At 58.8% G+C, this 57671-nt stretch carries 50 protein-coding genes (1 of these 50 running past the window's edge); 28 read left to right on the forward strand and 22 right to left on the reverse strand.

Translation table 11 applies throughout. From position 1 onward, the window contains the following. Nucleotides 1-89: 89 nt before the first annotated feature. The 5 genes from ABJZ52_RS11690 (at nt 90) to ABJZ52_RS11710 (ending at nt 6153) form a co-directional block, all read left to right on the forward strand. Nucleotides 90-776 (forward strand): response regulator transcription factor, encoded by a 687-nt coding sequence (locus ABJZ52_RS11690; RefSeq protein ID WP_348190395.1) that lies wholly within the window; start codon nt 90-92, stop codon nt 774-776. Beyond that, the gene (locus ABJZ52_RS11695; protein ID WP_348200082.1) at nt 760-2205 is read left to right on the forward strand and encodes a HAMP domain-containing sensor histidine kinase; all 1446 of its coding nucleotides are present in this window, start codon (nt 760-762) and stop codon (nt 2203-2205) included. The genes ABJZ52_RS11690 and ABJZ52_RS11695 overlap by 17 nt, the downstream gene beginning before the upstream one ends. Further along, on the forward strand, nt 2183-5197 hold the full coding sequence (locus ABJZ52_RS11700) for a bifunctional [glutamine synthetase] adenylyltransferase/[glutamine synthetase]-adenylyl-L-tyrosine phosphorylase (RefSeq protein ID WP_348185803.1): 3015 nt from the start codon (nt 2183-2185) through the stop codon (nt 5195-5197). The genes ABJZ52_RS11695 and ABJZ52_RS11700 overlap by 23 nt, the downstream gene beginning before the upstream one ends. Nucleotides 5198-5294: 97 nt before the next feature. Beyond that, nucleotides 5295-5645, forward strand: a complete 351-nt coding sequence (locus ABJZ52_RS11705; RefSeq protein ID WP_153769757.1) for a helix-turn-helix domain-containing protein — start codon at nt 5295-5297, stop codon at nt 5643-5645. Continuing rightward, nucleotides 5638-6153: an arsenate reductase ArsC gene (locus ABJZ52_RS11710; protein ID WP_348185801.1), complete on the forward strand. Its 516-nt coding sequence runs from the start codon at nt 5638-5640 to the stop codon at nt 6151-6153. The genes ABJZ52_RS11705 and ABJZ52_RS11710 overlap by 8 nt, the downstream gene beginning before the upstream one ends. A gap of 116 nt (nt 6154-6269) precedes the next feature. Here ABJZ52_RS11710 and ABJZ52_RS11715 read toward each other — a convergent pair whose 3' ends face one another. The 3 genes from ABJZ52_RS11715 to ABJZ52_RS11725 all read right to left on the reverse strand — a co-directional run bounded on the left by ABJZ52_RS11715 (nt 6270) and on the right by ABJZ52_RS11725 (nt 10098). Next, complete coding sequence (locus tag ABJZ52_RS11715) at nt 6270-8624, reverse strand: ATP-binding protein (RefSeq protein ID WP_348200080.1); 2355 nt, start codon at nt 8622-8624, stop codon at nt 6270-6272. Nucleotides 8625-9065: 441 nt separating this feature from the next. Next, nucleotides 9066-9362, reverse strand: a complete 297-nt coding sequence (locus tag ABJZ52_RS11720; RefSeq protein ID WP_348185796.1) for an AzlD domain-containing protein — start codon at nt 9360-9362, stop codon at nt 9066-9068. Further along, nucleotides 9355-10098, reverse strand: coding sequence for an AzlC family ABC transporter permease (locus ABJZ52_RS11725; RefSeq protein ID WP_348185793.1), 744 nt, complete (start codon nt 10096-10098; stop codon nt 9355-9357). Before ABJZ52_RS11725 ends, ABJZ52_RS11720 begins: the two co-directional genes overlap by 8 nt. Before the next feature lie 145 nt (nt 10099-10243). On the opposite strand from ABJZ52_RS11725, the gene ABJZ52_RS11730 reads away from it, so the two are divergent. Continuing rightward, nucleotides 10244-10810, forward strand: coding sequence for an XRE family transcriptional regulator (locus tag ABJZ52_RS11730; RefSeq protein ID WP_348185791.1), 567 nt, complete (start codon nt 10244-10246; stop codon nt 10808-10810). Between the two features lie 28 nt (nt 10811-10838). Here ABJZ52_RS11730 and pepN read toward each other — a convergent pair whose 3' ends face one another. Both pepN and ABJZ52_RS11740 read right to left on the reverse strand, forming a co-directional pair. Continuing rightward, entirely contained in the window at nt 10839-13481 is a 2643-nt protein-coding gene (gene pepN, locus ABJZ52_RS11735; protein WP_348185788.1) for an aminopeptidase N, read from the reverse strand. A gap of 46 nt (nt 13482-13527) precedes the next feature. Then, nucleotides 13528-14361 (reverse strand): alpha/beta hydrolase, encoded by an 834-nt coding sequence (locus ABJZ52_RS11740; RefSeq protein ID WP_348185785.1) that lies wholly within the window; start codon nt 14359-14361, stop codon nt 13528-13530. A 174-nt stretch (nt 14362-14535) separates the two neighbouring features. Here ABJZ52_RS11740 and ABJZ52_RS11745 point away from each other — a divergent pair, with 174 nt between their 5' ends. From ABJZ52_RS11745 to ABJZ52_RS11780, 8 genes are all read left to right on the forward strand, one after another. After that, the gene (locus ABJZ52_RS11745) at nt 14536-15027 is read left to right on the forward strand and encodes a class I SAM-dependent methyltransferase (protein WP_348185783.1); all 492 of its coding nucleotides are present in this window, start codon (nt 14536-14538) and stop codon (nt 15025-15027) included. Nucleotides 15028-15060: 33 nt separating this feature from the next. Continuing rightward, nucleotides 15061-16254: a CaiB/BaiF CoA-transferase family protein gene (locus ABJZ52_RS11750; protein ID WP_348185780.1), complete on the forward strand. Its 1194-nt coding sequence runs from the start codon at nt 15061-15063 to the stop codon at nt 16252-16254. A 104-nt stretch (nt 16255-16358) separates the two neighbouring features. Then, nucleotides 16359-18329, forward strand: coding sequence for an adenylate/guanylate cyclase domain-containing protein (locus ABJZ52_RS11755; RefSeq protein ID WP_348185778.1), 1971 nt, complete (start codon nt 16359-16361; stop codon nt 18327-18329). Between the two features lie 165 nt (nt 18330-18494). Next, complete coding sequence (locus ABJZ52_RS11760) at nt 18495-20381, forward strand: ABC transporter ATP-binding protein (protein ID WP_348185808.1); 1887 nt, start codon at nt 18495-18497, stop codon at nt 20379-20381. Then, on the forward strand, nt 20378-22273 hold the full coding sequence (locus ABJZ52_RS11765; protein WP_348185775.1) for an ABC transporter substrate-binding protein: 1896 nt from the start codon (nt 20378-20380) through the stop codon (nt 22271-22273). The genes ABJZ52_RS11760 and ABJZ52_RS11765 overlap by 4 nt, the downstream gene beginning before the upstream one ends. Nucleotides 22274-22384: 111 nt before the next feature. Continuing rightward, a complete protein-coding gene (locus tag ABJZ52_RS11770) occupies nt 22385-23410 on the forward strand; it encodes an ABC transporter permease (RefSeq protein WP_348185773.1) in 1026 nt (341 codons plus the stop codon). After that, nucleotides 23407-24594, forward strand: a complete 1188-nt coding sequence (locus ABJZ52_RS11775; protein ID WP_348185770.1) for an ABC transporter permease — start codon at nt 23407-23409, stop codon at nt 24592-24594. Before ABJZ52_RS11770 ends, ABJZ52_RS11775 begins: the two co-directional genes overlap by 4 nt. A 65-nt stretch (nt 24595-24659) precedes the next feature. Further along, entirely contained in the window at nt 24660-25256 is a 597-nt protein-coding gene (locus tag ABJZ52_RS11780) for a class I SAM-dependent methyltransferase (protein WP_348185767.1), read from the forward strand. Between the two features lie 447 nt (nt 25257-25703). Here ABJZ52_RS11780 and ABJZ52_RS11785 read toward each other — a convergent pair whose 3' ends face one another. Continuing rightward, the gene (locus ABJZ52_RS11785) at nt 25704-25991 is read right to left on the reverse strand and encodes a DUF1330 domain-containing protein (protein WP_348185765.1); all 288 of its coding nucleotides are present in this window, start codon (nt 25989-25991) and stop codon (nt 25704-25706) included. 98 nt (nt 25992-26089) lie between these two features. Here ABJZ52_RS11785 and ABJZ52_RS11790 point away from each other — a divergent pair, with 98 nt between their 5' ends. After that, nucleotides 26090-26986, forward strand: coding sequence for a LysR family transcriptional regulator (locus ABJZ52_RS11790; RefSeq protein WP_348185762.1), 897 nt, complete (start codon nt 26090-26092; stop codon nt 26984-26986). A gap of 16 nt (nt 26987-27002) precedes the next feature. Here the strand turns inward: ABJZ52_RS11790 and ABJZ52_RS11795 are convergent, their stop codons facing one another. From ABJZ52_RS11795 to ABJZ52_RS11830, 8 genes are all read right to left on the reverse strand, one after another. Then, the gene (locus tag ABJZ52_RS11795; protein WP_348185759.1) at nt 27003-27350 is read right to left on the reverse strand and encodes a nitrile hydratase accessory protein; all 348 of its coding nucleotides are present in this window, start codon (nt 27348-27350) and stop codon (nt 27003-27005) included. Then, nucleotides 27337-27996: a nitrile hydratase subunit beta gene (nthB, locus tag ABJZ52_RS11800; RefSeq protein ID WP_348185757.1), complete on the reverse strand. Its 660-nt coding sequence runs from the start codon at nt 27994-27996 to the stop codon at nt 27337-27339. Before nthB ends, ABJZ52_RS11795 begins: the two co-directional genes overlap by 14 nt. Further along, the gene (gene nthA, locus ABJZ52_RS11805) at nt 27993-28634 is read right to left on the reverse strand and encodes a nitrile hydratase subunit alpha (RefSeq protein ID WP_348185755.1); all 642 of its coding nucleotides are present in this window, start codon (nt 28632-28634) and stop codon (nt 27993-27995) included. The genes nthB and nthA overlap by 4 nt, the downstream gene beginning before the upstream one ends. Nucleotides 28635-28983: 349 nt before the next feature. Continuing rightward, a complete protein-coding gene (locus ABJZ52_RS11810) occupies nt 28984-29745 on the reverse strand; it encodes a polysaccharide deacetylase family protein (RefSeq protein ID WP_348185752.1) in 762 nt (253 codons plus the stop codon). Continuing rightward, on the reverse strand, nt 29742-30896 hold the full coding sequence (locus ABJZ52_RS11815; protein WP_348185750.1) for a glycosyltransferase: 1155 nt from the start codon (nt 30894-30896) through the stop codon (nt 29742-29744). Before ABJZ52_RS11815 ends, ABJZ52_RS11810 begins: the two co-directional genes overlap by 4 nt. Next, nucleotides 30893-32044 carry a glycosyltransferase family 4 protein gene (locus tag ABJZ52_RS11820; protein WP_348185747.1) on the reverse strand — a complete coding sequence of 384 codons (1152 nt, stop codon included), beginning with the start codon at nt 32042-32044 and terminating at the stop codon, nt 30893-30895. Before ABJZ52_RS11820 ends, ABJZ52_RS11815 begins: the two co-directional genes overlap by 4 nt. A 26-nt stretch (nt 32045-32070) precedes the next feature. Then, entirely contained in the window at nt 32071-33291 is a 1221-nt protein-coding gene (locus ABJZ52_RS11825; RefSeq protein WP_348185745.1) for a glycosyltransferase family 4 protein, read from the reverse strand. A gap of 51 nt (nt 33292-33342) precedes the next feature. After that, complete coding sequence (locus ABJZ52_RS11830; protein WP_348185742.1) at nt 33343-34563, reverse strand: glycosyltransferase; 1221 nt, start codon at nt 34561-34563, stop codon at nt 33343-33345. A 197-nt stretch (nt 34564-34760) separates the two neighbouring features. On the opposite strand from ABJZ52_RS11830, the gene ABJZ52_RS11835 reads away from it, so the two are divergent. The 5 genes from ABJZ52_RS11835 (at nt 34761) to ABJZ52_RS11855 (ending at nt 41167) form a co-directional block, all read left to right on the forward strand. Then, on the forward strand, nt 34761-37355 hold the full coding sequence (locus ABJZ52_RS11835; protein WP_348185740.1) for an ATP-binding cassette domain-containing protein: 2595 nt from the start codon (nt 34761-34763) through the stop codon (nt 37353-37355). A gap of 89 nt (nt 37356-37444) precedes the next feature. Then, on the forward strand, nt 37445-37900 hold the full coding sequence (locus ABJZ52_RS11840; RefSeq protein WP_348185738.1) for a Crp/Fnr family transcriptional regulator: 456 nt from the start codon (nt 37445-37447) through the stop codon (nt 37898-37900). Between the two features lie 11 nt (nt 37901-37911). Then, nucleotides 37912-38736, forward strand: coding sequence for an MBL fold metallo-hydrolase (locus ABJZ52_RS11845; RefSeq protein ID WP_348185735.1), 825 nt, complete (start codon nt 37912-37914; stop codon nt 38734-38736). A gap of 136 nt (nt 38737-38872) precedes the next feature. Beyond that, nucleotides 38873-40225: an adenylate/guanylate cyclase domain-containing protein gene (locus ABJZ52_RS11850; protein WP_348185733.1), complete on the forward strand. Its 1353-nt coding sequence runs from the start codon at nt 38873-38875 to the stop codon at nt 40223-40225. Between the two features lie 174 nt (nt 40226-40399). Next, nucleotides 40400-41167, forward strand: coding sequence for an SDR family NAD(P)-dependent oxidoreductase (locus tag ABJZ52_RS11855; protein WP_348185730.1), 768 nt, complete (start codon nt 40400-40402; stop codon nt 41165-41167). Between the two features lie 39 nt (nt 41168-41206). Here ABJZ52_RS11855 and ABJZ52_RS11860 read toward each other — a convergent pair whose 3' ends face one another. Next, nucleotides 41207-43243, reverse strand: a complete 2037-nt coding sequence (locus ABJZ52_RS11860) for an NADH:flavin oxidoreductase (protein ID WP_348185727.1) — start codon at nt 43241-43243, stop codon at nt 41207-41209. A gap of 124 nt (nt 43244-43367) precedes the next feature. Between ABJZ52_RS11860 and ABJZ52_RS11865 the strand changes: the two genes are divergently transcribed. Beyond that, a complete protein-coding gene (locus ABJZ52_RS11865) occupies nt 43368-44045 on the forward strand; it encodes a TetR/AcrR family transcriptional regulator (protein ID WP_348185725.1) in 678 nt (225 codons plus the stop codon). A 7-nt stretch (nt 44046-44052) separates the two neighbouring features. Here the strand turns inward: ABJZ52_RS11865 and ABJZ52_RS11870 are convergent, their stop codons facing one another. The 5 genes from ABJZ52_RS11870 to ABJZ52_RS11890 all read right to left on the reverse strand — a co-directional run bounded on the left by ABJZ52_RS11870 (nt 44053) and on the right by ABJZ52_RS11890 (nt 49065). Continuing rightward, entirely contained in the window at nt 44053-45234 is a 1182-nt protein-coding gene (locus ABJZ52_RS11870; protein ID WP_348185722.1) for a lytic murein transglycosylase, read from the reverse strand. Between the two features lie 166 nt (nt 45235-45400). Next, nucleotides 45401-46681 carry a TRAP transporter large permease gene (locus tag ABJZ52_RS11875; protein ID WP_348185720.1) on the reverse strand — a complete coding sequence of 427 codons (1281 nt, stop codon included), beginning with the start codon at nt 46679-46681 and terminating at the stop codon, nt 45401-45403. A gap of 4 nt (nt 46682-46685) precedes the next feature. Then, nucleotides 46686-47243, reverse strand: coding sequence for a TRAP transporter small permease (locus ABJZ52_RS11880; protein ID WP_348185717.1), 558 nt, complete (start codon nt 47241-47243; stop codon nt 46686-46688). 87 nt (nt 47244-47330) lie between these two features. After that, a complete protein-coding gene (locus tag ABJZ52_RS11885) occupies nt 47331-48323 on the reverse strand; it encodes a sialic acid TRAP transporter substrate-binding protein SiaP (protein ID WP_348185714.1) in 993 nt (330 codons plus the stop codon). 238 nt (nt 48324-48561) lie between these two features. Further along, entirely contained in the window at nt 48562-49065 is a 504-nt protein-coding gene (locus ABJZ52_RS11890; protein WP_348185711.1) for a hypothetical protein, read from the reverse strand. A 260-nt stretch (nt 49066-49325) separates the two neighbouring features. On the opposite strand from ABJZ52_RS11890, the gene ABJZ52_RS11895 reads away from it, so the two are divergent. The 5 genes from ABJZ52_RS11895 (at nt 49326) to ABJZ52_RS11915 (ending at nt 53943) form a co-directional block, all read left to right on the forward strand. Continuing rightward, nucleotides 49326-50507: an ABC transporter substrate-binding protein gene (locus ABJZ52_RS11895; RefSeq protein WP_348185708.1), complete on the forward strand. Its 1182-nt coding sequence runs from the start codon at nt 49326-49328 to the stop codon at nt 50505-50507. A gap of 88 nt (nt 50508-50595) precedes the next feature. Further along, complete coding sequence (locus tag ABJZ52_RS11900) at nt 50596-51519, forward strand: branched-chain amino acid ABC transporter permease (RefSeq protein ID WP_348185705.1); 924 nt, start codon at nt 50596-50598, stop codon at nt 51517-51519. Continuing rightward, complete coding sequence (locus ABJZ52_RS11905; RefSeq protein ID WP_348185703.1) at nt 51516-52487, forward strand: branched-chain amino acid ABC transporter permease; 972 nt, start codon at nt 51516-51518, stop codon at nt 52485-52487. The genes ABJZ52_RS11900 and ABJZ52_RS11905 overlap by 4 nt, the downstream gene beginning before the upstream one ends. Next, a complete protein-coding gene (locus tag ABJZ52_RS11910) occupies nt 52484-53239 on the forward strand; it encodes an ABC transporter ATP-binding protein (protein WP_348185700.1) in 756 nt (251 codons plus the stop codon). The genes ABJZ52_RS11905 and ABJZ52_RS11910 overlap by 4 nt, the downstream gene beginning before the upstream one ends. Next, nucleotides 53236-53943 (forward strand): ABC transporter ATP-binding protein, encoded by a 708-nt coding sequence (locus ABJZ52_RS11915; protein WP_348185697.1) that lies wholly within the window; start codon nt 53236-53238, stop codon nt 53941-53943. The genes ABJZ52_RS11910 and ABJZ52_RS11915 overlap by 4 nt, the downstream gene beginning before the upstream one ends. Before the next feature lie 4 nt (nt 53944-53947). Here the strand turns inward: ABJZ52_RS11915 and ABJZ52_RS11920 are convergent, their stop codons facing one another. Further along, the gene (locus tag ABJZ52_RS11920) at nt 53948-54958 is read right to left on the reverse strand and encodes an LLM class flavin-dependent oxidoreductase (protein WP_348185695.1); all 1011 of its coding nucleotides are present in this window, start codon (nt 54956-54958) and stop codon (nt 53948-53950) included. Between the two features lie 116 nt (nt 54959-55074). On the opposite strand from ABJZ52_RS11920, the gene ABJZ52_RS11925 reads away from it, so the two are divergent. Continuing rightward, nucleotides 55075-55695, forward strand: a complete 621-nt coding sequence (locus ABJZ52_RS11925) for a TetR/AcrR family transcriptional regulator (RefSeq protein ID WP_348185693.1) — start codon at nt 55075-55077, stop codon at nt 55693-55695. Between the two features lie 119 nt (nt 55696-55814). After that, nucleotides 55815-56915: an alkene reductase gene (locus tag ABJZ52_RS11930; RefSeq protein ID WP_348185690.1), complete on the forward strand. Its 1101-nt coding sequence runs from the start codon at nt 55815-55817 to the stop codon at nt 56913-56915. Nucleotides 56916-57069: 154 nt separating this feature from the next. Here ABJZ52_RS11930 and ABJZ52_RS11935 read toward each other — a convergent pair whose 3' ends face one another. Next, a protein-coding gene (locus ABJZ52_RS11935; RefSeq protein ID WP_348185688.1) for a GGDEF domain-containing protein crosses the window boundary here: on the reverse strand, nt 57070-57671 show its final stretch. 637 nt of this gene lie beyond the right edge of the window; only the last 602 of its 1239 coding nucleotides appear in the window; the start codon falls outside the window, past its right edge; the stop codon is at nt 57070-57072.

The raw sequence follows: 57671 nt of genomic DNA on the forward strand, positions 1-57671 counted from the left end.
CGGCGGCAGATCCTCAGAAGGGTCTGCCGCCGGTGTTTTCTCCCTCGGTTTCTTTGCCTTTTGAAAGCGATCTTCTGTAAAAGGAGAAGATGTTGCGGATTCTGATCATTGAAGACGACGCCGAGGCGTCGGCATATCTGGCCAAGGGCCTGAAAGAACTGGGTCACCTGGCCGATCAGGCAGGTGATGGTGAAGCAGGCCTCGAGATGGCGCTGGGCAGCACCTACGACGTCTTGATCGTCGATCGTATGTTGCCGCTGCGCGATGGTCTTTCGGTGATCGAAGAGCTTCGCAAGGCCGGTGATCAGACACCTGTTCTGATCCTGTCTGCGCTCGGTCAGGTCGATGACCGGGTCAAAGGCCTCAAGGCGGGCGGAGACGACTACCTTCCCAAACCCTATGCCTTCACCGAGCTTCAGGCGCGCGTCGAGGCTCTGTCACGACGCCCGAAGGCCGGCGGCGAGGTCGTCACGTCCTATCAGGTTGGCGATTTGATACTGGATCGTCTGGCACATTCCTGCCGGCGGGGCGAGACGGACATCCCGTTGCAGCCGCGCGAATTCCGTCTGCTTGAGTATCTCATGCAGCACGCAGGCCAGGTGGTGACCAGAACGATGCTTCTGGAAAATGTCTGGGAATACCATTTCGATCCTCAGACCAATGTCATCGATGTTCATATTTCGCGGTTGAGAAGCAAGATCGACAAGGATTTTGACAGACCTCTCCTGCACACCATCCGCGGCGCGGGGTATACGATCCGTGACACGGCTGACTAGGATACTGAGAACGACAGCCTTCAAGCTGTCGCTGCTCTACATAGCGATTTTCACCGGTCTGTCCGGCTTCCTTCTGATCTACATATCGCGCAACACCACCGAGCTCATGGCGAGCCAGGTCGTCCAGACCGTGGATGCGGAAATTTCAGGCCTGTCGGAAGAATATGTCCGGGGCGGTGTGCGTGCCGTGGTCGAGAGCATCGAGCGCCGGGCCAGGCGTCCGGATGCCAGCCTGTATCTGCTGGTCGACTTCGCTGGCAACTCCATTGTCGGCAACATTTCACGTCTGCCGACGGTTGTGCTGGATGAGGCCGATGGCGATGTGCGGCGGATGAAATACGGGCGTGTCGAGGCTGGCGGCGAGGTGGAGCGCGAGGCGCTCGTGCGCATCTTTGAGCTCCGCGGCGGTTTCCGTCTGCTTGTTGGCCGGGATCTTGGAGAGCAACTGCGGTTCTCCGCCATCTTGTCGGGGGCCCTGCGGTTCTGGCTGATTGCGGTCGTGCTCATGGCTGGTGCCACCTGGTTCTTTGTCAGCCGCCGGGTGATGAAGCGTATCGATGACATTGCTGCCACCAGTCAGACGATCATGCATGGCGATCTTTCCCGCCGCCTGCCGGTGGCTGGCAATGGCGATGAATTTGACCGGCTTGCGACCAACCTCAACGACATGCTGGAACGCATCGAATTGCTGATGCAGGGCATGAAGGATGTCACGGACAACATCGCCCATGACCTTAAGACGCCTCTCACCCGCATGCGCACGCGCGTCGAGACAGTGTTGCGCGAGGGCAAGGACCAACCCGACTACCGGGAAGCGCTGGAAACCACCATTGAAGACAGCGACAACCTGATCCGGATTTTCGATGCGCTTTTGCGCATTGCCCGGGTGGAGGCCATGTCGCCGGAAGCCGGAATGGAGCCCTTCGATCTGAAGGCTGTCATTGACGAAATGGCAGAGCTATACGCGCCGGTGATTGAGGACGAGGATGGCCGTCTGGAGGTGACCGTCGAAGAGCCGGCAAGGGTGATGGGCAACCGGGACCTGATCGCGCAATGCGTGGTCAATCTGGTCGAGAACGTTCTCAAGTATGGCCGCCCGGAGGAGGGCGGTCCGGTGATCCTGATCAAGGCAGCGCCAGAGGCAGGTCGTATGGTCCTTACCGTCAGCGATACTGGTTCGGGTATTTCCGGCCCGGATCGAGACCGGGTGACAGGTCGCTTTGTGCGGCTGGACGAGAGCCGGACAAAGCCGGGATATGGTTTGGGATTGAGCCTGGTACGCGCGATTGCCCGCTTGCACGGCGGGACCCTTCGTCTGCAAGATGCAGCTCCAGGACTCAAGGTCAGCGTCGATCTGGCGCTGGCAGACGAAAAAAAGACACCGAACGGGAAGGGCATAGCCAATCATGGGTCAGGAAACGGCAGGTAGCGGGAAAGAGCAAACGCAGGTGATGCCGGTCGTGGTCAGCGGCAAGCCTCTCTATCTTTCTCTTTCTGTCGATCCACCATCGATTGATCCGGACAAGGGGGCCTTGTTCCTGGCCGACGTGCTGGAAAAGGCGCGCGCGCATGACGACGGACCTGATCTGCCCGGTTTGTTTCGTGATCACCCGAACGTCGAAGCCTTTCTCTCCGCAATCCTGTCGAATACGTCTTATCTGCGGGATCTGTCTCTTGCTGACCCTAAGCGGCTTTTCGACATCCTGACGGACGATCCTGCTGAGCGCATTGCGACTTTGCTGAAACGAGCGCGCCAGACCTCGGGCGAAAGCGAAGCGGAGCTGATGCGCGACCTGAGGCTGTTGAAGCAGGATCTGGCGTTGACGCTGGGTCTGGCGGATATCGGCGGCGCAATTGATCTCGACCAGGTTACAGCAGGTCTGGCTGGCTTCGCCGATGCGGCCTTGTCGGCGGCCATTCGCTTTTGCCTGACGGATATGGCGACGAAGGGGAAATTCACCCCTGTCGTTTCTGAAGATCCTGAAAAAGCGTCCGGCTTCATTGTTCTGGCCATGGGCAAACATGGGGCGATGGAACTCAATTATTCGTCCGACATCGATCTGATCATTCTCTACGATCCGGCGATCAGCCCGATTGCCGGCAATGTCGAACCCTCCGTCGAATTTGTTCGCATGACGCGGCGGCTGGTGAAGATCATGCAGGACCGGACCGCGGAAGGTTACATCTTCCGTACGGATCTGCGGCTCAGGCCTGATCCTGGAGCGACGCCGCTTGCCATGTCCGTGCCCGGGGCCTTGTCGTACTATGAGTCCCTTGGGCAAAACTGGGAGCGGGCAGCGCTGATCAAGGCGCGGCCGTGCGCGGGAGATATTGAGGCCGGTAACGCCTTTCTGGCAGAAATAACGCCCTTCATCTGGCGCAAATATCTCGATTTTGCCGCCATCGCAGATGTTCAATCCATCAAGCGTCAGATCCACATCCACAAGGGCCATGGCAAGTTTGCTGTGGCCGGTCACAATGTGAAGCTTGGCCGGGGCGGCATCCGCGAAGTGGAGTTCTTCGTCCAGACCCAGCAGCTGATCGCCGGAGGGCGGAATCCCGCTTTGCGCGGCAGGCGCACGCTCGACATGCTGGAGGGGCTTCTTGAAGCCGGCTGGATCAAGGAAGATGCCCGTGATGAGCTGCGGGAGGCCTATATCTTTCTCAGGGCGGTCGAGCATCGGATCCAGATGCTCAACGACGAGCAGACGCAGCTGCTGCCCAGGGATGAGGAAGGTCTGACACGGATTGCGTATCTGATGGGCTTCGACAGCCGGGAAGCTTTCGAAAAGGCCTTCATGGCGCGCTTGAAGCGGGTTCAGCGTCATTATGCTGAGCTTTTCGAGGACGAACCGGAGTTGGCCTCTGACCTTGGAAATCTTGTCTTCACCGGAGATGACAATGACCCCGAAACCCTTGAGACACTTTCAGGTCTCGGGTTCAAGCAGCCTGGTGACGCCGTCAACATCATCAAGTCCTGGCATTTCGGGCGCTATGCCTGCACCCGCTCCGCCATGGCGCGCGAACGACTGACCGAATTGCATCCCGTGCTGGTGACGGCACTGGCGGGAACCGACAACGCCGACGCCGCCTTGCGCGGCTTTGACAGTTTTCTTGCCAAACTCCCCGCCGGAATTCAGCTCTTTGCCTTGCTGAAATCCAATCCCGAGCTCCTGAACCTGCTGGCGACGGTCATGGGGTCTGCCCCGCGGATGGCGGAAACCGTGTCTCGCCGCATCCATGTTCTGGACACCGTTCTGGATCCGGCCTTCTTCGGTGCGATGCCCAGCTATGAGGAATTCCGCGACGGACTGGATCTGACCCTGGATCTGGCGCGGTTCTATGAGGAGGCGCTCGACCGGGCGCGGATCTTTGCGCAGGAGCAGCAGTTTCTCATTGGCCTGAGACTGGTCTCAGATACTCTGTCCGCCGACAAGGTCGGTCACGCGATGGCCCGCTTGGCGGAAGTGGTCGTCGATCGGCTTCTGACACGGGTCGAAGCGCATGTCGCCGAGAGCAATGGTCACGTGCCTGGCGGACAGGTGGCGGTGCTGGCCATGGGCAAACTCGGTGGCCGGGAAATGACTGCCGCTTCCGATCTCGACCTGATCCTGCTTTATGAAGCGCCGGAAGGCGTCAGCCAGTCTGACGGCGGACGCCCCCTGGCGATCTCCCAATATTATACACGTCTGACGCAGCGGCTTGTTACGGCTCTCTCCGCGCCAACGGCAGAGGGAAGCCTCTACGAGGTGGATTTTCGCCTAAGACCCTCGGGCAATGCCGGGCCGCTGGCAACGAACCTTGGCGGGTTTATTGCCTATCAGGAAAAGGAAGCCTGGACATGGGAGCACATGGCTCTGACCAGGGCGCGTGTCATTGCCTCAAGCTCTGACGGCTTCGCAGAAAAGATCCAGCATCACTTGTGCCAGACCCTGGCCAGGGAACGCGACCGGGCGACCCTTGCCGACGATGTCAGGTCCATGCGGGCCCGGATCGAGAAGGAAAAGGGCACCAAGGACATTTGGGACCTCAAGCAGGTGGCAGGCGGGCTCGTGGACATAGAATTTATCGCGCAGTTTCTGCAGCTTGCCCATGCGCATGAAAAGCCACATGTACTGGCACAGGGAACCGAAGAGGCGCTTGAGAAGCTGCGTGAAGCCGGTTGTCTGAGCAGTGGTGATGCAGATCAGCTGCTGTCCGCGTTAAGGCTTTATCACCGCCTGACCCAGGTGTTGCGAATGGCACTGACGGGCAAATTCGTGCCGACTGAAGCGCCGCGTGGCGTCCGAGATCTCTTGCTGCATGCTGCCGGCGCACCCGACCTGGCGCGACTTGAACTGGAACTTGGCGACATACAGCAAGGCATCAGGGCACGGTTCGAGCAAATCGTCGGCAAGGTCGAAGTGCCATCCTCCACCTAGAGCTGAAAAGCCGGGGCTTTCTCTAACCCCGCAAAAAATGTCGAGGGAAGACGGCAGAATTATTGCTATATTTCGATATATCTAGTATTCTTGAAATATGGATATTGAAACCTCGCTCTTTGCCTTTTCGGCTCTTAGTCAAAAAACCCGCCTGGATGTCTTCCGCCTTCTTGTGAAAGCGGGGCCTGAGGGAATGTTCGCTGGTGACATCGCCGACGCGCTTGGCGTTCGACAAAACACGATGTCGACCAATTTGAACATCCTCTTGCGGGCGAAGCTGATCCGGAACGAGAGAGAGGGGCGGGCGATCCGCTACAGGGCCGATTTCGATGGGATCCGTGGCTTGCTGTCCTTCCTCGTCGAGGACTGCTGCGGCGGAAATCCCGAACACTGTGCACCCCTGCTTGACACGCTTGTTTGCGACTGTTGGGAGACTGAAAATGACTGAAAAAGTTTATAATGTGCTGTTTCTCTGCACGGGAAACTCCGCCCGTTCCATTATCGCCGAAGGGGTGATGAACAGGGTTGGTCAGGGCCGATACAAGGCCTTTTCCGCCGGCTCTCACCCCAAGGGCGTAGTTCATCCCTATACGCTTGAGCTGCTGGAGAACGCCAACTTCAAGACCGATTTCGCCCGCTCCAAGAGCTGGGACGAATTCGCGGTGCCGGACGCCCCCGAACTCGATTTCGTCTTCACGGTCTGTGACAATGCGGCTGGCGAAGCCTGCCCGGTCTGGCCTGGCCAGCCGATGACGGCTCACTGGGGCGTGCCAGATCCTGCGGCGGTCGAAGGCAACGAAGCTGAAAGACGCCTGGCCTTTTCCGAGACGCTGCGCATGCTGAACGCGCGCATCTCGATTTTCTCCAGTCTGCCGCTGGAAAGCATCGACAAGCTGTCGCTGCAAAAGCGCCTGGATGACATCGGCAAGGCCGACGCCATGGACGGCGCCGCCTGATCAGGCGGAGCGTCTGATTTTCAGACGTTACAATAGATCGACTGAACGGGCGTCCCATCTGGCGCCCGTTTTTGTTTGTCTGGTTACAGGTGATAGCGAACGGTAAGGCCGCCCACTCAGGCCGCGTCGGCGGGCTCGCCCAAAGGCAGGCTGAAGCTGACGGTTGTGCCTTCGCCGACCTTGGAGTCGATGCTCAGCTTGGAGCCATGCAGCTCGATCAGGGAGCGGGCAATGGCAAGACCGAGACCTGAGCCCTTGTGGCTCTTTGTGAACTGGTTTTCCACCTGGATGAATGGCCGGGCAAGGCGCTCGATGTCGGCGTCGGAAATCCCGATCCCTGTGTCGATGATCTGGAACCGGACCAGCTTGTCCTCGTGGCGAGCGACGAGCCGGACCTGGCCGCCGTCTGGCGTGAATTTCACCGCGTTTGCGAGCAGGTTCAAAAGCACCTGTTTCAGTGCACGGCGGTCGGCTGCGACCGGCAGGTCTTCCGGCACCACGTCGCAGGTGACCGAAATATTCTTTTCCGAAGCAGCTGCCGTGATGATCCGCGCTGCGTCGTGGGCTGCCTCGCCGGCATTGACTGCTTCGGTGTCGATGGACATGCGGCCGGCTTCGATCTTCGACATGTCCAGGATATCGTTGATGACGTTGAGCAGGTAAGTGCCGGAGTTGTGAATGTCCTGGCAGTATTCGGAATACCTGTCGGTGCCCAGCGGTCCGAACATCTCCTGGTTCATGATGTCGGAGAAGCCGATAATAGCATTCAAAGGTGTGCGCAGTTCGTGAGAGATATTGGCAAGGAACTCGGACTTGGCGCGGTTCGCATCTTCCGCCTTGGTTTTCTCTTCGCCGTATTTATCGGCCAGTTCGACCAGTTGTTCTGCCTGAATTTGAAGGGTCTGACGTGACTTCTGCAAGTCGGTGATGGTCGCCTTGAGCTTGCGCTCGCTGTCCATCAGCTTTTCTTCGTGAAGCTTCAGCGGGGTGATGTCCGTGCCAACCGAGACGAACCCGCCGTCTTTGGTCCGGCGCTCCGAGATCTGAAGCCAGCGGCCATCGTCAAGCTGGGCTTCGTAGCTGCCGCTCGGAGTCTCGGAGCGTTGGCTGACCTTGACCGGATGTCCCGTAACTTCGCCGTTTTCTGCTGCAGCCATGACCTTTTGATAGGGGGTGCCAGGCTTGACCGCTGTAGTGGGAAGGTTGTGCAGGGACTGGTAGTTGGAATTGCAGATAACCAATTCATTCTTGGCGTTCCAGAGCACGAAGGCTTCGGAAATGGTCTCGATCGCATCGCGCAGCCGCAGATCTGCCGTGCGGCTTTGTTCGGCCAGTTCATGCTGCTCTGTCACGTCGATGCAGATGCCGATCAGATGTGGTTCGCGGCGACCTGCCTCGCTCTGGATTTCGCCGCGGGCCCGGAGCCAGATCCAGCGTCCGTCCGCGTGGCGCATGCGAAACATCTTGTCGACGGTGCCGTCTCCGCTTTCCAGCAGCTCTTCTGCCAGTTGCAGGAGGTCGACATCTTCCGGATGGGTAATTTCCGAGACCTCGGCAAATGACAGGATGTCATCCTTGGGTTTGCGCCCCAGCAGTTCATACAGCGATGAAGACCAGAAAATCCGGCCGCGGGAGAGGTCCCAATCGAACAGACCGCAGCGGCCATGGTTCAGGGCCGCATCAATGCGGCTGCGCGTCGCCGCATACATGTCGTCAGCCTGCTCGGCGCGAGTGGACTGGGCGAAGAAGGCGTAGATCAGAACCAGAAGGATGGCGGCCGTGCCAACGAAGAGGGTGACATTGGCGGAAACGTCGCGTCGCCACTCGGCGAAGATATCGGCGTCCGGTTGCAATACGGCAACCATGCCGAGGCGTCCTTCAAGATGATGAACGGTCGCGAATGTTTCGACAGTCTCGTTGCCGATGGTTGCCGGAACCGCCATGACACCGGCCCGGGCGCCAAAGACAGTCAGCGGTTGGGACGCGCCGAAGAGGTCCGTAATCGGGAGACCCTCAAGCATAGGTCGCAGCGGGGCGCTGGCAACGATCAATCCATCCTTGTCGGCGACGAGGAATGTACGTCCATGGCTCGTTGCACCGGCTGGCAGGCTGTCCGCCAGGATGCGCTGCAAGGCAGAGCGGTAGCCGAGCTCTGGCAGGCGGCTCTCTTCGTGGGCAAGATGGGAAGAGACAACGGTGGCTGTCAGGGCAATTTCGTCGCGAGCCTGACGCTCGGTGTCCTGATAGTCATAAGACAATTCCAGAACGCGGTAGATGGCAAGGCAGGCGATGAAGATGAGGCAGAGCGCAGGGATGATCCGACGCATCAGCGGCTCCGACCGCAGCAGTCGCTGATAGGTCGGCTGAGCCAGCAGGCGCAGGTGGCCTGTCAGGGTCGTTTTGCCTGTCTTGGAAGCTGTGATTCGAGCAAGGCGTCGCATGGACGCGCTGCCGGCAAATGCCCGCGCCATCGGAAGTCTGCCCCGATTAGATGAATGTCCGACCGGTTGGCTTCCTGCCCCCCGAATCAGTTCATTTGAATCGAAGGCGGCAGATTTGTCTAGAGTCCGCAAAGAAAAAAATAGTTAACGCCGCAAGTGGTTTTTGGTTTCTTTGTTAACTATTGTGGCGTGGTGCCTCGCTGGCGTGTAAGGGGAAAGAAATTTGAGTGTCATGGTTTGCAGAAACTGAGGTGCAGGCAAGGTTATTTGCAGAGTTCCTCAATGGCAGTTTGCCATGGTATTTGAATTTCGGTGCTGGGTGGCGTGTCAAGAGCAGTTGCGGCGACGGTGGATATACCTTCCTGATACTGGCGTTGGATAAAAGTGTCGGCAGCAGGTCTTGATCAGGAGAAGGGCGGTCTTCACTCAGCGGTCTGACATCTTTGGCTGCAATCGATTCTTATATTCGCGTCAGGAGCCGATGGATCTCAAGGCCAACAGGCAGATCATCCCTCCGGCGACACTCACAACAAGCGACTTGCGCAAACCGATCAGGGCGGTGACAGGAATGGCGATAGCCTCAGCCAGACCGTGTGTGGCCACAGACGGAGCGACCAGAGCTGTCAGGACGGCCACCGGCACCGCGTTGAGGGCTGCCTCCACGCGGTGGTTTATGGCGCCAAAGCGAGAAAGAACCAAATGCCCCCCGGCGCGTGTCAGATAGGTGGCCAGCGCGCAAGGGATGATGAGAAAGACGATATCAGACATCGATTTCGGCTTTTCCGGGTTTGCTGAGGGCGGCGGCGATTGCGAGCCCACCGAGACCACCTAGAGTGATGTGCCATGGGCTTCCAACGGTGAAATAGACCGCAAGCGACAACGAGGCGCTTGAAGCCAGTACAGGCAGGAAGCCCGGGCGGGTATGAAACCCGGCCACGAGCCCTGTAAAATAGAGCGGCAAGATAAAGTCAAAGCCGAACGCCGCGGGGTTTTCAATCAGCGAGCCAAACAGTGCGCCGATTACGTTGGCGCTTATCCATGTCAGATAGACAGTCGTGGCATAGGCGAAATAATAGGCCGGGCGGAGCTCTTGCCCTGCTGCCCGATTTTCTGATGCTGCATATTGCGGGTCTGACAGGAAAAAGAAGGCGAGCGCTTTCTGTGGGCCGGAAAATCCACGCATGTGCCGGCCAATGGCTGCGGAATAGAGCACGTGCCGAAAATTGACAGCAAACACGGCCAGAACGATCGACCAGGCCGGCACCTGCTGTCCGAAGAGATCCAGCATCACATACTGGCTTGCGACAGCGAAGATCGACATGGAAGCGAAGAGCAGTTCTGGCAGTGACAGGCCGCGCTCTATGGCGGCCGCGCCGAAGACCGCAGAAAAAGGCACGAGGGCGAAAAGGATCGGCAGGGCGTCGCGAGAGCCATCTCTCACATCCATCAAGAACGTGGCTGCGGGCTCTGGGTATGACGAGGGGGCTTCATTGGGGACACGCATTCGGACACCTGTCAGGCCTTCGTGGGAAAGTTCGGGTTCGGGCATTATATCGAACGTTGTTCGTAAAAATGAACGACATGGCTTTGTTTGTCAAATCGAACTACGTTTGACTTAACGAACGTTCTGCCGGAGCTCAGCTGTCCCTATGTCCACGTCACAGTCCCTGACGCCGATTGCTCTCATTGCCCGAGCCCTGCAAAGGGAACGGACACGGGCCGGCATGAGCCTGTCGTCTCTTGCGAAAGAGGCGGGTCTTGCAAAGTCTACCTTGTCGCAACTGGAAGCGGGGCAGGGCAATCCGAGCGTGGAAACGCTCTGGGCAATTGCGAATGCTCTAGAAGTACCGTTCAGCTTCCTGTTCGACACGCCGTCGTCTGAGACGACCCTGATCCGTGTAGGCGAGGGGACGCCGGTCTCGGCCGATCATGCCGACTTCCGAACCACGCTTCTGGCCAATTGTCCCCCCGGCGTGCGGCGAGATCTCTATAGGGCCGAAGTGACAAAGGGAGACATCCGCTCCGCAAAGGCCCATCCGGCGGGTACTGTGGAGCATGTCTTGGTGGTGTCAGGCCGGGTGAGAACCGGTCCGGCGGGAATGGCCGAAGATCTCGAACCCGGAGACTACTACCGCTATCCGGCGGATGTTCCACATAGCTATGAAGCTCTGTCGGACACCGCGGTGCTTGTGGTTGTGATGGAGGTTCAGGGCTGAGCTGTCACTCAGCCCTGACGCTGGTCGCTTACTGCAGACAGCGGTCGACAATATCGCGCGTGTCGCGCGAAAGTGCCTCGGCCGAAGAGATCTTCAAGAGCGCCGCTTCTGCGAGCTTGGAGCGGTCCGGCTCATAGGCTCGCCAGGAACGGAAGCAGGTAAGCAGGCGTGAGGCCACCTGCGCGTTGCGCTGGTCGATCACCAGCACGTTGTCGGCGACGAACTCGAAGCCCAATCCGTCTTGTCTGGCAAATTGCGTGGCATTTCCCGTGGCAAAGGCATGGACCAGCGAGCGGACCCGATTTGGATTGGAAAAGTCAAACAGCGGATGGGCTGTCAAGGCCTTCACCTTCTCAAGGCCGTCGGTGAGAGGAGCGGTCGCCTGCACAATGAACCACTTGTCCATGGCCAGCGACGTCGCTTCGTGGCGTTTGCGGAAGATCTCCAGTGCCTGCCCGGCAGCCTCCAGATCGTCGTGAACCAGAAGGGTGAGAGCCGCGATGCGATCGGTCATGTTGTCCGCTTCGGTGAAGGCACTCATCACAAGGTCATCGACATCCGACGCGCCGGACGCTGCGTAATAGGCAAGCGCCTGGTTGGCCAGGGCGCGTTTGCCTGCAGCATCGGCGTCGGGACTAAAGCTCCCCTCTGGTTTCGCACCAAGGGCAGCGCGGAATGCTCCGGCGTTTTCTGAGCCAATGGCCGCGCGCAGCACCGCCCGTGCCTGATGAATGGCGTCCGGGTCCACATTGGATCCGATGTCGCGTGCCAGATCCGCTTCGCTCGGCAATTGTAGCGCTAGCGCCCGGAATGCCGGATCCAGATCTTCATTCAGCAGGGTCTCACCGAAGGCCTCAACCAGCCGAGCGTCCGCCTTCAACTCCTTGCCGGTGCGCGCTTCGCCGGCAAGACGGATGAGGTCATGGGTCGCCAGCGTTTGAATGGCCTGCCAGCGGTTGAAATCATCACTGTCCTGACGCGCCTGAAACAGCAGGTCATCCGCATCCTGATGGTCCTCAAGCCGAACCGGTGCCGAAAAACCGCGCAGAAGCGAAACAACCGGTCTGCTTTTGAGGCCGGTGAAGGTCACGCTTTGGTTTTGCTCTTCAAGGATGAGCACATCCTCCTGGAGCCTTGCACCTGTGACCCGGTCGAAACTCATGTCCTCACCATTGGGACCCACAAGTCCGAAGCGCAGGGGGATCACGGCAGGCTCACTCGACGCCTGACCTGGCAGCGGTGCGATCGACTGGGATATGTCGAGAGTAAGCTCGCCTGCGCGTGTGTCGTAGTGGCTCTTGACCTCGACCTGCGGGGTGCCTGCCTGATCGTACCAGCGGGCGAATTGCCCGAGATCGGTTGCCGTCGCCTCGGAAAAACAAACGAGAAACGCTTCAATAGTCGTGGCGTCGACGTCATGGCGTTCAAGGTAGAGGTCCATGCCTTTTCGGAAGCCGTCAGGCCCGAGCAGGGTCTTCAGCATCCGCACCACCTCGGCGCCCTTTTCATAGACCGTTGCCGTGTAGAAGTTGTTGATCTCGGTGTATTTGCGCGGACGAACCGGATGGGCGAGGGGACCTGCGTCCTCGGGGAACTGATGTGACTTCAGCAACCGGACATCGGCAATGCGCTTCACGGCCCGTGAGCGCATGTCGGAGGAAAACTCCTGGTCGCGGAAAACGGTCAGCCCTTCCTTCAGGCAGAGCTGGAACCAGTCACGGCAAGTGATTCTGTTGCCGGTCCAGTTGTGGAAGTACTCATGGGCAATGACGGCTTCAATGTTGGCATAGTCCTGATCGGTTGCCGTTTCCGGGTCCGCCAGAACGTATTTGTCATTGAAGATGTTGAGGCCCTTGTTCTCCATCGCGCCCATGTTGAAATCGGAGACCGCCACGATGTTGAACACATCGAGGTCATATTCGCAGCCGAAAACGTCCTCGTCCCACTTCATCGAGCGCTTCAGGCTGTCCATGGCCCAGGCGCAACGGTCCTCGCGGCCATGTTCGACGTAGATCTTCAGATCGACCTTTCGCCCTGACGTCGTGACGAATGTGTCTGCCACATGGGCAAGATCGCCTGCGACCATGGCGAAGAGATATGAGGGCTTTGGGTGCGGGTCATGCCAGACGGAGAAATGCCTGTCAGTGCCGGGAAGATCGCCTGCGTTTACCGGATTGCCATTTCCCAAAAGGATCGGCGCATCGCCTTTGCGCGCCTCGATCCGCGTTGTGTAGACGGAAAGAACGTCCGGTCGGTCGAGGAAATAGGTGATGCGACGGAAGCCTTCGGCCTCGCACTGGGTGCAGTAAGTGCCAGAAGAGCGATAGAGGCCCATAAGTTCGGTGTTGGTGTCCGGGTCGATCCGGGTCTTGATCTCCAGGATAAATGGTTCTTCGGGTGGAGCATTCACAGTCAGCTTCGAGGGTGTCGCGCTGTAGGCGTTCTCAAGCAACGGCATTCCGTCAAGCGTCAGACCAACGAGCTCCAGCTCGTCCCCATCCAGTTCCAGCGGAGCGCCCGGGTCGGTGTCTTCGTGCCGGCGAACGGCAAGACGCGCAAAGACGTCGGTTGAGCGCGGGCTCAACTGTATGTCGAGATCGACCGTGTCGATCTGATAAGGCGCGGGAGCATAATCCTCCAGATGGATGGCGACAGCCGTTTCAGGGCGCATTGGAAATCCTTGTTTGTGTCTTCTTGTTAGCGTTGGTCTGGCTGTCTCAGCCGCCCAGCCGAGCAAGGCTGCGCGTAAGAGCGCTGCCAGGGTCGGCCAGGGGATTGATGACCGTAAAGTGGTTCGCGCCTGCCTGAATGTCCAGTTCGCCCTCCAGGCCGGGGGCATTCCAGCGACTTGCAAGGTCGCGACTTTGGCGCTGGTATTCCGAAGATTCGTCACCGCCGACGACGGCGCAAAAGCGTCCCGCGGCGGGAGCGGGCCAAGTCAGCGGTGATGCTGCGAGAGCGCTTTTGTCCGTGAGCTTCAAGGCCGTGTTGATGCTTGTTGGGATCAGGGGCGCGAGGTCGAAAAGCCCCGAGATCGGCATGACGCGATCAACAAGAGCTTCAGGCAGGTCGCGGGCCGCCCAGTCCGTTGCCATGAGCGCTGCCGCCAGATGCCCGCCGGCGGAGTGGCCATAGACAAGCAAGGGTTTGCCGTAGGTGCGCCAGAGATGGGCAGCCAGCGCATCCATCTCGCTGATGATGTCACCGATCTCGACGTCGGGGCAGAGGCTGTAGTTGGCCACGGCAACGTCAAAGCCGTGGGCATTGAGACCTCGTGCCATATGGGAAAAGGCAGTCTTGTCCAAGGCCTGCCAGTAACCACCATGAATGAAGAGCGCGGTGCGCGGCTGCTCCGGCGTACCCGGTTGGGCTGGGAACATATCGAAGACCTGGCGCGGCTTGTCGCCATAGGGCTGGTCCAGCGCTGTATCGCTGCGCGCCGCGCGATAGGCGGAAGCGTCGGCCATCCAGCCGGAGATGATCTCCGGATGCTCCGGCACGCGTGCCCTGTTGTTGTATTCCGCTTCCAGATCAATCTGGCCGGTCGCCATGATTTTGTCCCTCAAATGATGCGGCTCTTGAAGCATGGCGCCATGTCTTTGCGCAAGAGAAGCCTTTTTTCTCGACACGTCTGGGCCCCTGAGCGTTGTTTTGACCTTGAAGCCGGAGCGGGCTAAGACACAGCCGGTCCGAACCTGCATGACGCGCTAGAAACAGGAAGTCCCATGAGCCGCCTCGACAGCTTTATTCGTCGCCTGACAGCCCAGAAAATCTTGCTTGAGGATGTCGCCGAACGCGTAAAATCCGTTGAAGGCCCGGTTCTGGAGCTGGGTCTCGGCAATGGCCGCACCTATGATCACATTCGCGAAATTCTCGACGATCGCGAGATTTTCGTCTTTGACCGGGATCTTGCCTGCCATCCGAGCTGCATTCCCGACGGCGACCACATGATCTTTGGCGAGATCCGCGATACTTTGGCGTTCTGTGGACCACGCATCGGCGAACCGGCGGCCTTTATTCACTGTGATTTGGGCTCTGGCGACCCGACCACCGATCTGGCAACATCCTCGTGGTTGTCACCATTGGTCGACCAGCATACAAAGCCGGGTGGCTACGTCCTGTCAGGTTTGGCTCTGGACCTTGGCAACTTCGACGAACTTCCCAAACCGCAGGGCATTCGCCCGGGCCGGTACCATCTTTATAAAAAACGCGGCTGAGCCTTCCCCTTCACGCCGTGTCAGGAGAGACGCATGACCGCACCACTTGAGGGCGTGAAAGTCGTTGAGCTTGCTCGCATTCTTGCGGGGCCGTGGGTCGGCCAGACCCTCGCGGACCTTGGTGCTGACGTCATCAAGGTGGAAAGTCCTGCTGGTGACGATACGCGCGGCTGGGGGCCGCCCTTTGTCGAAAGTGAAGATGGTTCGTCCGGCGATGCCGCATATTTTCACGCCTGCAATCGTGGCAAGCGCTCGATAACAGTCGATTTTCGCACTGAAGAGGGGCAGGAAGTCGTGCGGCGCCTCGTCGCTGATGCCGATATTCTCGTCGAAAATTTCAAGGTTGGCGGCCTGAAGAAGTATGGGCTCGACTACGAGAGCTTGAAGGAGGTCAATCCGAGGCTGGTCTATTGCTCGGTGACGGGCTTTGGTCAGGACGGGCCTTATGCGCATCGCGCCGGTTATGATTTTATGATCCAGGGCATGGGCGGCATCATGGATCTGACGGGCGATCCGGATGGCGAGCCTCAGAAAATCGGTGTTGCCTTTGCCGACATTTTCACGGGGCTTTACGGTGTCATCGGCGTGCTGTCCGCCTTGCGTCGGCGTGACCAGACGGGCGTCGGCGAGCATGTCGACATGGCCCTGCTTGATTCGTTGACAGGTGTTCTGGCCAACCAGGCGCTCAACTATTTTGTATCGGGCAAGTCTCCCAAGCGCCTTGGCAACGCACATCCCAACATTGTGCCGTATCAGGTGGTGCCTGCCTCGGACGGTCATCTGATCATCGCTGTGGGCAATGACAGCCAGTTCGTGAAACTCTGTGATGTGCTCGGCCGGCCTGAACTTGCGCAAGATCCTGACTACGCGACCAATGCGGCGCGCGTTGCAGCGCGTGAGGCCCTGGTTCCCATTCTGGTTGCGGAAACCCAAAATCACAGCCGCGATGAGTTGCTTTCGGCCCTGGAAGCCAAGGGTGTGCCCGCAGGCCCGATCAATTCGGTCGAGGATGTCTTCAACGATCCCCAGATCGCCCATCGGCATATGAAGGTCGATCTGCCTGCGACCGGCGTGAAGGGAGGTTCCGTATCATCCGTGCGGACGCCGATCCGTTTTTCCAACAGCGACCTGGTGCTCGACAAGGCGGCGCCCAGGCTTGGCGAACACACCGATGAAATCCTCATGGAATTCGGTCTGCCGCCACGCAGTGCCAATGACAACGGCTGACAAGGCTCCCGATTGTAACAGTCGACATAAACTGTGACACGGCAGCTGGTTGAAAACCAATCAGCTGTTCGCCACAATTTGCATCACAATTGCCGTTATGCGCCTTGCTTGATTTGCTCGACCGGATTCGCACCGGCGCGGCGGAATGGGATGGAAATGTCCAGCTGGACAAGAAGGCGCACAAGCGTATGAGCGATATTCGCAAGATTGATGAAAAAGGACAGAAGCGCCGCGTGAAGGTGCCGCTGACCCGGATCATATCGTTCAGCTTCGGCGGTTTTGTCGCCGTGGCTCTTGCGCTGGTCCTGTATCTTTCGGTCCTGGCCAATTTCAAGAACACCTTCTCGCTGCTGAATGACAAGGCGATCCTGATCACGCAGGCCATCGACCGGCAGCTGCGAGATCACTTTGCTTCCGTTGAACACGCCGTCGTTGACGTCAAGCCGTTCTTCGACAATGGCAGCATCAGTTTCGACAATGTCGATGAAGCGCTCGAGAAGATGTCGCTGGCTGTGGCGTCCAATTCGCGCATCAACGTATTGGTCGCGACGGATCTGAACGACGACAATTTTGGTGTGTTCAAGGGCCCCAACGGCAAGCTTTGGCCTTTCAAGCGCCAAATCCCCCCCGGCGGCGAACGCACTTACATGCTGCCACGGATGACCGCGGACAGTGGTCCGACCTGGGGTGCGCTCCTTCACAGCGACGTGGGACAATTCGCGAATATTTCCGTACCGCTTGTCGTCGACGGCGAAATGATCGGCACCTTGACCGCCGCCAGTTCGCTCAAGGCGCTGGGCGAGGCAATCCACTCTCTTGATGAGGGGGAGGATTCGACAACCTTCATCATTGCCAACGGCGATGATGTCGTCGTTCATTCCGACATGAAGGTCTTCCAGACCGGAGAGGTGACCGACAAGACGTTGCCGGTCGCGCGCAGTGGTTTGGGTGATCCGGTCCTTGCGGCGATGAATACGGGTGACCGGCTGGAGAGCTTTCAAAAAGCTGCCGAGCTCGGCATCGAAGTGTCGCGGATCGAAACGGCCGATGACGAATTCATCATGATGCGCGTCGTGATCCCCGGCTATTCCGACGAACCCTGGATCATTGGCCAGTATTTCAGGGGCGTGACCATTTCGCGCGAGGTGAGGCGGCTGACCGGATCGGCGGCCGTTGGTATCGGTGCTTTGATCATCGCTGTTCTGATCGCGATCTGGATGGGGCGGCGCGTTGCGAGGCCGCTGAAGGCTTTGGCCAAACAATCCGAGCGCGTGGGAAGTCTGGCGCTCGATGAAGTCGAGCCGCTCCCGCGCAGCCGTGTTCAGGAGCTCGATCAGGTGGCGGTCGCCTTCAACTCCATGGTGGATGGCTTGAAGGCGATGAATACCTATGTCCCAAGGTCGCTCTTTGCCAAACTGATGCGGCTCGGCGGCAAGGATGCAGCGGGTGCGCGCGAGGCGGAGCTGACCATTCTTTTCACGGATATAGTCGGCTTTACCGCGCTGTCCGAACACATGAGCGCCAGGGAAACAGCGAGCTATCTCAACGATCACTTCGCGATCCTCGTGGAAGCGGTCGAGAGCGAGGGAGGAACGGTCGACAAGTTTATCGGCGACGGCATGTTGGCCTTCTGGGGTGCTCCGGATGCAAGAGCCGATCATGCCGCTGCTGCTGTGCGCACGGCCAGAAACATCGCAGCTGCCTTGCAGAAGGTGAATGATCAGGCGGAAGAATGCGGCCAGAACCGACTGTGCATGCGGATCGGCATTCACACCGGCACAGCCGTGGTCGGCAACGTGGGCGCTCTTGACCGGTGGAACTATACGGTGGTCGGAGACACGGTCAATGTGACGGAGAGGCTTCAGACCCTCGGCAGAGAAGTCGGCGATGGCGACGAGGTGGTCATTCTGGCAAGTGCCGAAACCGTTGCGCGTCTGCCGGCTGAGCCTGGAAAAGACCGCGCTGGCGAGTTCTCTCTCAGGGGGCGTTCGACGTCCCTTGAGGTCTGGAAGCTTGATCCGTTCTGCGCCGTGCCGGACGCCTCGGCAGTATTATCCCCGACCGCGGCTGAATAAGCTCAAGGTCCCGCGCCTGGCTGACGGAATGTGATCTGTGTCACACTTCGCCTATTTCAGCCTTTACCGTTGCTAAGTGACTGGGATTTGTGGTTGTCTTTTCCCCGATGACAGAGGCCTACTGCTTCTGGATAAAGCGATTAATCGCAGCAGAGGGGATTGGCTGTGAATGTTCTGTCGATCGACGGCCTGACCGTTGATTTTAAAACTGCGGAAGGGCAAGTCCGCGCGGTGGACGATGTCTCTTTCACTGTTCCACAGAACAAGACCGTGGCCTTGGTGGGAGAGTCCGGGTCAGGCAAGACCGTTATTTCCCAGACCATTATGGGTCTTCTGCCCGCGTCGGCCCATGTGACATCAGGTAGCGTCGTTCTGGACGATCCGCGCGGCAGCGAGCCGCCTGTCGATATCACCAAGCTCGAGCGCAAGGGCCAGCAAATGCGCCATCTGCGCGGCAACCAGATCGCGATCATCTTTCAGGAGCCGATGACATCGCTGTCGCCGCTCCACACCATTGGCGACCAGATCGGCGAAGCCGCGCTGCTCCATCGCAATGTTGGCGCTGCAGAAGCACGTGAGCTGACGCGGGAAATGCTTCGTCTGGTCCAGTTCCCCGACCCTGCGCAGTCTCTTGATGCCTATCCCTTTGAGCTGTCCGGCGGGCTGCGCCAACGGGCAATGATCGCAATGGCGATGATCTGCCGTCCTGCGCTCCTGATCGCCGATGAGCCGACAACTGCTCTCGACGTTACAATCCAGGCGGAAATCCTCAAGCTGATCAAGGATGTCCAGTCAGAACTGGAAATGTCTGTCCTGATGATCACCCATGATTTCGGCGTCGTTGCCAACATGGCTGACGAGGTCGTGGTGATTTATCACGGCCGCATCATGGAAAAGGGAACGGCGCAACAGCTCTTCAACGATCCGCAACATGCCTATCTGAAAGCATTGCTCAAGGCTGTGCCTAGCTTTCACATGGACAAGAATGAGCGGCTGGAACCAATCCGCCCGATCGAGGTCCACGCCGAAGATCTGAAGAAGAGCCGGATCGAGTGCACCGTTGAACCCGGAAAACCATTGGTGGAGGTGAAGAGCGCCACCAAGAGGTTCAATCTCCGCAAGGCAGGCCTGTTCGGGACCGCGCCGAAAACGCTGACCGCACTCGACACGATCAACCTCACCATCCGGCGCGGCGAATGTCTTGGGCTTGTCGGGGAATCCGGTTCGGGTAAAACCACAGCCGCCAAGGCGATCTTGAGAGCCATCAATCTCAGCGAAGGTGAGGTCTTCTACGACCGGGGCGAGGGGCTGAAGGACATTGCGGAGCTGTCCGGTGAGGATCTGATGGATTACCGCCGCCGCGTGCAGCTGATTTTCCAGGATCCGTTCTCGTCACTGAACCCGCGCATGACCGTCAACGATATTCTGACCGAGCCGCTGCAGATCCACGGCATCGGCACACCTGACGATCAGGCCGAGCGGGCACGCGCCCTTATGAACCTGGTTGGTCTGGATGCCCGTTTCCTGCGGCGTTATCCCCATTCCTTCTCCGGAGGTCAGCGCCAGCGTATCGGCATTGCCAGGGCACTCGCGCTCAACCCAGAGTTCCTGCTTTGCGATGAACCGACATCAGCGCTTGATGTGTCGGTGCAGGCCCAGATCCTCAACCTGCTTCAGGACCTGAAGCGGGACCTGAACCTGACCTATCTGTTCGTCAGTCACAATCTCGCGGTGGTCGACTATATCGCCGATCGCATTGCGGTCATGTGCCGTGGACGTGTGGTCGAGATCGGGGAAACCCGGGAGATCGTCTCCAATCCGCTCCATCCTTACACCAAGGCGCTTCTGTCGGCAGTGCCTGAGCCGGATCTCGAGACTCCGCTCGATTTTGACGCCCTTGGCGAAAACCGGGCGTCGGATCCCTCGCAGTGGCCTGAGCCATTCCGAGTAGTCGATGGCGTCGAGCCGACGCTCGTAGAATTTGAAAAAGATCATTTTGTATGCGCACCGGGCGTGGACGCCCGAAGCGCTCTCAGGGGGACTGCAGCATGAATTTCTGGACGGGGCTCTGTGCATCAGCGCTCATCGCCACTTCACTTGCCGCCAATTCGGCGACTGCTCTGGAACTGAAGGAAACGCCGGGTCTGGCCACGGATCTGCCGCCGATCGCCGAGCGTGTTCCAAGCGAACCTCTGATCGTCGATCTGGCCGCCACGGGCCGCTCTGTCGGAACGCACGGCGGGACACTGGACACGCTGATCGGCCGCTCGAAAGATGTTCGCTTGATCAATGTCTGGGGCTATGCGCGCCTTGTTGGCTACAACGAATCCCTGGAGCTCCTTCCCGACCTTCTTGAAAGCGTTGAAGTCGAGGATGGACGGATCTTCACACTGAATACGCGCGAAGGCCACAAGTGGTCCGATGGCGCTCCATTTGGCGCAGAAGACATCCGTTATTACTTTGAAGACGTGGCGCTGAACGAGAGCCTGAACCCGTCAGGCCTGCCGCCGTTCCTGACGGTTAATGGCAAAGGGCCGAAATTCGAAGTGCTGGACGAGACAACCGTTCGTTTCTCCTGGGATGACCCGAACCCGCTCTTCCTGCCCGAGCTGGCCAAGGCGCGACCGCCGTTCATCTATCGGCCGGCCCATTATCTCAAGCAGTTCCATGAAAAATATGGCGACACGGCCTTTATCAAAAAGGCTGCCGCTGACGTGAAGGCGCGGAGCTGGGCACCGCTTCACAACAAAAAAGACGATATGTACAACGCCCGCAATCCGGATATTCCGACCCTGCAGCCCTGGAAGCGCCGGGACGGAGAAAGCGATCGCAGGTTTGTGCTCGAGCGCAATCCCTTCTATCACCGCATCGACAGCACCGGTCAGCAGCTCCCCTATATCGACAACGTCATTATGACCGTTGCCGACAAGAAGCTGATCGCTGCCAAGACCCAGGCAGGCGAAAGCGACCTTCAGGCACGAAACCTGTCCTTCTCCGATATCACGGTGTTGAAGCAGGGAGAAGCGAACCAGGGCTACACGACGGCTCTGTGGGCGAACGCCAAAGGTTCGGAAATTTCGATCCTGCCGAACCTGACCGTCAAGGATCCTGTCTGGCGTGAGTTGTTGCGCGACACGCGGTTCCGTCATGCCCTGTCTCTTGGGATCGACCGGGACATGATCAACCGGACGCTCTTTTTCGGACTTGGAAAGTCAGGCAATGACACCGTGCTCAGTGCAAGTCCCCTGTACCAGTCGGAGTACCTGACAAAGTGGGCGAGCTACGACGCCGAGAAAGCAAATGCCCTTTTGGACGAGATAGGGCTGACCGAGCGCAACGGCGAAGGCACGCGCCTGATGCCGGACGGCCGGCCCCTTGAAATCATCGTTGAGACATCCGGCGAAGCACAGGTTCAGGACGATGCCCTGGAGCTTGTTGCAGAGACCTGGAAGGAAATCGGGATCAAGCTCTTCGTCAAACCGAGCCAACGTGACATTCTTCGCGAGCGATCCATCACGGGCGACCTTGTCATGTCGGTCTGGTGGGGCGTTGAAAACGGCATCCCGACCTCCGAAATGCCACCGTCGGACTTTGTTCCGGTCCACGGCGATGTTCTCTCGTGGCACGCTTGGGGTGACTATCACGAAACCTCGGGCGAGGGCGGCGAGAAGCCGGATTGGGCACCAGCCGAACGTTTGATGGCCCTCTACGACGAGTGGCTCGTGTCCACCTCCAAGGACGAGCGTGAGAAGATCTGGACCGAGATTCTTGATATTCATGCTGAGGAGACGATCCGCATCGGTCTCGTGTCCGAAGTTCCTCAGCCGGTTGTCATCAATGGAGTGGAAAACGTGCCGTTGACGGCGATTTATGGCTGGGATCCGGGTGCCCATTTCGGTCTTCACCGGATGGATGAGTTCTACCTCAACGACAAGGCCCGATAAGGCTGAAAACAACGCGCCTTCCCATTCCTGATTTGGGAGTGGGAAGGCCGAATTTTATGTAAGACTCACCGCGCCTGGAAAGGCGGGTGCGGGGAAGCCGGGGAAGTTTCAATGTTGCAATATATAGCGCGCCGGATCCTGGCGATGATCCCGACGCTGTTTGTCATCAGCTTCCTGACGTTTTTTATCATCGAGCTACCGGCGGGCGATTACATTTCGAACCAGATCGCAGCTTTGAAGTCGACGGGAGAATCTTCCTCGGTTGCAAAGCTTGAGTTCCTGCGCAAGGAATTCGCGCTCGATCGGCCCTTTTTCGAACGCTATCTGATTTGGGTGGGACTCTGGTCCGGACCTCATGGCTTTGATGGCCTGATCCAGGGGAACTGGGGATGGTCCTTCGAATTCGACAAGCCTGTCTCTGACGTTGTCGGCCCGACGCTCCCGCTCACGGTCCTTCTGAACTTCGCCACCATTCTCTTCGTTTATATCGTTTCCTTCCCGATCGGGATCTATTCGGCGACCCGGCAATATTCTTGGGGCGACTACGGTTTTACCTTGCTGGGCTATTTCGGCCTGGCGGTTCCAAACTTCCTGCTCGGATTGATCCTGCTCTACCTGTTCAACAGATGGTTCGGACTGTCCGTTGGCGGCCTGATGGCACCTGAGTACATTGATCAGCCTTGGAGCCTCAATAAAGGGCTCTCCATACTCGCTCACCTGATTGTTCCGACAATAGTGATCGGAACATCGGGCACCGCTGCCATGATCCGGCGGTTGAGAGCCAATCTGCTCGATGAGCTTCACAAACAATATGTCACGACGGGCCGCGCAAAGGGCCTGAGTGAGCGCAAGCTTCTGACCAAATATCCGCTACGGATGGCGCTCAACCCGTTCATCGCTGACATCGGCAACCTGATCCCGTCGATGGTGTCCGGTTCGGTGATTGTCTCGGTGGTGCTGAACCTGCCGACGGTAGGGCCGGTTCTTCTGTCCGCCCTTCAAAGTCAGGACCAATTCCTTTCTGGTTTCATCCTGCTCTTTGTTGCGGTTCTGACGCTGATTGGCATGCTCGTGTCTGATCTTCTATTGGCCGTCCTTGATCCCCGCATTCGTCTTGGCGGGAGGGCATCCTCATGAGCACGAACATGAACGGCAACGGCACGGAAAACGAAAACACCGTGGAACATTACGTCGACCCGGCTCCCTTCAATCCCGCGACCACGGAAGATCTGACGGCCGAACAGGAACGCTTCTATCAGGCGTCCCAGTGGCAAATCATGTGGTGGAAGTTCAAACGCCACAAGGTCGCTGTCTGGTCCGGGGTGGTGCTGATCCTCTTCTATCTCTGCGTCCCCTTTGCGGAGCAAATCGCTCCCTACACGCCCAACACTCGCGACAGCCTGCATCTTTATGCTCCGCCGCAGCCCTTGCATCTCTTTCACGAAGGCGAATTTGTCGGGCCGTTCGTTTATGGCATGAAGTCCGAAGTGGACATGACCAATCTCAAGTGGGTCTTCACCGACGACAAGACCAAGGTGCAGAAACTTCGCTTTTTCTGCAGGGGCGTGAACTACCGGTTCTGGAATCTTTTCACCGCTGACTTCCACCTGGTTTGCCCTGCCGAGGGAGGCACACTGTTTTTGCTCGGAACCGACCGACTTGGCCGGGATCAGCTTTCTGGCCTGATCTATGGTGCGCGGCTATCACTGACTGTCGGCCTTGTCGGCGTTGCGATCTCCATCGTGCTCGGTCTCTTCTTCGGCGGCATCGCCGGCTATTTCGGCGGCATTGCGGACAACCTGATCCAGCGGCTGATCGAGATCATGCGCTCGCTGCCCGAACTGCCACTCTGGATGGCGCTGTCGGCGGCTCTGCCGGTGACCTGGGCCCCGGTCTGGATCTACTTCGGCCTGACCATCATTTTGGGCCTTCTGGACTGGCCAGGCCTTGCTCGCGCTGTCCGCTCCAAGCTGCTGTCCCTGCGTGAGGAAGAATACGCCCGCGCCGCAGTGTTGATGGGCGCCAAGCCTGGCCGCGTGATCACCCGTCACTTGTTGCCGGGCTTTACCAGTCACATCATCGCATCTGCGACCTTGTCCATTCCCTCGATGATCCTGGGCGAGACAGCTCTTTCTTTCCTCAATCTCGGACTTCGCCGTCCTTCCGTCTCTTGGGGCGTTTTGCTCAACGAGGCGCAGAACATCTCGGTCGTCACGGTCTACCCCTGGCTCATGGCGCCGGTGATCCCGATTATTATCGTGGTTCTGGCGTTCAATTTCCTCGGCGATGGTTTGCGCGACGCTGCCGATCCCTATAAGTGATCCCGAGACGAATTTGAATCGGTGCCGCAGTGTATGAACTGCGGTGCAAGCCAATCGGAGACCTCATGTCGAAGAATGCCAGCACCGCCGAAGGGTGGGACGAGGAATATGAAGCGGGCCGTTGGGCTTTCCTGCGCTCGCTGCCGGAAAGTGGCCGCTACGGCATCATCGGCATGTGGCTCAATCTGACCAACTCCATGGACGAGGTTCTGGACATCGGCTGCGGCGAAGGCCTGCTCTACGAGCGTCTGCAACCCATGGGCATCAAGCGCTACGTCGGCATGGATCTCGCGCCAGCCGCGCTGGAGATCGCCAATGTCGACCCGTCAATCGCATCCCTTCGTGCCGGCGACATGCATACGTTCGAACCGCAGGATGGTGAACGTTTTTCAGCCATCGTTTTCAACGAGGTTCTGCATTTTGCAGAGGATCCGGCTGCCGTTGTTGCGCGCTATGCGCCCTTCCTGAAGGACGATGGCGTCATCGCGCTGTCCATGTATTCGCCCAAGCGACCGGAAAGCGGCGCGAACAAGCTAATCGCCAAGCTCTGGGAAGCTACCGATGACGAGAGCAAGTGGGAAGTTCTCGACGATTACCGCCTCGTCTCCGACAAGAAGGGCGTCACCTGGCGCATGCGTCTCGTCAAGCCGGTTCAGGCCTGACTTGAATGGGGGTGTTCAAGCCGGTCCGCTGACCTCGGCGATGATCATCAAATAGCACGACAAGGGGCGCTCTCAACGCCCCTGAGATTGATGACAAACCTTGATTTGGTCATCCCGGACGAAGCGCGAGCGGAGATCCGGGACCGGCGAGTCGAGGTGTTTGTTTCATTGATTCCATTGAAATGGAAATGCTCTTGCCTCACCGGCCCCGGCTCGTGTTTACGCTTGGCCGCGGTGACTACGGTGAAGAAAGAGCTTTGTCAGCAGTCTGAGGGGCGCTCGCAGCGCCCCTTTTTGTTGCCAGTGTCCCAGGCTTTCCTGCGCCTTCCCGGACGCAGCGCGAGCGGAGATCCGGGACCTCATACTCATTGGTCTTTTGACGATTTTGCTGAGATTGCCGGGCCCCGGCTCTGCGGCCGGGGCGGCGCGTGCTGGGATGGGAGGTCCTTATCCCGGCAGAACCACGATGGTGGATTTGCCGCCCTTGTTGCGCAGGGCATGGATCGGCTCAAGAGTCGGGTCTTCGCGCCAGGCGGTGGCGGCCTCTACACTTGGAAAGCTCAGGAGAGCGGCGAGGGTTGGTGCCTCGAAAGCTGCCTCCAGAACGGTCGGTGCCGGATCGCCGGCCACGACCTTTCCGCCGTGTTTGGCGAGCGCCTCTCCGGCGATTTGCCGATACTCTCCCAAGGTGTCCGGATCGGTGACGGTAATCAGGGCAAGGGCTTGAATGCTCATGGATCGTGCTCCTCTGGTTGAACACCATGGAGATAGGCGCAGACGCGGATGATGAAAATTACACAAAAACAAAAACATACTGTGCAATAATGCACACTATGGAAAAGTGGGATGATCTGAAGTTTGTGCTGGCCGTTGCCACGGCGGGAAATCTCTCGGCGGCGGCGCGCAAGTTGGGCGTCAATCACACGACGGTGTCGCGTCGTCTTTCGGCCTTGGAGGAGGGGCTTGGCACCCGTCTGTTCGAGCGTTTGCCGGATGGGCTGACGCCCACGCCCGCAGGCAGTGAGGCTGTCGAGAGCGCCCGGCGGATCGAGACTGAACTCTACAGTCTGGATACGCGTATCACCGCTCAGGATACCGAACTGGAAGGCCCCTTGCGGGTCACGGCAGCCCAGCTGATTTTCCAGTCCGGCCTTGCCGACACCATGGCGCGCTTCGCCCGGCTTCATCCGCGTATAGAACTTTCAATGAATGCCGCAAACGAGATCCTCAGTTTGCACCGGCGGGAGGCGGAGGTGGCCATCAGGGTCACCGACCGACCGGACGAGAACCTGTTTGGCCGCATCGCAACAGGCCAAAACAGGACCTTCTACGCCTCCAGGGAGTATCTGCGCAGCCACACAGAAGTTTTTGCCAGCAGTTCGAGCGCCGACGCCATTGAGAGCGTCTCATTCAAATGGTGGGGCAAGCAGCCGCCAAAGGAGGTTCGGGCGCGGTTTCCAAATGCCCATACGACCGTGGTCTGCGACGACATGATCGCGATGCAGTCTGCCGTCAGGGCCGGAATGGGAATTGGCCGCATGCCCTGCTTTCTGGGTGACACGGACCCTGAACTTGAGCGTGTTCCGGGCTTCGAACTCAGCCGCTACTTCGATATCTGGGTGCTGACACATCCTGACCTGAAAAACGTCGAACGGATACGCCGGTTCGTGCGTTTTGCAGCTGATGATTTCAAGGCCAACTCTGGCCGGTTTCTGGGTGTCGGTGCCTGATCTGCGAGAGAATGAACTAGCTCTTGAGCGTGATTGGTTTGCCGTGGGGTGTGGCGCGGGCGGCTTTGTCCCAGGCGTCCTGAAGTCTGCCGAGGTCGGCAAGCGAGGTGAGGCCCTTGGCGGCCAGCAGTTTTTCGAAGGCCGTCAGCCAGTGTTCGTAATAGGGCTTGCAGGGCGCGCCAGGTGCGTCGGTCGCCAGTTCCGTGCCAAGCGTCTGGGCCCAGTCCTTCCAGGTAAACAGCCCTGCGTCATAGGCGCTGAGCGTCATGGCAAAGACCTTGGCCTCCCAAGGAGCCGCGAAGGCCGGGCCATCCTCGCCAATGGGAATGGCGGGGGAGGCATCCATCAGGTCAGAGGCGGTCAAGATAGGGCTCCCAGAGATCAAGGCGCAGGCTCAGCTTCGGATCGCTGTCCGGACCCCATATGTCCGTGCCCTTGAAGGCAACGCCATAGAGCCAGGTCGGCTGCTCGCCGTCGCCGCGCGCATTGGTGTCAGGAAAGACGTGGACGCCGTGAACGGCTTCGATCACACCTTCGCAGCCCCGGGCATAGCGTGGCAGGCGCGTGTGGCCTTCAGGATGCATCACTTTGGTGCGGATCCTGTCACCAACCTTGAAGGCGGCAGGGGTTGTTTCCGGCCGCTCGACTGGCCCGCCCTTGGCAAGGGCGGCGGCCACATCCTCAGCCTTGAGGATGCGCTTCACGGGAGTGGGCGGTTGGATCTTGTGGCCATTCGCAAGCTCGTCTTCGCTGATCAACCCTGCTTGAAGGCAGAGCTTTTCCAGGCCCCGTGTCCAGATCTCGTAATAGCTGGTGCCGAGATAGATGGCAGGCGGCAGGCTCTCGCGGGCAAAGCGGGACGTGTCCAGCGTCCAGGAGCCGGTCGCGCCCATGGCAAGGGTGATGGCAAAGGCGCGCTCTTCCCATTTGCCATGAAAATTCGGCTCGTTTTCCTCCAACTCGATTGGACCAAAGCCCATCTGTCCGCCGAGGTCCTGTACGCCGTTCATTGGGCTGCCTCCAGTGCTTGCGGTGACAGCGCCAGCCCGGTGCCGATCATGCTGTCGCGGGTGACAAGCTCGGCAAGCCGGTCTTCGCTCCAGCCCTCGGTTCCTTTTGGGCGCATCGGGATCACGAGGTAGCGCACTTCCGCGGTGGAATCCCAAACGCGGATGCCGATTTCCTCCGGCAGCGAAACGCCGAATTCAGCCAGAACGCCGGACGGATCCCGCACGGCGCGCGAGCGATAGGGCGCGGACTTATACCAGACCGGCGGCAGGCCCAGAACCGTCCACGGATAACAGGAGCACAGGGTGCATACGACCATGTTGTGGGTGGCGGCTGTGTTTTCGACCGCCACCATGTGTTCGCCCTGACGACCTGTGAAACCGAATTCGGCAATGGCCGCCGTCGCATCGCTCATCAGCCGCTCCCGGTAAGCCGGGTCGCTCCAGGCTCGGGCCACGACACGAGCGCCGTTCTTAGGGCCGATCTTGGTCTCATAGGTCTCGATCAGCTCATCCAGCGCCGGTGGGTCGACATAGCCCTTTTCGGTCAACAGCGTTTCCAGCGCACGCACCCGAAGCTCGATCGGCGAGAGCTCGGAGTGGTCGTGATCGTGGGAATGATCATGGTCGTGAGAAGACATGAAAGGCTCCGAAAGAAACGATGGCGGGACGCTGATCTTAGGCTCATTTCGCTTGCCCCGCCAAGAGCCTCCACGCGGATTTGATTGAAGGACGGACGGTCTTCAGCGCGTCCCTTGGTCGGCACTGTAGCCCTCTCCGCCTTCCCGGACGAAGCGGCAGCGGAGATCCGGGACCAGTACCCCGAAGTCTCTGTCGATGCGCAGGCGGTCCCGGCTCCCTTGGTCCCGGCTCGGAGGCCGGGACGGCAGAGGGCAGGGTAGCAGAGGACGGAGTGGTCGAGGGCGGGACGACGGTTCCTCTCCCCCCTCAAGGGGGGAGAGTGACAGAGGCGGTCGGACGAACCGGCGACTATTCCCCAAACAGACCCTTCACCCTCGGCCACTCAGCCCCCGGATGGTGTGCGGCTATGTCGAGGAAGCGGTCGAGGAATTCGTAGCAGCCCTCGTCATGGGCGAGGTGGTGGGAGAGAATGCCGAGCGGCTCGTCCGGATTTGTGCGGCGGCGGCAGAGCTGCAGATCGAAACGCAGGCGCGCGCTGTTCCAACCAATAAAGCGCCGGTCCTTTTTCCACTTGATGATGTCGACGTGGCTTTGAACCTGGCCGGTACGAGGAAAGTGATGCCAGGTGAAGGTCGACAAACCCTCGAGACCAATGCCGGGCAGACGGCGTGAGATCTCGGGCGCAATCCGGTTCCAGGGCGGGACCATGGCCGGCACGAAGCGGTCGCCGAAGAGTTCCTCAAGACGCGCCTTTCCCTCGGCAAGTTCAGCGATCAGCTGATCCGGATCCCGGCGTGAGCCCAGTTCCCCGGCCTTCTCGCCGAGATCCTTGCGTTGGAAGTTCTTGTGCTGAAAGCCGTGTTGCAGGACGATCGCATGAGGCTCGTTCGAAAGCCGTTCTGCAAGCGCTTCCGTTGCGTGTTTGGGAATGACTGCAAGCGCGACATCAACGTTGTGGGCATTGGCGATGGCAAGCAGGCGGTCGAGATCCTCGGTCGGCTCAACCGCATCATCATCCCGCCACCAGAAACGGACCTTTTTGCCGCGTTCGGCAAACCAGTCGAGATGGGCAATCAGCTCAGCCTGGAAACGGTCAAAGTCTGAACTCATGCAGCGCGGGCCTTCAGGTCTTCCAGAAGAATATCGGCGCTTTTTTCCGCGCCGCCGAGCAGTACCTGGTGAGATGACCGGGGCAGGGCAAGTGCGTCGTCGATCGCCGCGGCGAGCCGCTCGGGCGTCAGGTTCTGTTCCGGTGTGACGACAGCCCGGTCATGGGTGGCCAGAGCGTTGGCGCGCTGGGTCTGTTCGGTTTCCTTTACCTGGGCAAAGGGCACAAAGACCGCAGGGACGCCGGCAATGAGCACATCCAGCACCGTGTTGTAGCCTGCCTGAGACACTGACAGCCTCGCCCGCTCCAGGAGCCCGGGAAAATCTCGTCGCGCGCGCTCCACGATCAATCCGTCGCGCGCGCTTTTGCGATAGGTCTGAAACGCATCTTCGGAAATGTCGTGGCCGACCAAAATCCGCCACTGGGTGTCTTCAGCGCGCCGGGAGAGGGGGCGGGCCTCAAGAGCTGCCATCAACAGTCCTTCAGCGACAGCGCCGCCACCGCAGGAAATGATGACCTCGTCTTCACCCACACCATCGGGTGGGACAGGGCGCTCGCCGCCGCCGACGAAGCCGGTGTATCGCAGCAGATGCTCGACCTTGTCGGCAAAAGGAAAACTGTCGGACAGCTGAACGAAGTCCGGGTCGGAGTGGCACAGGATCCGATCGTAGAACTTCACGGCCTGATCAGCCATCCATTCCTCTTTCCAAAGCTCCTGCTTGCGCACGAGAATGTCCCGGATGGATGTGGCGATCAGCGGCGGCCTGTCACTCCGACGTGCTGCATCCAGAAGCGCAGAGAGCTCGAACTCGAACTGGCGGCGCCCAAACGGGTAGGTTTCGGTCAGAAGCAGATCATAGGGCCGGGCTGCAAAGGCGTCCAAAGTTGCGGCCGTCCGCATTTCCTCCCAGGCGACGTCAATCGGATCGCCGCCCGGCGTCACCAGCCGGTTGAAGGCAGCGTCCGGGCTTTTCACCGGCGGCAATTGCACGACCTTGAGGCCTGCCGTGTCCAGAGTAGGCGGCAACAGATTGCCGGTTGCCAGGGTCACGTCGATACCACGGGCGGTCAGCGCTTTGCCAATGGCAGCGGCGCGCACTGCGTGGCCCGTGCCCAGAAGATGCTGAACGTGGATGAAAGCCGAAAGCGTCATGTCTGGTCCGGAACGATTGCTGGACGGGACGGCGCAGGCGTGCGGTCCCAGCGTTGATCGAGAGCTGCTTCCAGCAGGGCGTCCAGGCGCTGAGCACCAGCCTCCAGCCTGTGGTTGGCCGCTATATGACCTCGCGCGGCATCGCCAAAGAATTTCGCCTTTTCAGGCGCTTCCAGAACTTGCCGCAGATTGGCGGCAAGGGCTTCGACGTCGCCTTCCGGAGATAACAGACCTGTCTCGCCATGCCGGACAATGTCGGGAACGCCAAATGTGTCCCCGGCGACGACACCAAGGCCTGCCGCTTGTGCTTCGAGGAATACAAATCCGAAGGCTTCGCGAATGGCTGGCCAGACGAAGAGATCATGAGCCGCATAGAGGTCCGGTAGGTCTTCTGGCTCCATGGCTCCCAGACAGCGGACACGGGTTTCAGGAAATCGCGCCAGAATATTCTCGCGATTGGGCCCGTCACCAATGATGGTCAATTCCCAGGGCAAATCGCTAACGCGTGACAGCGCATCGGCCAGGACTTCATAGGAACGGGTCTTGTCACCGTCACGCATCATGCCCACAGTCAGCAGCTTAAGCGGTGAATGGGGCGTTTCCGCACCGTGTCGCGCAGCCTCTTCAAATGGCTCAGAATTCAGGAAGGGCAGAAGAACCCGCAACCGGTCCTTGTAGACCACGTCAGCCAGACATTCGCTGTCTGCCTTGTGAAGGGCTGCGACCTGATCTGCGCGCGCCAGAGCCGCATCGGCAGCCTCGAAGCCGAAGGCCCAGAGGCCGGTCTTGCGCTTCGGTGCGCGGCTTGCCTCGACGATGGCGTAGGCGATGCCGAACTTGTCGGCAAGTGCGGGGCCGATCCAGTCCGGTGCCTTGTGATAGAGGTGGTAGGTCAGGAACACATCCGGCCGGTAACCTTCGGCAAGCCATTCGCCAGCCACCCGGTCTGCTTCCGCAAGGGCCTCATCGCGGATCGCTCGCTGAACGTCCTCGCCGCTGTCTTTCGACCAGGACCGGAAGCGACTGGCGATCCGAACGTCATGCCCGCGTGACTCCAGCGCCTGGACAATCAGGCGTCCCATGGTTCGGTCGCCGGACGGGACAGGATGGTCCAGCGGCTTCATCGGCGCTGTGAAGGCGATCTTCAAGTTGCTGATCCCGGTGCTTGAGAACCTTATAGGACCTTTCGGAATTTCTCGGCAAGGTGATCAAGCCCTGGCGCGCTGGCAAATTCCTTGCGCACGTGGTCCGAAGCGGTACGTCCCAGCTTATCACGCCGGGCAGGATCCGCAATCAACTCGGCCAGCGCCGCACCCAGCGCAGTCCTGTCTGCTGGTGGCACAAGACGACCGGTTTCGTTGTCTTTGATAAGTTCAGGTATCGCCGACACCTGTGTGGAAAGGCAGCACAGGCCCATGGATTGGGCTTCCATCAGCACATTCGGAAGACCATCGCGGTCGCCGGATTTCGCAAGCTTGGACGGCAAGGTGAAGAGATCAGCCTCGGTGCAGGCCTTGATCACCTCTTCGCGCGGTTGTGCACCCTTCCAAATGATGCGGTCCGAAAGGCCGAGCTTTTCGCCAAGCTGCTGCAATTGATCGGAAAGTTCTCCCCCGCCGATGTGGACGAATTGCCAGTTGAGGCCATCGGGCAACTGCGCGAGCGCGTGCAGCAGGTCGTCATAGCCTTTCTTCTCGACGGCGCGGCCGACCGACAGGATCCGGACCGGCTCTCCTGAGCCGTCGCGGATGGACGGGGTTTCGCGCGGCATCGGGAAACCGGTGAAATCAAGGCCGTGATAGACAAGTTCGACCTTCTCGGGCTCCGCCGAAAGACCTTTGAGATGCGCCGTGTTGACGCCGGTGCAGGTCACGCCCCAGGCCGCGTCGTCCAGCTTCGTCCTTAGATCCCATTCAGGGCTCGTCCAGATGTCCTTGGCATGGGCCGAGAACGACCATCCGCGGCCCGACAGGTGTGCGGCATAGCGGGCAACCGAGCAGGGCGTATGCAGATAGTGCGTGTGGATCCAGGAAATGTCCTCAGGCAGTTCATGGGCAAAAACACAGCCCTGTGCCCATCGCCGCTGGCGGCCGACATTGTGCTCTTGCGCAAAGTCTGCATCGAAAAGCGCCTTGGCTTTGGCATGGGTCGGCTGGTTTTCGGCCCAGCGTTTTGCTCTGGCAACACGCGCAGGATCGTCCTTGACGTATTCGGGGAGGTAAAGCACTTCGGCCGAGATTTGCCGGTGCAATTCATGGATGAACGGATCATAAGGCTTTCGAAGCGCTACGATCAGGAACGGAATGCCCCGCCGTTCCAGCCCCAGAATTTCCTGGGCGATGAAGGTTTCGGAAAGGCGCGGATAGCCTTTGACCACGACGGCGATGCGGGACATGGAAATTCTCTTGTGATTGGTCGTGTTGGGCTTTGGTCCGGGAGTGGCGCCCTAGAAGTTGACGAGCTTTTGCGCTGATTGGCCTGGCCGGTTTTCCTCGAAGATCTCTCCGACACGTTCCTCGATGAGTTCCAGTCCACCCAGCAGGTTCTCGACACCGGCAGCTGATGGACGCGGTGCGTTCGGCAGTGCCACCAGAGCTTCCGTCATCAGGTCCGGATCTGGGTAGGAGTCAATCGGCAGGACACTGAGCAAGCCGCTTGCCTCGGCGCGCGCTGCCCGTATCGCTTGCTCCCGGCGTGGGACGATGCGCGGCACCATCAAGGTCGGTTTGTCGAACGAGAGGATTTCGCAAAATGTGTTGTATCCGCCCATGCCGACGATCGCGGTTGCATTGGCAAGGTATGGCTCGATCTGCGGCGTGAAGCGAATGATCTCAACGTCGCGCAAGTGTTCTGCGCGCTCGACAAACTGGGCCACCGAAGCTGCCGGCATGAAGGGGCCGAGAATGATCAGGGCCGGAAACAGCGGATGCTTGCGCGCTTCATAGGCGCGCATGACCCAGTCGACCATCTCGACACCGTCGCCGCCCCCACCTGGCGTCACAAGGATATAGGGTTCCTCTCCGAACGGAGAGGGCTTGGGGAGCGTTTCGGCACCTTCGGGAAGGCCGCGTCGCAAATAGCCGGTGTAGCGCAACTTTTCCTCGATGCCTTCCGGCAAGTCGATACCCTCGACGGGGTTGCAGATGCCCTCGGGGCCGTACACCCAGATCTCGTCATAAAGCGACTGCAGCGCAGGATAGACGTTCTTGCGCTCCCATTCGCTGCGCAGGATCTCCGGATCGTCCATGACATCGCGCAATCCAAGGACAAGACGCGTGTCCGTGTCCTTCAGCGCTTCCAGTGTAGGCACCACTTCGCCGCGCAGTCCCAGGGGCTCCTTGTCGACGATGAAGATGTCGGGATCGAAAACTTTTGCGGTGTGCTCGATGATGGAAGACCGAATCGCGAGTGTATGATCGATGTTCAAATGCAGGGAAAGCGGTGTGTATTCGCCGTCGCGCAGCTTGATGACGCCCGGAATTCGAACGAAATCCACACGCGATCTGAATTCGAAACTTCCGATGATCGGCGATCCGGACAGGATCAGGACCGACAGGTCGTCGAACGTCCCGACGAGCGAATGAGCAATCGCGCGGCAACGGCGGAGATGACCCAGCCCGAACGAATCGTGACTGTAGATCAGGATTTTCGGTGAATTCGAACGCATACTTCCCCAATTCGTTGCGCCGATCCGGCTCGCGGTGTTGACACCTGCACTTGGCAGGCCCTCGGTCGGGTCTTACTTGTAACTGACCTGATCTTTGGCTTGAAGGTCAAACATCAGTGGCACATCCCCTGCGAGGGGTAATATACTAAAAATCAGACGGCTGCACGACGTTGGTGCAGGTCAATCTGGATGGGGTAATGGAAAAAAGCCTTTTTAGCTTCATTTGGAAATTTAGCGCCAAGCAACAGATTTTCATCCTTCTCGTCACAGTGCTGTCCTATCCGGTCAGCTATGTGCTTCTGGAATTGCCCAAGCTGATTGTCAATGACGCGGTTCAGGGGGATGATTTTCCACGAGATATTTTCGGGTTCGAATTCGACCAGATTTCCTACCTGCTGCTGCTGTGTATCGGTTTTCTCGGACTCGTCGTTCTGTCCAACAGTCTGAAGCTCTACATTAACGTCTACAAGGGGCGTCTTGGCGAGCGGATGCTGCGGCGTCTGCGTTTCGAGCTTTTTCAACGCGTCCTTCGCTTTCGCTTGCCGCATTTCAGAAAGGTTAGCTCCGGCGAAATCATTCCGATGATCACATCCGAGGTCGAGGACGTCGGAGGCTTCATTGGTGAGGCTTTCGCGCTCCCGGCCTATCAGGGCGGCATGCTGGTGGTGCAGCTCGGCTTTATTTTCATGCAGGACCCGCTTCTGGGTCTCGCTGCCATTTCGTCCTATCCGGTACAGGGCTATGTGATCCCCAAGTTGCAGCGCAAGGTGATCCTGCTGTCGCGCCGTCGGGTGAAGAACGTCCGCCTGATTGCCGACAAGGTTGGTGAGAGCATTTCCGGCGTGCCGGAGATCCATGCAAACGATGCTGCTGCCTGGCATTCTGCGGATCTTTCGGACCGCCTCTACGAAAACTTCAAGATCCGCTACGAGATCTTCAATCGCAAATATTTCATCAAGTTTCTCAATAACTTCATGAATCAGCTGACACCGTTCTTCTTCTATCTGATCGGTGGTTACCTCGTCATTGAAGGCAATTTGAGTATCGGTGCGCTGCTGGCTGTTATCGCCGCCTACAAGGATCTGGCAGGACCCTGGAAAGAACTGTTGGCGTACTATCAGCTCGTGGCTGATGTGGATGTGAAGTATCAGACCGTCGTCGAAAACTTCGACCCGGCGGATATCTATCCGGTCGAGCGCCTGACCTCCGATGAGAGCGTCGAGCTGACCGGTGACCTGGAAATGTCGGGCGTAAGCTTCTCCGGCGGCGCCGCTGGTCAGGAGGTGACGGACATCAATTTGAAGGTTCCCGAGGGCGACGCCTTTGCAATCATTGGTCCCGATGGATCAGGTCGCTCGGAGGTGCTGCAGTTGGCTGCTGGACTTGTCAGTCCCGCCTCAGGCACGGTGAAGATCGGCAAATGGGATCTGGATAAGCTCACCGCCTCCACTCTGGGCCGCGAGATCGCCTACGTTGGCGGTGCGGTTCATATCTGGACAGGAACGATCCGGGACAACCTTTACTACGGCCTCCGTCATAGACCGCTTGCGCAGCTCGAACGGGAAGGGACAGCGCTCAGGGATTACAAGCGACGGCTGTCTGAAGCTGCCGAGACCAAGAATCCTACCTACGATCTTGCAGCTGTCTGGGATGATTTTTCAGCCGCAGGTGTTGAGGATATGCAGGGGTTGGATGCTCGCGCCCTCGATCTGCTGAAGGCTGTCTCCCTGGAAGCCGACATTTATCGTCTCGGCCTGCAGTCTCGCTTTGATCCGGCGATGGATGATGTTTTCGCCGATCGTATTCTTGCGGTGCGCAGGAAGCTTGCGGCTCGTATTGCAGGAGATCCCGAAATTGCCGGCCTCGTCGAGCTTTGGGATATCTCAAAATTCAACGCCAGCGCGAGCCTTGCCGAGAACCTCTTCTTCGCCGTGCCGTCCGATCCCGAGATCAGCATGGAAAATGTGCCTGAACTGCCCGAGGTTCGGGCATTCCTCAAGGAAACCGGGCTTGACGAAAAGCTGCGTGAGATCGGCCTGAAGATTGCGGAAACCATGGTCGAGCTGTTTGCCAACGTCAGCGGCGACAGTGGCTTGTTGGGGAACTACTCTTTCATCACGCAGGACGACCTGCCCGAGTTTGACCGGATCACCCGCGTTGCGCGCTCCGAACAGCAAAGGCCGGGACTGACCCAGGCCGATCAGGACCGTTTGATTGCGCTGGCGTTCAAGCTGGTCCCCGCGAGGCACCGTCTTGGCGTCATGGACGATGCCATGAAGGAGGCCGTGGTTGCTGCGCGCGCCACATTCCACAAGAAGGTGGTCGATGCCGGTGACAGTTTTGTCGCTATCGATCCGGAGCTTTATCTCCCGCCGCTGACCATCGAGGACAATCTGCTTTTCGGTCGCCCGCGTGTCGATCGGCGGGATGCCCGTCAGCGCATTGATGCTGTAATTCGCACCATCGTCGAAGAGACCGAACTGCGCGAGCCCATTGTCTTCGCCGGCTTTGATTACCATGTGGGAGTCTCGGGATCGCGCCTGTCTGCAGGCCAACGCAGGCGACTGGCCCTTGTTCGCGCACTTTTGAAAAATGCCAAGCTCACCATCCTGGACGACATTGCCACCGGCGTGGGTGAAGAAGATCAGGCGCTGCGCGTGACCCTGCAGGAAATTCTCAAGGGGCGCACCTTTTTGTTTGGCGCGCCTAACGCAGCGGCGGCCAGCGAATTTCAAAAGAAATTGGTTTTGGAACAAGGGCGTATGTCCCAAGATAGCGATCAGCATGCTTGAGGCTGAGCGAACAAGATGCTTTTCTGCACTTGGGCGTTTTCTAAATGATCGCCCAGGCAAGATTGCCGGAAACGGCAAAGGAGGTAACTGTGTCTTTGGAAACTGAAGTCGAGGCCCTGAGAAAGGTGCCCCTGTTCCGCGGGATCGACGAAACCAAGCTCCGACTGCTTGCCTTCATCTCCGACCGTATGGAGTATAGGGCTGGCGAGCGCATGTGTACGCAAGGGGAGGAAGGCGATAGCGCATTCATCCTCTTGAAGGGCGCAGCCAATGTGATGGTCAATACGCCTGACGGTGAGAAGGTCGTTGCACAGGTCAAGGAAAATTCGATCGTCGGGGAAATCGCCATTTTGTGCGACGTTCCAAGGACAGCAACGTTGATCGCAGCATCCGACATGGATGTCCTGACGGTATCGAAAGACGACTTCCTGAAATTGCTCAAGGAGTTTCCTGAAATGTCGCTGGAGGTTATGAGAACCTTGGCACTGCGACTTGAGCGCACGACACGTGATCTTGCCGCTGCCCGCTCGGAAGCTGCGGCTTAAGGAGAGACGGATTGGCGACAGAATTTTCGCTTCGCTGCTGGGGAGCCAGGGGGTCAACACCGACACCGGGCGCAAGCACCCTGCGTTACGGCGGGGAGACAATCTGCCTGGAAATTCGCGCTGGAGATGCGCTGATTCTGGTGGACTGTGGTTCTGGCGCACGAAACCTCGGCATGGATCTCTGCCGTGAGATGCCGCGCGAGTTCGACCTGCTTTTCACCCACACGCATCTCGACCACATCTGCGGCCTGCCGTTTTTCAAGCCTGCTTACGATGAGCGCTTCAAGGTTTGTGCATGGGCAGGACATTTTCAGGACGAGACCAGCCTGGCTGACATTGTCAGCCGCATCATGTCGCCGCCGATTTTCCCGGTTGCCGCAAAGACCTTGAAAGCTGTCGAATTCAAATCCTTCTCCGCTGGCGATACGCTTGAAAGGGATGGGGAACTTGTCATTCGCACTGTGAAGCTGAACCATCCTGGCGGCGCTTGCGGATATCGGTTTGAATATCGCGGCAAGTCCATCGCGATCATCACCGATCACGAGCACGGCAACCCGGAAATTGATGCCAGCGTCAGGCGCTTTGTCGAAGGCGTCGACTACATGATCTACGACGCGATGTTCACGGATGAGGAATATCCGACCTACGAGGGATGGGGCCATTCAACATGGCAGAAGGCGCTGGAGCTCGCCGGACAGGCGAATGTGAAAGTTCCGGTGTTGATTCATCATGACCCGCGTCGCAGTGACGATGAGCTCGACGAGATCGCGCGGGCTGCCGAAGCGATCCATCCCGGTACGCTCATTGCCAAGGAAGGCATGCTGATCGTTCCCTGACGCGCTTTGATCTGCTCTCGGAAGAAGCTGTCTTGGCGGGTCTGATCACGTCCCATCACAAAGCGCTAGCTCCGGTTGCGCCTGGCCCGCAGATCCATCAGCATGGCCGACAAGCATCAAACACGATGAGGACCAGATGGCGCGCTTGGGTGGTTGGATCCGCTATATACTTCAGGGAGGACCGCCGGAAAGCGGCCTGCCGACCCGGGTGCGGGAGGAAATCCATCAGCGTGAAATCGCTTCGGAGCGCCTGATCGGCTGGGTGCAGCTGGTAATCGTCCTGTTTTTTTCGGCCCTTTATGCAGTCGCGCCCAAGGCGGAAGGAAGCAGTGGCTTCAACTTCGTGCCTCTGGCGCTTGGCGGCTACTTCCTGTTCACGATCGCCCGTCTCGCCCTGTCTTACCGGGTAGAGCTGCCAAAATGGCTTTTGCTCTTGTCGATCGCGGTCGATATGGCGCTGCTCGTTGGCCTGATCTTTTCCTTTCACATCCAGTATGGCCAGCATCCGACCTTCTATCTGAAGGCTCCGACGTTGATGTATGTGTTCATCTTCATCGCCCTTCGTGCCTTGCGCTTCGACCCGCGGTTTGTCCTGACAACCGGTCTTGTTGCGGTTGTCGGTTGGCTCGGTCTCGTCACCTATGCGGTCCTGGCTGATATGGATCACATGCGGGTGACCCGCAATTACGTGGACTACCTGACCGGCAACACGATCCTGATTGGCGCAGAACTAGACAAGACGATGGTGATCCTGATGGTCACGGGCGTTCTGAGTGCTGCCCTTTACAGGGGCAGGGTTATGCTCTTCGAAGCGACGCGCGATCAGGCTGCCGCGACCGATCTGCGCCGTTTCTTTGCACCGGAGGTTGCGACCTCCATCACGACATCTGAAGCCGCATTGATCGCCGGGCAGGGTAGCGTTCGCAATGCTGCGATCCTTTATCTCGACATCCGCTCCTTCACAGCGACCGCGAGCACGCTGCCGCCCGAAAAAGTGATGACGGTGCTTGCAGCCTACCAGGAGCTCGCGCTCGAGATCATCCAGGAAGAGGGTGGCCGGGTCGACAAGTTCCTGGGCGACGGCATTCTCGCTACCTTCGGCGCGGTGATGCCGTCTTCGACCTATGCGGCAGATGCAGTACGGACTTCAAGGCGGCTGGTGACAGAGATCGCCGCTCAGCAATCGCGCTTTACAAAGGCAGGCTGGCCCGAGCTTCTGCGCGTCGGCACAGCCGTGGCAGCCGGCTCGATCATGGTGGGAACCGTTGGCAGCACGGACAGGCTTGAGTTCACGGTGATCGGGGACGCGGTGAACCGGGCCGCGAAACTGGAAGACGCCAACAAGCATCAACGCAGTGCCGCCCTGACCGACGGCAAGACCTACGCTCTTGCAAGAGAGCAGGGCTACACCGGACCGGAAGCCGAGCAGCGACCGGCCGTCCTGGTGCCTGGACTTGGCAATCCGGTCGATCTCGTGGTTCTCGCTTAAGTTCGCCAGACAGCCCTCAGCTGCAACCGTCCAGCCTCTCCCTTAACGGCATCAGCCTCTTGACCGAAAGCGTCTTTGGGTTCATTTTGAACTTTCTATTGACGTAATAGTCAATTTATCAATGAAAATCATTTAAAAACAATGATTTGAATCATAAATTGATTTGGAGGAAAGATGCAGTTGAATCAAACGATCGCAGCCGTTGTCACTGGCGGCGCATCAGGGTTGGGCGCGGCGACCGCTCATATGCTGGCCCGTGAAGGTGTAAGGGTCACGATTTTCGATCGGGACAAGGAGCAAGGCGAGGTCACAGCCGAAGAGATTGGCGGTCTCTTCGTTGAAGTTGACGTAACCAATCAGGAAAGCGTTGAAACCGGCTTTGCGGCCGCTCGCCATGCCCACGGCGTGGAGCGCATTCTCGTCAATTGTGCGGGCATTGCACCTGTCGCGAAGACCGTGTCACGCGGTGAGCCACATCCGATGGACATGTTCGAGAAGGTGATTGCCGTCAACCTCGTCGGATCCTTCCGTTGTACCTCGTTGGCTGCAGCGGCCATGGCGGCGCAGGAGCAGATCAACGAAGACGGCGCACGTGGGGTCGTTATCTCGACCGCATCTGTGGCAGCCTTTGACGGCCAGGTTGGGCAGGTCGCCTATGCCGCGTCCAAGGCAGGCATTGCCGGAATGACCCTGCCGATTGCACGCGATCTGTCTCAATCCGGCATAAGGGTCATGACCATCGCGCCCGGCATCTTCGAAACGCCGATGCTGTTGGGCCTCTCTCCGGAGGTGCAGGACAGCCTTGGCAAACAGGTGCCGTTTCCCTCGCGCCTCGGTCGGGCCACGGAATATGCCCAGCTCGTCAGATCCATTTGCGAGAATGAGATGCTCAACGGCGAGACAATCCGCCTCGACGGCGCAATCCGCATGGCGCCGCGTTGAGACGAGGGGCGGCGCATCATCGCCGCCCTCGATCGTTGCCTAAAGCGTTCTGCCCAGGCGCAATCCGTCATAGACGGCCGCGTGGGTGTTGCGGGCCGCGACAGCGTCGCCGATACGGAACAGCTGATAGCTGCCGTCCGGGTTCGATGTAACGGTCTGAGCCACGCCATCTATGAGGGACTGGTAGTCCACTTCACCCTGGTTCGACGCGCCTGGCCTCAGTTCGAAATAGAGCTCGTCCAGCGGCCGTGTGCCGTGATTGACCACGATCTGGTCGAGGCGTCTTTGTTTTGTGAAATCTCCGTAATCGCTGCCAACTTCGGCCAGTAGTTCGTTGCCATCTCGGCTTGCCGAGCGAAGTCGCCACGTCACGGTGAATGTCGTGTCGAGCTTTTGCAGGGACCGCATGTAAGGGACGAGGTTCATCGCCATGACTTCGGGGGCGAAGGAGCGGTCCGGTGTCATGATTTCCACCTTTGCGCCGGTTGCCGCGATTTTCTCCGCTGCCATAAGGCCGGAATGATCGCCCGCGTCATCATAGACCAGGACATTCGACCCCGGCTTGACGTCGCCAGACAGGATATCCCAGGCCGAAACGACCAATTCATTACCGGATAGAAGCACTTCGGTATGTGGCAGGCCGCCGGTTGCGATGACGATGACGTCCGGGTCGTCTTCGAGAGCAGTGGAGGTGTCGACAAAGCTATTGAAGCGAAATGTGACCCCGAGACGTGTGCACTCCTGAAAACGCCAGTCGATAATGGAGATCATCTCGCGGCGCCGTTCGCTCAGCGACGTCAGGCGGATCTGGCCACCGGGGTTGTTGGCAGCTTCATGAACGATAACTTCGTGTCCGCGTTCGGCTGAAACGCGAGCGGCCTCCAGGCCCGCAGGCCCGGCGCCGACGATGACAACGCGTTTTGGAACTTCAGACTTTGCGATCTGGTGCGGCTGCTGCAACTCGCGGCCGGTCGATGGGTTGTGAATGCAGTAGGCGGCACCGCCCTGATAAATGCGATCAAGACAATAGTTAGCACCGACACAGGGCCGGATCCGTTCCTCTTCCCCGGCCAGGATCTTGGCGACAATATGGGGATCGGTCATATGCGCCCGGGTCATGCCGACCATGTCGAGCTTGCCGCTGGCAATAGCGTGACGTGCGGTGGCAACATCGGGGATTTTGGCCGCATGGAACGTCGGGAATCTCGTTGCCGCGCGTATCTCGCCTGCGAAATCGAGATGCGGCGCATTGCGCATGCCTTGAACCGGAATGACATCGGTCAATCCGGGATCCGTATCGATGTGGCCCCGGATGATGTTGAGGAAATCCACCAACCCGCTGTTCTTCAGCTTGTGGGAAATCTCCATTCCGTCTTCCTTGGTGAGGCCGCCGGGCAGGTCCTCATCACCCGAATATCGGATGCCAACGATGAATTCTGTCCCGACACGCTCCCGGATCGCCCGAAGGATGTCGAAAGTGAAGCGCATCCGGTTGTCGAGGTCGCCGCCATAGGGCCCATCGAGATTATTGGTCAGCGGAGAGGCAAATTGTTCAACAAGATGGCCGTAGGATTCCAGCTCGATTCCGTCCAGACCAGCTGCCTTCATGCGCTCCGCAGCGTCGGCATAATCCGTGATGATCCGCGCGATATCCCAGTCTTCAGCCTGTTTGGGAAAGGCCCGATGCGCTGGCTCACGCTCGTGGCCTGCTGAAATGACCGGAAGCCAGTCGGCCTTGTCCCAACGGGTCCGCCGGCCCAGATGGGACAGCTGGATCATGACCGCCGCGCCGTGATCGTGACACTCGTCGGTGAGTTTCTTCATCCAGCCGACGACTTCGTCTTTCCAGGCCAGGATATTGTTGAAGACCGGAGGACTGTCCCTCGAAACGGATGCCGAGCCCGCGGTCATGGTGAGCGCGACACCTGCCTTTGCCCGTTCCACGTGATAGGCGCGATAGGTGTCCTTGGGCATGCCGTCTTCCGGATAGGCAGGCTCGTGGGACGTGATCATCACCCGGTTGCGCAACGTCAGATGCTTGAGCTGGAACGGCTGGAGGAGGGGATCGCTCGACATTTGGGCCTCGGCTTCGGCTAAAGACATGCTTAGTACAGTTGAAAATATACATGACTGTCAAGTTTATGATCACTGATGTCGGTTTTGTTGCGTCGCGCGGCGGAAATCGCATATAGAAGGCAGTATGGATATCGAGGACAGCAGGCCGAGCGCAGCAGAAGATGCGACCATCAAGGACGCAGCCACCAAAGACGCAGGCTGGCGTGGTTCGCGAGACCTATGGCTGAAGGCCGCGCTGTCTGCGCTGATGGAAGGCGGCGTGGATGCGGTGAAAATTCAGCCGCTGGCGAGCCAGCTCAACCTCTCGCGCACAAGCTTCTACTGGTTCTTTGAAAACCGCACGTCTTTGCTGGCAGCTTTGCTGGATCACTGGGACGGGAAAAACACGACGGCATTGGTCAAGGCAAGCGAGGCTTATGCGGAGACGCCAGCCGAGGGCATGCTCAACGTGATTCACTGCTTTCTGGAGCAGGAGGCCTTTGATCCAAAGCTTGAATTTGCGGTCCGTGGCTGGGCCCTGCAGTCAGATGAGGTGATGTCGCGGGTCAACAGCACCGACGAACTGCGTCTTGCTGCGCTCGTTCGCCTGTTGCAGCGGCAAGGCTTTGAGGAGGCGGAAGCCGACGCGCGGGCGCGCACGGTCTATCTCACTCAGATCGGGTATATTTCCATGCAGGTGCGCGAACCTATGCAGGAACGCATGGCACGCGTTCCCGCTTATGTGCGCATTTTCTGTGGTGAGGCCGCAACCGGTTCCGAACTCGCCCGTTTCCGCTCGCGTCTCGGCCTGGAAGCGACCTAAGCCTCTCCTAGAGCTTTGACAGAAGCGCTGGCGTCGGCCAGGCGTCGGCGGGCATGCCGAGTTGCTTCTGGACGTTTTGCACGGCATCTCGGGTCTTGCTGCCGAGGATGCCGTCCACCTTGCCGACGTCGTATCCCATCGACTTGAGCTTGGTCTGCAGCTGCTTCATCTGGACATCCGACAGTCCCTTGTCCGGGCTTCCCGCTTCATAGCGCTGTGCGCCGGCAAGGCGCGTTGCGAAATAGGCCGCCGATGTCGTGTAAATGAATGACTGGTTCCATTCCAGATAGATGTCGTAGTTCGGATAGGCGAGGAATTTCGGTCCCTTGCGTCCCTGTGGCAGGATCAGCGAAGCTGGCAGGTTCGAAATCTTGCCGCTCCGGGCTTTGACGCCCATGCGCGACCAGTCACTGCCGTTCTTGCGCTTGCCCAGACCGGTCGTTTCCCAGGCGAAGTTTGAAGGTACGGTGACCTCCTGCAGCCAAGGCTGTCCTCGTTGCCATCCCAGGTTCTGGATGAATGCGGCCGCGGTCAAAATTGCGTCGGGCGAGCTGGCCTTCAGGTTGACATGGCCATCGCCATCCCCGTCCTTGCCGAACTTGATGATATCCTCGGGCAACATTTGAACCTGACCGATTTCACCAGCCCAGGCGCCGGTCATGGTCCGTGGATCCAGGTCGCCGTTCTGCACCATGTGGATGGCACCAATGAGCTGCGGGCGAAACAGCTCGGGGCGGCGGCAATCGTGGGCGAGGGTTGCCAGGGCATTGACCGTGTTGAAGTCGCCTTGCACGGCGCCGAAGTCTGTTTCCAGGGCCCAAAAGGCAGTGATGACCGGAGCAGGTACGCCATAGTCGCTCTCGGCACGGCTGAAGACACCGCCGAACTGTTTCATTCTGGCTGCGCCGTTTTTCATCCGATAGCCGGAAATGGCGCGCTTGGAAAACGTCAGGAAGTCGAGCTTGAAAACGCCCTGAGCCCGGTCTCTCGAGAGAACCTTGCGATCAATCTGCGCGTTGGCAAGTGTCCGATCAGCGGCGCGGGCGGAAAGGCCCATGGAAACCGCCTCTTGTTTCACGCCTGCCAGAAATTGACGGAAATCACCGCCACATTGCGCTGCGTGAGCCGCTGGTGCGGTCGCGGTGAGGATGAGGGCGGTGATCGGAGCGAACAATCTGGCGCGAGTCATGAAATCTCTCTGGTCAAAGGAAAATGCAGTGGCAACAATAAATGCGGCAAGCATATGGCGCCTAGTTGACGGTGACACGTCAGCAAGGTCAACCGTCTTGAACACCTTCTCCACCAACTGGGATGGTCCGTGGTCCACCCCAGTTGGTTTGATCGCCGGGTTGCGGCTAGCGGTAGATCAGCGTCGGCAACCACATGGACAGCGCCGGGACGAAGGTAACCAGCAGCAAGACCAGAACGAGCGGCACCAGGAATGGCATGGTGGCCGAAAGACAGCGTTCGAAGGGAATCTTCGACACGCGCGACAGCACGTAGAGCACCATGCCGACCGGAGGCGTCAGCAGGCCAATCATCAGGTTCAGGACCATGACAACGCCGAAGTGCACCGGGTCGACGCCCACATGAGTGACGATCGGGAGCAGCACCGGAACAAGGATCGTGATGGCGGCAACCGTCTCCAGGAAACAGCCGACGACGATCAGGATGATGTTGATCAATGCCAGAACAATAATCGGGTTCTCGGATACCTGAAGGATGAGGCCTGCGAACTGTTCTGTCACCCGGTTCGACGTCAGGATCCAGGCGAAGATCGAAGCACCTGCGACGATGAAGAGCACCACTGATGTCGTCTCGATCGTGTCGAAAGAGACTCTGAGAAAGCGTTTCAGGGTCAATGTCCGGTAGACGATAACACCCAGGAACAAGGCCCATGCACAGGCGGCGATTGCGGCTTCCGTCGGTGTGAAAACGCCGAATAGAATGCCGCCAACGATAATCACTGGTGTCAGCAGGGACAGGAAAGCCTGCTTGAAGGTGACGCCTAGCACGTTCCAGTGAAAAGCCTGGTCCCTTGGATAGTTGCGGGTTCTTGCGTACCACGCGACCATGATCATCAGAGCGACAGCCATCAGCAGGCCCGGGATGAAACCGGCTGCAAACAACTGGCCGATGGAGGCGCCTGCCATGACGCCGTAGATCACCATGGGCAGGGAAGGGGGGATGATCGGTCCAATGGTCGACGAGGCTGCTGTGATGCCGACGGCGAAGCCGGGGTCGTACTTCGCGTCACGCATGGCCTTGATCTCGATGGCTCCGAGACCGCCTGCGTCGGCGACAGCGGCACCCGACATTCCGGCGAAAATAACCGATGCACCGATATTCACATGTCCAAGTCCGCCTCGCATCCAGCCGATCATCGCCCGCGCGAAGGCGAAGATTCGGTTGGTGATGCCGGCGGTGTTCATGAGGTTGCCCGCCAAAATGAAGAAGGGCACGGCCAGAAGCGCAAAACTGTCGACCCCGTTGATCATCCGGTGAACAACGACGACATCGGGAACCTGTCCCGTTACCAGAATGAAGGCGAGGGAGGATCCGGCGAGCGCGATTCCAACAGGTACGCCCACGATGATAAGGCCGAACAACAGGCCAAAAAGCATAAGAAGCGCCATGGGTTCACTCCGATCCTGTCGCGGGTTCGTCCAGTCGCTCCGGATCGATCAGGTGGCTGGTGCCCGAGCGCAGATGTTTGATAAGGATCCAGATGGCCAGAAGACACATGCAGGCAAAGCAGATGGAAACGCCCCAATAAACGTAGGACTTGCTGACTTCGATCGAGACCATCTTCTGCCGGGTGCGTTGCGCGAGCCGCATGCAGGTCATCGCCATCGTGCCGTAAAAGATGATCGAGACCAGATCGACACCGAATTGAAGCGCCCGGCGGAGCCCTCTGGGAAACCAGCGATAGAAGATTTCGACCGCGATCATGCTTTCCTTGCGCACGGCCATCACGGCCCCGATGAAGGTCACGGCGATCAGAAGATAGCGAGCGATCTCCTCGGTCCAGCCAAGGGAGTCGTTGAGAACGTAACGCGTAAAGAACTGAAGAAAGACAACAGAAAAGAGCAACCAGAAAATGAGAAGAACGAGGCTGTCGTGCCAGCGAAGGTCGCTGAGGTCGATCGGCTCTTCTTCCAGTTCAATCTGATGCTGCGGCATACCGGGCGCGGTCATGCAGCACTCCCCGACTTGGAACCGTGATTCAGAGAATTGTGACGAGGTGGGAAGGTCCGGGCATGGAGCCCGGACCTGATTTGTCTCTTAGAGTGCCTGCAGCGCGTCGTACTGGTCTTGGCTCCAGGTTGCGTCAGGGCCGTTGTGAAGCGGCATTGTCACCTCACGGAACGGAGCACGGTCAACGACATTGACGGTGTTGCCCTGTTCGGTGAACCAGTCTGCCAGAGACGCTTCGTTCTGCTGAATGTCGGCGGTGCAGCCGGCAGCTGCTTCCTTGAGAACCTCGATCAGGATCTGGTAGTCGGCATCGTCCATCTGGTCACGGGCCGGCCCGCCCACGATCGTCAGAAGCGAGTCCGTGATGTGACCGGTCAGGTTGATGTTCGACTGTACCTCATAGAACTTCTTGGCCTGAATGGTGGTCAGTGGATTTTCCTGAGCATCAACCGTGCCCTGCTGCAAAGCCAGATAGACTTCGGAGAAGGCGATCGGGGTCGGGTTCGCACCGGCGCCCTTCGGGAACATCATGTAGAGCGGTGCATTGGGCACGCGGATCTTGAGGCCCTTCATGTCGTCCGGGCCGAGAATCGGCTTGTTGGACGTCACGTGGCGCTGGCCGTAATAGGTCAGGGTGATGGCATGATTGCCCGAAGCGTCCAGATAGCCGGCTGCCATGTCCTGAAAGAGCTCGGAATCGCGATAGGCTGCCCAATGATCATAGTCGCGGAACATGTAAGGCGCGCCGCCGATGGCCATCGGGCCGTAAGACCGGCCGGCGAAGGACTGTCCGGTGTAGATGATATCTACCGTGCCAAGTCCCAGGCCCTCATTGATGTCGGTTTCTTTGCCGAGTGATGATGCCGGGAAGACCTCTATATCGTAGCGATTGTCAGTCCGTTTGGCCAGCTCCTCACCTGCCCAGACGGCCCAATTGTGGTAAGGCTCAGTCGTTTCATAGACATGTGCCCACTTGAGAGACTTCTCTGCCTTGGCAAATGTCGGGGCGCCGAAGGCCATCAAGGTTGCCGCAACAACACTGGTCGCAAGCGCGGCTCTTCTGCTGAATTTAGTGGTCATTTATGTTCCTCCCAGAGCAAAATTAAAACGATTTAAATTCTCCCAAGTCTAATTTTTCCTGAAAGTTGTCGTTAGATCAAGTGCATAATTGAGAAGTTGTTGTGACGATTATGCAGGATGATGATTTGTGCATTGCAATAATTCAACAAGATGAATTGTAGAATAGTTCCAATGTAATCTGACTGCGCAAACGGTTTGCCGAGGGTTCGCGTCGCTAGAATATCGGCGAGTTCGGCTGTTAACGGCAGTTGAGACCGGAAGCGCCGGATCTTGCCCCTAATGGCGCGCGCGAACTGCTGCCAGCCACCCCGGCGCGAGAGCGGCATTTGACGGAAGGGTCACCTAACGTGCTTGGTCTGTGCGTCACGCCAGAAGTCTCGTTCCGGCAGATCTGATAAGCCATGTCGTAGAGGGCCTGCCAGCCGCCAGGATAGGCCGCGAGATTGTCGAGCACGGCCAACGCGCCGCCTGCTCTTGCGCCGCGACGAGCCCCGCCCGGGCCTCTCCATGCGCCACCAGCGACAGCACCTTCCATGCCGCCCGCGACGATATCTCCGGTCGGATCGCCGTTGCCACGATAACTGTCCGCATAGGCACGCGCATATGCGTCGCAGTTCGGCCCCTGAGGCACGGCAGGTAGCGGGATTGGAAGCGCGTCTGGCTCAGGCAAGCTGTCAGCCATGAGGTCATTAGGCGCATAAGAGCTGATCAACGCAGCGGCAAGAAGGCCCTTGCAACTCAAGTTGCAGATCCTTCTTCTTGACTTGCCGAGAGGGCGCATGCAGCTATCCTTGTGCCTCGTTGGACGCGTCTCACCGGTACACTGCAGGGATTGCGCAGGGCTTGCGGCGGACATTCTTGATGAAGATTGTCAGGCAAGGGCTTAACATCCGGATAGTTTTACTCTTTAAATGCTAGCGAACAAAGAGCCGGGCAGGGCAAGGGGGATCTGAAACCCTCCTGATGCGGCCGTGGTGACACCGATCACGAGGGGATCAATTCATGAAACGTATCTTGTCCGCCCTGACGCTTGGCGCCGGACTGGGCGCTGCCGTTCTGACCGGCACCGCCGCACCAGCTGCTGCCGAAAGCCTCAAAGTCGGTTTTCTGGCGACGCTGTCCGGCCCGCCTGCAGTTCTCGGCCAGCACATGCGTGACGGTTTCCTGCTGGCTGTAAAGCAGGCCAACGGTCGTCTGGGGGGCATTGAGACGGAAGTCATAGTGGTCGATGATGAGCTCAAGCCTGATGGTGCGATCACCAAGGTTCAGGGGCTCCTGGAGCGCGACAAGGTCGACATCATGGCCGGCGTCGTTTTCTCCAACGTGATGATGGCGGTCTACAAGCCCATCATCCAGTCCGAGACGATTTTCATCGGTGCCAACGCAGGTCCGTCCCCGATTGCTGGCCGCGGCTGTAGCCCGTATTTCTTCTCTACGTCCTACCAGAACGACCAGAACCACGAAGTTATGGGTCGTTATGCCAGCCAGAAAGGCTACGACAAGGTCGTCGTGATGGCTCCGAACTATCAGGCTGGCAAGGATGCCGTTGCAGGCTTCAAGCGGCACTATTCTGGAACGGTGGCGCAGGAAATCTACACCAAGCTGGGTCAGCTGGACTTTTCCGCGGAACTTGCACGTATTGCGGATGAACAGCCCGATGCGCTTTTCACCTTCATGCCTGGCGGCATGGGTGTGAACCTCGTCAAGCAGTACTCCCAGGCAGGCCTCAAGGACGTGATCCCGTTCCTCTCGACCTTCACCGTGGATGAGACGACGCTTCCGGCGACAAAGGACATGGCAGTCGGTCTTTACTCCGGCGCTGAATGGGCCTCGGACATCGACAATGAAGCGAATGCCCGTTTCGTCCGTGCATTCGAAGCCGAATACGGTTATCCGCCCTCGCTCTACGCGGCTCAGGGCTACGACGCGGCCCGGCTGATCGATGGCGCTGTTTCCATGGCAGGTGGCGTTCAGGACAAGAAGTCACTCTTGTCGGCCCTTGCCGCAGCACCCTTCGAAAGCGTTCGCGGCGACTTCCGCTTCAACAACAACCAGTTCCCGATCCAGGACTTCTACCTGGTCGAGGCTGTGAAGCGTGCAGAGGGCAAATACGTCACGCAGCTCGTCGAAAAAGTCTTCGATGATGTTGGCGATGCCTACTCCGGCTCCTGCCACATGAAGTAAGGCGAAAAGCCAGAAAACCGGGGTCCGGACCGATTGGTGCGGACCCTCTCTGTTTGTAGCGTCATTTTCTGCCTGTCGGGAAAATCTCTTGAGCGTCACCCTTCTGGCCGTCCAGACCCTCAACGGGTTGCAGCTCGGCATACTCCTGTTCCTGATTGCGGCTGGTCTTACGCTCGTTTTCGGAGTGATGGACTTCATCAATCTGGCCCATGGCGTGCAATATATGCTCGGCGCCTATCTGGCAGTTGCCTGCTATCAGTTGACCGGCTCTTTTTGGTTGGCGGTCATCCTCGCCCTGGCTGCTGCTCTCATTTGTGGTCTCCTGCTTGAATTCCTGGTCTTCCGACATCTCTACAACCGAGACCATCTCGATCAGGTGTTGGCGACGTTTGGTGTGATCCTGTTTCTGAACGAGGCGGTGAAGGTGCTTTGGGGGGGCGCGCCCCTTTCTCTGCCGGTTCCCGAGTTGCTGGACGGCTCGATCCAGTTGATGGCGAACTTCGCCTATCCTGTCTTTCGCATTGCCCTGATTGTCACAGGGCTCGCCGTCGCGGTGCTGCTCTATGTGCTTGTGACCAAGACCCGCATTGGCATGCTGGTGCGCGCGGGCGCGACAAATCCGGATATGGTCGCGGCGCTGGGCATCAACATCCGGCGGCTGTTCATGCTCGTTTTCGGTTTCGGTGCGATGCTTGCCGGGTTCGCCGGCATCATGGCCGCGCCCATCCTGTCCGTTGAGCCGGGTATGGGCGACAATCTCCTGATCCTTGCCTTTGTTGTTATCGTGATTGGCGGCATAGGTTCGATCCGCGGTGCATTCTTGGCGGCTTTGATCATCGGGCTTGTTGATACGCTCGGACGGTCCTTTGCCACGGATATTGCAAGAGTGCTGTTGCCACCGGCAGCGGCCAATGACGTTGGCCCCGCCATTGCCTCCATGTTGATCTACATTCTGATGGCGGGTGTTCTGTTCTTCAGGCCAAGCGGGCTCTTTCCGGTGCGCAGCGCATGACCGGCCCTTTCTTCAAAAACACGGTCTTGCCGATTGCGCTCTTTGCCGCATTGGCGTTGGTGCCGGCCTATGCAGACGTCTTCGATGACCGCTTCGTCCTTTTGTTTTTCACGCGCATCCTGGTCTTTGCGATCGTGGCGATCAGCCTGGATTTCATTCTGGGGCTGGGCGCCATGGTCAGTTTCGGACACGCTGCCTACATCGGATTTGGCGCCTACGCGGTTGCAATCCTCTCCGAGCATGACATCTGGGACGCCTGGATTTCCTTTCCTCTCGCAATGGCGGCAGGCGGGCTCTTTGCGCTTGTAACCGGTGCTATCAGCCTGAAAACCCGCGGTGTCTATTTCATCATGATCACGCTGGCCTTCGGTCAGATGGCCTATTTTACGGCGACGTCCCTGTCGGCCTACGGGGGGGACGATGGGCTGACCATGTGGGGTCGGTCTGAACTGTTTGGCACAGGACTGTTCACCGGAGATGCCTCGTTCTATTACCTCGTCTTCGGCGTGCTTGCGGGAGCGTATTTGCTGTTGCGTACCTTTGCAGCGTCCAGGTTCGGGCGTGTGCTAAAAGGGGCCAAACAAAGCGAACCTCGTCTCGAAGCCATGGGCATCGATCCCTATCGATATCGATTGGCTGCCTATGTCATTGCCGGGATGATCGCAAGTGTCGCGGGCGCGCTGATGGCCAACCAGGCTGAATTCGTCTCGCCGGCCTATATGTCCTGGCACCGGTCCGGCGAGTTGATTGTTATGGTCATCCTTGGAGGGCTTGGTTCACTCCATGGCGCGATCCTTGGCACCATTGCCTTTATGGTTCTGGAGGAGGTGCTCTCCGGTTACTCAGAACACTGGCGGCTCGTCTTCGGTCCGTTGTTGATACTGGTCGTGCTTTATGGTCGCGGCGGGCTGATGGGCTTGATATCTGGACAGATCGGCCGGAAGAGCAGGGGAGAGGCAGACCAATGACCGCTCCTGTTCTCGAACTGAAAGACCTCAACAAGGCTTATGACGCACTTCAGGTGACCAGGAACCTTTCCCTTGAGGTGTTTCCGGGCGAAATCCACGCTGTGATCGGCCCCAATGGCGCGGGCAAGACAACCCTGATCGGCCAGATCTCGGGCGCAACGCCGTCAGACAGCGGGAAGGTTCTTTTTGGCGGCACAAACGTGTCAGGCTGGTCTGTCGCGGAGCGCGCCAAGGCGGGTCTCGGTCGCACGTTTCAGATCACTGCGATCCTGCCCGAGTTCACAGTGCTGGAAAATGTGGCGCTAGGGGTTCAGGCCCATGAGGGCCACTCGTTCCGGTTCTTCCGCAATGCTGCACGTGACCAAGGTTTGAACGAGAAAGCAGCGTCGATCCTGGCTGACGTCGGATTGGCCGATCGTGCGCGCCTGCGAGCTGGAAACCTGAGCCACGGCGAAAAGCGTATGCTCGAGCTGGCGCTGGCACTTGCATGCGAACCCAAGCTGCTGATCCTCGATGAGCCCATGGCTGGAACCGGGCCGGAGGAAACCGCGAGACTGATCGAACTCCTTCTGGCGGTGAAGGCGCGTTGCCCGATGCTTCTCGTCGAACATGACATGGACGCGGTCTTCCAACTGGCCGACCGTATCTCGGTGCTGGTTTATGGCGAAATCATTGCCAGCGGCACGCCGGAGGAGATCCGAGCCGATCCCAGGGTACGCGAAGCCTATCTGGGGGAGGAAGTACCTGCATGAGCATTCTTCTTCAGGTCGACAATCTGCAGGCCGGATACGGCGAAGCTCAGGTTCTGTTTGATGTGTCGCTGACCATCCGCTCCGGGGAAGTGGTGACCCTTATGGGGCGCAACGGCATGGGCAAGACGACAACGATCAAGAGCCTCATGGGCATGATCGCCGCGAAGGCGGGAAAGGTTGCGATCGAGGGGCGCGACATGACCGGCCAGCCATCCTACCAGGTCGCAAAGGCTGGACTTGGGTTGGTTCCGGAGGGGCGTCAGATTTTTCCGACACTGAGTGTCGAGGAAAATCTCGTTGCGACCTCCGCTCGCTCCAGCAGGGCAGAGGCATGGGACCTGACCGCGGTCTATGAGCTCTTTCCGCGGCTTGAAGAACGCCGTCGCAATCTGGGCAGTCAGCTTTCGGGCGGCGAACAGCAGATGCTGGCAATCGGCCGCGCGCTCATGACCAATCCCAAGCTGCTGATCCTGGATGAGGCCACCGAAGGCCTCGCACCACTGGTGCGGGCCGAGATCTGGGAATGCCTGGAAACCTTGAAATCCCGTGGCCAATCCATCCTGATCGTCGATAAGAATGTCTCGGCGCTTGAAAAGCTGGCAGAGCGTCATGTGATCCTGGAAAAAGGCCGCACCGTCTGGACCGGCAGCGCGGCCGATCTGAAAGCCGCTCCGGAACTACGTGAACGTTATCTCGGCGCGTGAGGCATCACTTCGCTCCTTGCCGTTCTCCATTGATTTGACCCATCACGCTCGCGGCGATCTCGAAGGAGCGTTTGCGCGATTGGTGGTCGTGGATCTGGCCGGTGAAGATCAGTTCATCCGGTTGATAGGTCGCGATCAGCTCCTGCAGCTTCGCCTTGACGGTTTCTGGGGCCCCGACGGCTGAGATCCGCAGGGCGTCTTCCACCATTTCAATGGCGACGGGACCAACCAGCGCCTCGAGATCGGCGACAGGTGCGGGCAATGGGCCATGCCTGCCGGTGCGCCGGTTGATAAAGGCCTGCTGCATGGAGGTTCTAAGATAGACACCTTCCTCGTCCGTATTGGCAGCAAATATGTTGGCGGCCATCAAGAAATGCGGCTTTTCAAGATACTTTGTTGGGCGGAATGAGCGCCGGTAGATCTTGCTCGCGTTGGACAGCTCCGCAGGGGCAAAATGAGAGGCGAACGCATAGGGCAGCCCGTAGTGGGCGGCCATCTGCGCGCCATAGGTGCTGGAGCCCAGTATCCAGACCGGGACTTTGGTGCCGACGCCGGGGACAGCAATAATTTGCGTGCCATCGGCCGGATCGTCCAGATAGGCCATCAACTCCAGAACGTCTTCAGGGAAATTGTCCGCGTTGTCCAGAGAGCGGCGCAGGGCGCGGGTCGTCTGCATATCTGTTCCGGGAGCACGGCCAAGGCCCAGATCGATCCGATCCGGATAAAGCTCTGCCAACGTGCCGAATTGCTCGGCGATGACAAGCGGGGCATGGTTGGGAAGCATGATGCCACCCGAGCCGACACGCATGGTCGAGGTCGCCCCGGCAACATGCCCGATCAGAACCGCAGTCGCAGCCGATGCTATCCCGCGCATGTTGTGATGCTCCGCCATCCAGTAGCGTTTGTAGCCGAGAAGTTCCGCGTGTTGAGCCAGGTCCTTCGTGTTGGCCAGTGCCTCTCGGACGCTGTGACCGGCCGGAACAGGGGAGAGATCAAGGAGGGAAAAGGGGATCATGAAAGACCTTTGTCTTGCCTGTATTATCTCTGCTGACAGAGTGTTGATCAGCAAATAGGAACGCTCGGTCCAAATTGTTAGACCCGGCTCTTGTATTTGGAACCGACCGGTCCAATATGCCCTCCATGATCAAGGATTGTTGTCAATCAAACTCCGAGACGCAGGCGTCTGCCAAGGCCACATGTGGCCCGGGCCGTCCTCGTGCCTTCGATGAGGCAGAAGTGCTTGATGCGGCGCTCCAGGTTTTCTGGCAGCAGGGGTATGAGGCGACGTCACTTGACGACCTAACGAGCGCGATGGGCCTGTCCCGTTCAAGCTTCTATTCGGCTTTCGGCTCGAAACAGGGTGTTTTCATCGCAGCCTTGAAGAGCTATTCGCAGGCTGCGGTCGAGGCTTTTAAAGAGCTGTCTGAACAGACTTCCGACGATCCTGTTGCCACGATATTGACGGCGCTTGCCAATCCGAATGGCGGGCCGCGCGGCTGCATGCTGGTCAATTGCATTACCGAACTCGCGCCGCATCAGGAAGAGGTGGCCGAGATTGGCCGACAACACCTCAAGCGGATCGAAGATCTTCTTGCACAAGCCATTTCGCCAAACGATCCGGCGTCTGCAAGTGTAAAAGCGCGTGCCCTCTCGGCCTTGGCCATCGGCACATTGACCCTGCGCAAATCCGGCGTCCCGCCGGAGCAGATTTCAGGAACCCTTGACGCGGCGATAGAGCTTTTCACGCCGTAGGGTTTCCGTGAATACCCGGAGTTTTCAGCACCTGTAGGATCCCATGGTGCGGGAAATTCTGGACTAAATGGTCCAAAATTTGGACTCGATACGTCTGGCAATGTCTCGAGGAGACTGGCATGAGCGAATTGAAACTTTTCTCTCCCCTGAGGGCGGGAGAAATCGAACTTGAGAACCGAATTGTTCTGGCACCCCTGACGCGCAACCGGGCACGTGCCGAAGATGACGCGCCCTATGAGATCCATGCCGACTATTACGGCCAACGTGCGAGTGCGGGCCTGCTGGTGACCGAGGCGTCCCAGATTTCACCGCAGGGCAAAGGCTATGCCTGGACACCGGGAATCTATTCCGATGTTCAGATTGACGGCTGGAAAAAGGTCACCGACGCCGTGCACGCAAAGGGCGGCAAGATTGTCATCCAGCTTTGGCACGTTGGTCGTATTTCACACCCCGTGTTGCAGCCAGATGGTGCCGCACCGGTGGCGCCTTCCGCAATAGCCGCCCAGTCCAAGTCCTTTGACGGCGAGCAATTTGTCGATACTCCGGAACCGCGCGCGCTCGAATTTCATGAAATTCCAGCGATTGTCGAGGACTACCGAAAAGCTGCAGCCAATGCGATGAGGGCCGGCTTCGACGGTGTCGAGGTACATGCCGCGAATGGCTATCTCATCGACCAGTTTCTGCGCGACAGCTCCAACAAGCGCGAGGATGTCTACGGTGGCTCGATTGAAAACCGGACACGCTTCCTGAAAGAGGTGATGGACGTGGTAACGATGGAAATCGGGGCCGGCAAGGTCGGTGTCCGCATCAGTCCGTTCTCGGCAGCCAACGATATTTCAGACAGCGACCCGATGGCGCTTTTCAGCAAGGTCGTCGATCTGCTTGATAGCTATGGCCTTGCCTATCTGCATGTCGTCGAAGGCCAGACAGGTGGTTCGCGCGATCTTCCGGAAGGGGCCAGCCTGGCAAAGCTGTACGATCGCTTCTTCGGGCCAATCATGGGCAACAATGGCTATGATCGGCAGATGGCTGTCAACGCAGTAGCCGACGGCAAGGTCGATCTGGTCGCGTTTGGCCGGCCCTTCATTTCCAATCCGGATCTGGTCGAACGACTGAAGGGCGATGCGCCGCTGAACGAGTGGGACCCGTCGACCTTCTATGGTGGTGGTCGTGAAGGCTACACAGATTATCCGACCCTGGCGGCGGTCGAGCCCGTCTAACTCATAAGCTACCAAAGACAACAAGTTACCGCTGCATTGCCTCCGTCATTGCCCCTGATGGACTTCACAACTGGCAAGGCAGCCGACGAAACGACCGGTGCGGCCTTCCTCTCCCGCACCGGTCGTTTTGTATCTGGCGAGGGTGTTGACGACGTCAGGCGACGGTCTTCTTGCGGGTCGCAAAAGGAGTGGTCAGCGCGGCTGCCTTGAGTGGGCCTTCGCTGTCACCGCTATTGAGTACCGTTTGATTGCCGCCCTTGGACTTGGCCCGATGCAGACAGTGATCAGCGATCTCCAGTGCGCGGCTCAGCGGCACCAAGGCATTGCCGCAAAACAGGCCGATGCTCATGGTGACCGTCAGTTGTTGGTCTGAGGCCCGTGACCCTTCAACGGTCAGGTAGCGCGACAGCCGCGTGGCAATAGCGTCCGCTTCGGCTTGCGCGACGCCCGGTAGAAACAGCGCAAACTGATCGTTACGAAGCCGGCAGGCCTCTGGAGCTGCCTTGGCGGTTTCTGAGCAGATGCGACCAACAAGCCGCAGAAGCGCATCATTCATGGCGTTGCCGTAGCGGGTGTTAATGTCTCCCAAATCGTCTATCTCAAGAACCATCAAGGCGTAGGGCGTTGCGGGCGCGTTCATTTTCGCCAGCCGGGATTCTGTCGCGGATTCAAAGGCACGGCGGTTCGAAAGGCCGGTGAGGGGATCGACAAGTGCTTGTTGTGCGAAGGAACCTGTCAGCTGCTCGAACACGGCGA

This window comes from Roseibium sp. (assembly GCF_039982295.1).
Classification (GTDB): domain Bacteria; phylum Pseudomonadota; class Alphaproteobacteria; order Rhizobiales; family Stappiaceae; genus Roseibium.

What these genes read in the sequence shown, in the direction of transcription:
- ABJZ52_RS11790 (WP_348185762.1), top strand. Translation starts at nt 26,090, where the DNA reads ATGGAAAAGTGGGATGATCTGAAGTTTGTGCTGGCCGTTGCCACGGCG.
- ABJZ52_RS11870 (WP_348185722.1), bottom strand. Translation starts at nt 45,234, where the DNA reads ATGACTCGCGCCAGATTGTTCGCTCCGATCACCGCCCTCATCCTCACC.
- ABJZ52_RS11875 (WP_348185720.1), bottom strand. Translation starts at nt 46,681, where the DNA reads ATGGCGCTTCTTATGCTTTTTGGCCTGTTGTTCGGCCTTATCATCGTG.
- ABJZ52_RS11750 (WP_348185780.1), top strand. Translation starts at nt 15,061, where the DNA reads ATGACCGCACCACTTGAGGGCGTGAAAGTCGTTGAGCTTGCTCGCATT.
- nthB (WP_348185757.1), bottom strand. Translation starts at nt 27,996, where the DNA reads ATGAACGGCGTACAGGACCTCGGCGGACAGATGGGCTTTGGTCCAATC.
- ABJZ52_RS11730 (WP_348185791.1), top strand. Translation starts at nt 10,244, where the DNA reads ATGTCCACGTCACAGTCCCTGACGCCGATTGCTCTCATTGCCCGAGCC.
- ABJZ52_RS11905 (WP_348185703.1), top strand. Translation starts at nt 51,516, where the DNA reads ATGACCGGCCCTTTCTTCAAAAACACGGTCTTGCCGATTGCGCTCTTT.
- ABJZ52_RS11815 (WP_348185750.1), bottom strand. Translation starts at nt 30,896, where the DNA reads ATGACGCTTTCGGCTTTCATCCACGTTCAGCATCTTCTGGGCACGGGC.
- ABJZ52_RS11745 (WP_348185783.1), top strand. Translation starts at nt 14,536, where the DNA reads ATGAGCCGCCTCGACAGCTTTATTCGTCGCCTGACAGCCCAGAAAATC.
- nthA (WP_348185755.1), bottom strand. Translation starts at nt 28,634, where the DNA reads ATGTCTTCTCACGACCATGATCATTCCCACGATCACGACCACTCCGAG.
- ABJZ52_RS11835 (WP_348185740.1), top strand. Translation starts at nt 34,761, where the DNA reads ATGGAAAAAAGCCTTTTTAGCTTCATTTGGAAATTTAGCGCCAAGCAA.
- ABJZ52_RS11710 (WP_348185801.1), top strand. Translation starts at nt 5,638, where the DNA reads ATGACTGAAAAAGTTTATAATGTGCTGTTTCTCTGCACGGGAAACTCC.
- ABJZ52_RS11740 (WP_348185785.1), bottom strand. Translation starts at nt 14,361, where the DNA reads ATGGCGACCGGCCAGATTGATCTGGAAGCGGAATACAACAACAGGGCA.
- ABJZ52_RS11690 (WP_348190395.1), top strand. Translation starts at nt 90, where the DNA reads ATGTTGCGGATTCTGATCATTGAAGACGACGCCGAGGCGTCGGCATAT.
- ABJZ52_RS11720 (WP_348185796.1), bottom strand. Translation starts at nt 9,362, where the DNA reads ATGTCTGATATCGTCTTTCTCATCATCCCTTGCGCGCTGGCCACCTAT.
- ABJZ52_RS11810 (WP_348185752.1), bottom strand. Translation starts at nt 29,745, where the DNA reads ATGAGTTCAGACTTTGACCGTTTCCAGGCTGAGCTGATTGCCCATCTC.
- ABJZ52_RS11850 (WP_348185733.1), top strand. Translation starts at nt 38,873, where the DNA reads ATGGCGCGCTTGGGTGGTTGGATCCGCTATATACTTCAGGGAGGACCG.
- ABJZ52_RS11925 (WP_348185693.1), top strand. Translation starts at nt 55,075, where the DNA reads ATGCCCTCCATGATCAAGGATTGTTGTCAATCAAACTCCGAGACGCAG.
- ABJZ52_RS11920 (WP_348185695.1), bottom strand. Translation starts at nt 54,958, where the DNA reads ATGATCCCCTTTTCCCTCCTTGATCTCTCCCCTGTTCCGGCCGGTCAC.
- ABJZ52_RS11880 (WP_348185717.1), bottom strand. Translation starts at nt 47,243, where the DNA reads ATGACCGCGCCCGGTATGCCGCAGCATCAGATTGAACTGGAAGAAGAG.
- ABJZ52_RS11780 (WP_348185767.1), top strand. Translation starts at nt 24,660, where the DNA reads ATGTCGAAGAATGCCAGCACCGCCGAAGGGTGGGACGAGGAATATGAA.
- ABJZ52_RS11885 (WP_348185714.1), bottom strand. Translation starts at nt 48,323, where the DNA reads ATGACCACTAAATTCAGCAGAAGAGCCGCGCTTGCGACCAGTGTTGTT.
- ABJZ52_RS11770 (WP_348185773.1), top strand. Translation starts at nt 22,385, where the DNA reads ATGTTGCAATATATAGCGCGCCGGATCCTGGCGATGATCCCGACGCTG.
- ABJZ52_RS11895 (WP_348185708.1), top strand. Translation starts at nt 49,326, where the DNA reads ATGAAACGTATCTTGTCCGCCCTGACGCTTGGCGCCGGACTGGGCGCT.
- ABJZ52_RS11765 (WP_348185775.1), top strand. Translation starts at nt 20,378, where the DNA reads ATGAATTTCTGGACGGGGCTCTGTGCATCAGCGCTCATCGCCACTTCA.
- ABJZ52_RS11930 (WP_348185690.1), top strand. Translation starts at nt 55,815, where the DNA reads ATGAGCGAATTGAAACTTTTCTCTCCCCTGAGGGCGGGAGAAATCGAA.
- ABJZ52_RS11915 (WP_348185697.1), top strand. Translation starts at nt 53,236, where the DNA reads ATGAGCATTCTTCTTCAGGTCGACAATCTGCAGGCCGGATACGGCGAA.
- ABJZ52_RS11775 (WP_348185770.1), top strand. Translation starts at nt 23,407, where the DNA reads ATGAGCACGAACATGAACGGCAACGGCACGGAAAACGAAAACACCGTG.
- ABJZ52_RS11860 (WP_348185727.1), bottom strand. Translation starts at nt 43,243, where the DNA reads ATGTCGAGCGATCCCCTCCTCCAGCCGTTCCAGCTCAAGCATCTGACG.
- ABJZ52_RS11855 (WP_348185730.1), top strand. Translation starts at nt 40,400, where the DNA reads ATGCAGTTGAATCAAACGATCGCAGCCGTTGTCACTGGCGGCGCATCA.
- ABJZ52_RS11830 (WP_348185742.1), bottom strand. Translation starts at nt 34,563, where the DNA reads ATGCGTTCGAATTCACCGAAAATCCTGATCTACAGTCACGATTCGTTC.
- ABJZ52_RS11785 (WP_348185765.1), bottom strand. Translation starts at nt 25,991, where the DNA reads ATGAGCATTCAAGCCCTTGCCCTGATTACCGTCACCGATCCGGACACC.
- ABJZ52_RS11865 (WP_348185725.1), top strand. Translation starts at nt 43,368, where the DNA reads ATGGATATCGAGGACAGCAGGCCGAGCGCAGCAGAAGATGCGACCATC.
- ABJZ52_RS11910 (WP_348185700.1), top strand. Translation starts at nt 52,484, where the DNA reads ATGACCGCTCCTGTTCTCGAACTGAAAGACCTCAACAAGGCTTATGAC.
- pepN (WP_348185788.1), bottom strand. Translation starts at nt 13,481, where the DNA reads ATGCGCCCTGAAACGGCTGTCGCCATCCATCTGGAGGATTATGCTCCC.
- ABJZ52_RS11725 (WP_348185793.1), bottom strand. Translation starts at nt 10,098, where the DNA reads ATGCGTGTCCCCAATGAAGCCCCCTCGTCATACCCAGAGCCCGCAGCC.
- ABJZ52_RS11700 (WP_348185803.1), top strand. Translation starts at nt 2,183, where the DNA reads ATGGGTCAGGAAACGGCAGGTAGCGGGAAAGAGCAAACGCAGGTGATG.
- ABJZ52_RS11715 (WP_348200080.1), bottom strand. Translation starts at nt 8,624, where the DNA reads ATGGCGCGGGCATTTGCCGGCAGCGCGTCCATGCGACGCCTTGCTCGA.
- ABJZ52_RS11705 (WP_153769757.1), top strand. Translation starts at nt 5,295, where the DNA reads ATGGATATTGAAACCTCGCTCTTTGCCTTTTCGGCTCTTAGTCAAAAA.
- ABJZ52_RS11825 (WP_348185745.1), bottom strand. Translation starts at nt 33,291, where the DNA reads ATGTCCCGCATCGCCGTCGTGGTCAAAGGCTATCCGCGCCTTTCCGAA.